Source organism: Citrobacter sp. MGH 55 (assembly GCF_016906145.1).
GTDB lineage: Bacteria > Pseudomonadota > Gammaproteobacteria > Enterobacterales > Enterobacteriaceae > Citrobacter_A > Citrobacter_A amalonaticus.
In genome coordinates, this window is record NZ_CP070239.1 from 2,640,728 (window position 1) to 2,698,398 (window position 57,671).

The 57,671-nt window shown below is 55.4% G+C and carries 50 protein-coding genes (1 of these 50 cut by a window edge); 35 read left to right on the top strand and 15 right to left on the bottom strand.

Annotated elements, in window-relative coordinates:
* The first annotated feature begins 127 nt into the window (after positions 1-127).
* From JTI98_RS10375 to glnB, 5 genes are all read left to right on the top strand, one after another.
* Complete coding sequence (locus JTI98_RS10375) at positions 128-1,375, top strand: IS1 family transposase (protein ID WP_054953989.1); 1,248 nt, start codon at positions 128-130, stop codon at positions 1,373-1,375.
* 479 nt (positions 1,376-1,854) lie between these two features.
* Positions 1,855-3,285: a two component system sensor histidine kinase QseE/GlrK gene (gene qseE, locus JTI98_RS10380; protein WP_044328431.1), complete on the top strand. Its 1,431-nt coding sequence runs from the start codon at positions 1,855-1,857 to the stop codon at positions 3,283-3,285.
* Positions 3,286-3,306: 21 nt separating this feature from the next.
* Positions 3,307-4,038, top strand: coding sequence for a two-component system QseEF-associated lipoprotein QseG (gene qseG, locus JTI98_RS10385; RefSeq protein WP_044264932.1), 732 nt, complete (start codon positions 3,307-3,309; stop codon positions 4,036-4,038).
* Positions 4,038-5,372 carry a two-component system response regulator GlrR gene (gene glrR / locus JTI98_RS10390; RefSeq protein ID WP_086512879.1) on the top strand — a complete coding sequence of 445 codons (1,335 nt, stop codon included), beginning with the start codon at positions 4,038-4,040 and terminating at the stop codon, positions 5,370-5,372. The genes qseG and glrR overlap by 1 nt, the downstream gene beginning before the upstream one ends.
* 60 nt (positions 5,373-5,432) lie before the next feature.
* A complete protein-coding gene (glnB, locus tag JTI98_RS10395) occupies positions 5,433-5,771 on the top strand; it encodes a nitrogen regulatory protein P-II (protein ID WP_012906673.1) in 339 nt (112 codons plus the stop codon).
* Positions 5,772-5,867: 96 nt separating this feature from the next.
* Here glnB and hmpA read toward each other — a convergent pair whose 3' ends face one another.
* The gene (hmpA, locus tag JTI98_RS10400; protein ID WP_104446837.1) at positions 5,868-7,058 is read right to left on the bottom strand and encodes an NO-inducible flavohemoprotein; all 1,191 of its coding nucleotides are present in this window, start codon (positions 7,056-7,058) and stop codon (positions 5,868-5,870) included.
* A 327-nt stretch (positions 7,059-7,385) separates the two neighbouring features.
* On the opposite strand from hmpA, the gene glyA reads away from it, so the two are divergent.
* Positions 7,386-8,639 carry a serine hydroxymethyltransferase gene (gene glyA / locus JTI98_RS10405; protein WP_042999800.1) on the top strand — a complete coding sequence of 418 codons (1,254 nt, stop codon included), beginning with the start codon at positions 7,386-7,388 and terminating at the stop codon, positions 8,637-8,639.
* A 48-nt stretch (positions 8,640-8,687) separates the two neighbouring features.
* Here the strand turns inward: glyA and JTI98_RS10410 are convergent, their stop codons facing one another.
* Positions 8,688-9,110, bottom strand: coding sequence for a DoxX family protein (locus JTI98_RS10410; RefSeq protein ID WP_042999801.1), 423 nt, complete (start codon positions 9,108-9,110; stop codon positions 8,688-8,690).
* Between the two features lie 75 nt (positions 9,111-9,185).
* Positions 9,186-10,328: an ROK family transcriptional regulator gene (locus JTI98_RS10415; protein ID WP_252869637.1), complete on the bottom strand. Its 1,143-nt coding sequence runs from the start codon at positions 10,326-10,328 to the stop codon at positions 9,186-9,188.
* A 164-nt stretch (positions 10,329-10,492) separates the two neighbouring features.
* On the opposite strand from JTI98_RS10415, the gene JTI98_RS10420 reads away from it, so the two are divergent.
* The 4 genes from JTI98_RS10420 (at position 10,493) to JTI98_RS10435 (ending at position 17,339) form a co-directional block, all read left to right on the top strand.
* Complete coding sequence (locus JTI98_RS10420) at positions 10,493-13,759, top strand: DUF5107 domain-containing protein (RefSeq protein WP_216081217.1); 3,267 nt, start codon at positions 10,493-10,495, stop codon at positions 13,757-13,759.
* Positions 13,760-13,829: 70 nt separating this feature from the next.
* Positions 13,830-15,269 (top strand): sugar porter family MFS transporter, encoded by a 1,440-nt coding sequence (locus JTI98_RS10425; RefSeq protein WP_044327566.1) that lies wholly within the window; start codon positions 13,830-13,832, stop codon positions 15,267-15,269.
* Positions 15,269-16,111: an aldose 1-epimerase gene (locus tag JTI98_RS10430; protein WP_200119582.1), complete on the top strand. Its 843-nt coding sequence runs from the start codon at positions 15,269-15,271 to the stop codon at positions 16,109-16,111. The genes JTI98_RS10425 and JTI98_RS10430 overlap by 1 nt, the downstream gene beginning before the upstream one ends.
* A gap of 88 nt (positions 16,112-16,199) precedes the next feature.
* Complete coding sequence (locus tag JTI98_RS10435; RefSeq protein ID WP_058586958.1) at positions 16,200-17,339, top strand: 3-phenylpropionate MFS transporter; 1,140 nt, start codon at positions 16,200-16,202, stop codon at positions 17,337-17,339.
* On the opposite strand, the gene csiE is transcribed toward JTI98_RS10435, so the two are convergent.
* The 7 genes from csiE to JTI98_RS10470 form a co-directional block, all read right to left on the bottom strand.
* On the bottom strand, positions 17,331-18,611 hold the full coding sequence (gene csiE / locus JTI98_RS10440) for a stationary phase inducible protein CsiE (RefSeq protein WP_216081218.1): 1,281 nt from the start codon (positions 18,609-18,611) through the stop codon (positions 17,331-17,333). The two genes, JTI98_RS10435 and csiE, sit on opposite strands and share 9 nt — an antisense overlap.
* Positions 18,612-18,845: 234 nt before the next feature.
* Positions 18,846-19,445, bottom strand: coding sequence for an SIS domain-containing protein (locus tag JTI98_RS10445; RefSeq protein WP_216081219.1), 600 nt, complete (start codon positions 19,443-19,445; stop codon positions 18,846-18,848).
* Positions 19,442-21,079: an FGGY-family carbohydrate kinase gene (locus tag JTI98_RS10450; RefSeq protein WP_046402130.1), complete on the bottom strand. Its 1,638-nt coding sequence runs from the start codon at positions 21,077-21,079 to the stop codon at positions 19,442-19,444. The genes JTI98_RS10445 and JTI98_RS10450 overlap by 4 nt, the downstream gene beginning before the upstream one ends.
* Positions 21,080-21,095: 16 nt before the next feature.
* On the bottom strand, positions 21,096-22,049 hold the full coding sequence (locus JTI98_RS10455) for an ABC transporter permease (RefSeq protein ID WP_042999810.1): 954 nt from the start codon (positions 22,047-22,049) through the stop codon (positions 21,096-21,098).
* A gap of 1 nt (position 22,050) precedes the next feature.
* On the bottom strand, positions 22,051-23,040 hold the full coding sequence (locus JTI98_RS10460) for an ABC transporter permease (protein WP_044253103.1): 990 nt from the start codon (positions 23,038-23,040) through the stop codon (positions 22,051-22,053).
* Positions 23,033-24,541 (bottom strand): sugar ABC transporter ATP-binding protein, encoded by a 1,509-nt coding sequence (locus tag JTI98_RS10465; RefSeq protein WP_044264914.1) that lies wholly within the window; start codon positions 24,539-24,541, stop codon positions 23,033-23,035. The genes JTI98_RS10460 and JTI98_RS10465 overlap by 8 nt, the downstream gene beginning before the upstream one ends.
* Before the next feature lie 103 nt (positions 24,542-24,644).
* Positions 24,645-25,628: an autoinducer 2 ABC transporter substrate-binding protein gene (locus JTI98_RS10470; protein WP_216081220.1), complete on the bottom strand. Its 984-nt coding sequence runs from the start codon at positions 25,626-25,628 to the stop codon at positions 24,645-24,647.
* 428 nt (positions 25,629-26,056) lie between these two features.
* On the opposite strand from JTI98_RS10470, the gene JTI98_RS10475 reads away from it, so the two are divergent.
* Both JTI98_RS10475 and JTI98_RS10480 read left to right on the top strand, forming a co-directional pair.
* The gene (locus tag JTI98_RS10475) at positions 26,057-26,686 is read left to right on the top strand and encodes a DUF1007 family protein (RefSeq protein WP_090050500.1); all 630 of its coding nucleotides are present in this window, start codon (positions 26,057-26,059) and stop codon (positions 26,684-26,686) included.
* A complete protein-coding gene (locus tag JTI98_RS10480; protein ID WP_216081221.1) occupies positions 26,677-27,657 on the top strand; it encodes a nickel/cobalt transporter in 981 nt (326 codons plus the stop codon). Before JTI98_RS10475 ends, JTI98_RS10480 begins: the two co-directional genes overlap by 10 nt.
* Positions 27,658-27,740: 83 nt before the next feature.
* Here JTI98_RS10480 and suhB read toward each other — a convergent pair whose 3' ends face one another.
* A complete protein-coding gene (suhB, locus tag JTI98_RS10485) occupies positions 27,741-28,544 on the bottom strand; it encodes an inositol-1-monophosphatase (protein ID WP_042999816.1) in 804 nt (267 codons plus the stop codon).
* 118 nt (positions 28,545-28,662) lie between these two features.
* Here suhB and trmJ point away from each other — a divergent pair, with 118 nt between their 5' ends.
* The 11 genes from trmJ to sseB all read left to right on the top strand — a co-directional run bounded on the left by trmJ (position 28,663) and on the right by sseB (position 37,492).
* Complete coding sequence (gene trmJ / locus JTI98_RS10490) at positions 28,663-29,394, top strand: tRNA (cytosine(32)/uridine(32)-2'-O)-methyltransferase TrmJ (protein WP_044327920.1); 732 nt, start codon at positions 28,663-28,665, stop codon at positions 29,392-29,394.
* Positions 29,395-29,566: 172 nt separating this feature from the next.
* Entirely contained in the window at positions 29,567-30,058 is a 492-nt protein-coding gene (gene iscR / locus JTI98_RS10495) for a Fe-S cluster assembly transcriptional regulator IscR (RefSeq protein WP_042317591.1), read from the top strand.
* A 236-nt stretch (positions 30,059-30,294) separates the two neighbouring features.
* Positions 30,295-31,509, top strand: coding sequence for a cysteine desulfurase (gene iscS / locus JTI98_RS10500; protein WP_042999818.1), 1,215 nt, complete (start codon positions 30,295-30,297; stop codon positions 31,507-31,509).
* 25 nt (positions 31,510-31,534) lie between these two features.
* Positions 31,535-31,921 (top strand): Fe-S cluster assembly scaffold IscU, encoded by a 387-nt coding sequence (gene iscU, locus JTI98_RS10505; protein WP_002913991.1) that lies wholly within the window; start codon positions 31,535-31,537, stop codon positions 31,919-31,921.
* 19 nt (positions 31,922-31,940) lie between these two features.
* Positions 31,941-32,264, top strand: a complete 324-nt coding sequence (iscA, locus tag JTI98_RS10510) for an iron-sulfur cluster assembly protein IscA (RefSeq protein ID WP_003037681.1) — start codon at positions 31,941-31,943, stop codon at positions 32,262-32,264.
* A 76-nt stretch (positions 32,265-32,340) separates the two neighbouring features.
* Positions 32,341-32,856: a co-chaperone HscB gene (gene hscB / locus JTI98_RS10515; protein ID WP_200119588.1), complete on the top strand. Its 516-nt coding sequence runs from the start codon at positions 32,341-32,343 to the stop codon at positions 32,854-32,856.
* A gap of 15 nt (positions 32,857-32,871) precedes the next feature.
* Positions 32,872-34,722: a Fe-S protein assembly chaperone HscA gene (gene hscA / locus JTI98_RS10520; protein WP_044253086.1), complete on the top strand. Its 1,851-nt coding sequence runs from the start codon at positions 32,872-32,874 to the stop codon at positions 34,720-34,722.
* A 1-nt stretch (position 34,723) separates the two neighbouring features.
* Complete coding sequence (gene fdx / locus JTI98_RS10525; RefSeq protein WP_042999822.1) at positions 34,724-35,059, top strand: ISC system 2Fe-2S type ferredoxin; 336 nt, start codon at positions 34,724-34,726, stop codon at positions 35,057-35,059.
* A gap of 11 nt (positions 35,060-35,070) precedes the next feature.
* Positions 35,071-35,271, top strand: a complete 201-nt coding sequence (iscX, locus tag JTI98_RS10530; protein ID WP_042999823.1) for a Fe-S cluster assembly protein IscX — start codon at positions 35,071-35,073, stop codon at positions 35,269-35,271.
* Positions 35,272-35,324: 53 nt separating this feature from the next.
* Complete coding sequence (gene pepB, locus JTI98_RS10535) at positions 35,325-36,608, top strand: aminopeptidase PepB (RefSeq protein ID WP_044253083.1); 1,284 nt, start codon at positions 35,325-35,327, stop codon at positions 36,606-36,608.
* A 107-nt stretch (positions 36,609-36,715) separates the two neighbouring features.
* Positions 36,716-37,492 carry an enhanced serine sensitivity protein SseB gene (gene sseB, locus JTI98_RS10540; RefSeq protein WP_054176541.1) on the top strand — a complete coding sequence of 259 codons (777 nt, stop codon included), beginning with the start codon at positions 36,716-36,718 and terminating at the stop codon, positions 37,490-37,492.
* A 36-nt stretch (positions 37,493-37,528) separates the two neighbouring features.
* On the opposite strand, the gene timP is transcribed toward sseB, so the two are convergent.
* Both timP and sseA read right to left on the bottom strand, forming a co-directional pair.
* A complete protein-coding gene (gene timP, locus JTI98_RS21430) occupies positions 37,529-37,657 on the bottom strand; it encodes a small toxic inner membrane protein TimP (RefSeq protein WP_371811882.1) in 129 nt (42 codons plus the stop codon).
* Between the two features lie 344 nt (positions 37,658-38,001).
* A complete protein-coding gene (sseA, locus tag JTI98_RS10545; protein WP_042999826.1) occupies positions 38,002-38,853 on the bottom strand; it encodes a 3-mercaptopyruvate sulfurtransferase in 852 nt (283 codons plus the stop codon).
* Positions 38,854-39,061: 208 nt separating this feature from the next.
* Between sseA and JTI98_RS10550 the strand changes: the two genes are divergently transcribed.
* From JTI98_RS10550 to JTI98_RS10600, 11 genes are all read left to right on the top strand, one after another.
* Complete coding sequence (locus tag JTI98_RS10550; protein ID WP_216081222.1) at positions 39,062-44,005, top strand: alpha-2-macroglobulin; 4,944 nt, start codon at positions 39,062-39,064, stop codon at positions 44,003-44,005.
* Positions 44,006-46,318 carry a peptidoglycan glycosyltransferase PbpC gene (gene pbpC / locus JTI98_RS10555; RefSeq protein WP_216081223.1) on the top strand — a complete coding sequence of 771 codons (2,313 nt, stop codon included), beginning with the start codon at positions 44,006-44,008 and terminating at the stop codon, positions 46,316-46,318. It begins immediately after the preceding gene.
* A 135-nt stretch (positions 46,319-46,453) separates the two neighbouring features.
* Positions 46,454-46,885, top strand: a complete 432-nt coding sequence (ndk, locus tag JTI98_RS10560; RefSeq protein WP_042999829.1) for a nucleoside-diphosphate kinase — start codon at positions 46,454-46,456, stop codon at positions 46,883-46,885.
* A gap of 159 nt (positions 46,886-47,044) precedes the next feature.
* Positions 47,045-48,211 (top strand): bifunctional tRNA (adenosine(37)-C2)-methyltransferase TrmG/ribosomal RNA large subunit methyltransferase RlmN, encoded by a 1,167-nt coding sequence (locus JTI98_RS10565; RefSeq protein ID WP_042999830.1) that lies wholly within the window; start codon positions 47,045-47,047, stop codon positions 48,209-48,211.
* A 287-nt stretch (positions 48,212-48,498) separates the two neighbouring features.
* Positions 48,499-49,491, top strand: coding sequence for a cytoskeleton protein RodZ (gene rodZ / locus JTI98_RS10570; protein ID WP_044327914.1), 993 nt, complete (start codon positions 48,499-48,501; stop codon positions 49,489-49,491).
* A 26-nt stretch (positions 49,492-49,517) separates the two neighbouring features.
* On the top strand, positions 49,518-50,636 hold the full coding sequence (gene ispG / locus JTI98_RS10575; RefSeq protein ID WP_042999832.1) for a flavodoxin-dependent (E)-4-hydroxy-3-methylbut-2-enyl-diphosphate synthase: 1,119 nt from the start codon (positions 49,518-49,520) through the stop codon (positions 50,634-50,636).
* A gap of 110 nt (positions 50,637-50,746) precedes the next feature.
* Entirely contained in the window at positions 50,747-52,021 is a 1,275-nt protein-coding gene (gene hisS / locus JTI98_RS10580) for a histidine--tRNA ligase (RefSeq protein WP_042999833.1), read from the top strand.
* Positions 52,022-52,034: 13 nt separating this feature from the next.
* Positions 52,035-52,655, top strand: a complete 621-nt coding sequence (locus JTI98_RS10585; protein ID WP_058586948.1) for a YfgM family protein — start codon at positions 52,035-52,037, stop codon at positions 52,653-52,655.
* 10 nt (positions 52,656-52,665) lie between these two features.
* Entirely contained in the window at positions 52,666-53,844 is a 1,179-nt protein-coding gene (bamB, locus tag JTI98_RS10590) for an outer membrane protein assembly factor BamB (RefSeq protein WP_216081224.1), read from the top strand.
* Positions 53,845-53,962: 118 nt separating this feature from the next.
* The gene (der, locus tag JTI98_RS10595) at positions 53,963-55,435 is read left to right on the top strand and encodes a ribosome biogenesis GTPase Der (RefSeq protein WP_216081225.1); all 1,473 of its coding nucleotides are present in this window, start codon (positions 53,963-53,965) and stop codon (positions 55,433-55,435) included.
* 58 nt (positions 55,436-55,493) lie between these two features.
* Positions 55,494-55,715, top strand: coding sequence for a zinc ribbon domain-containing protein (locus JTI98_RS10600; protein ID WP_216081226.1), 222 nt, complete (start codon positions 55,494-55,496; stop codon positions 55,713-55,715).
* Here JTI98_RS10600 and JTI98_RS10605 read toward each other — a convergent pair.
* Positions 55,712-56,062, bottom strand: a complete 351-nt coding sequence (locus tag JTI98_RS10605) for a protealysin inhibitor emfourin (protein WP_216081227.1) — start codon at positions 56,060-56,062, stop codon at positions 55,712-55,714. The genes JTI98_RS10600 and JTI98_RS10605 overlap by 4 nt on opposite strands.
* Complete coding sequence (locus JTI98_RS10610) at positions 56,063-57,082, bottom strand: M4 family metallopeptidase (RefSeq protein WP_216081228.1); 1,020 nt, start codon at positions 57,080-57,082, stop codon at positions 56,063-56,065.
* Positions 57,083-57,241: 159 nt separating this feature from the next.
* On the opposite strand from JTI98_RS10610, the gene JTI98_RS10615 reads away from it, so the two are divergent.
* Positions 57,242-57,671 carry the start of an MFS transporter gene (locus JTI98_RS10615; protein ID WP_044328039.1) on the top strand. It continues 704 nt past the right edge of the window, so 430 of the gene's 1,134 nt are visible here — the first part of the coding sequence; the start codon lies at positions 57,242-57,244; its stop codon lies off the right edge, out of view.

Consider the following 57,671-nt stretch of genomic DNA (forward strand, 5'->3'; position numbering starts at 1 on the left):
TCCTTAACGTATAAATGAGAGTGCTATTGTCGTTTCCGCTTGCCTGGATTTTGTGAGGCTCCTCACGACAGTAAATCTGAATAACCGCCAGAGTTATTCGACTGACAAAATCAGTTGGTCGAGTGAAATGGAAATCCAGGACAAAATACATCTCAATGTTTGTAAAAGTTGGTCGTGCCCCAATCTCGGCGTGGCGGAAGCGGCTGACTATCTTTATCCCGTTTATCGTCTGGGGTATGCGGCGCTGGAATGCCAGAAATGTGGCAGTCTGCCCCCCTTATTTAATGAGCGTGAATTTAACCACTGGTTTGCACGGTTAATAAAAAATAAACCGGACGCAACCGGAACAGAATGCCCGCACTGCTCTGCCAGCGACGTGATTCGCTATGGGCGAACGCAGGCAGGTCATAGTCGATTCCAGTGTCGTCTTTGTCGGACGGTTTTCACTCCCCGACAGACGAAGCGCTGTTTCGAACGCACCATCGAGCCGTTTCTTTTGCGACTTCAGCAAGGTGATTACGCGGCAGAAACCACGCAATATCGACTGCTGGCGAAAGCGGTTAACTGGTGTGAGCAACAAGCGCATCATGCTAACCGTGATGTGAAACGCGTTGCGACAAAGGTTCTGGCGTTGCCTTTCCAGGGACAGGCGGCAGAACAGCGGCTGTATGTGGTGATCAGCGCTGATGCCTGTTCTGGTCATATTCTCCAGGTCACAACTAACTACTGTGATGAGGCGGTAGGTGACTCTTTGCTTTATACCGGTTCGTCGAGTCCTGTGCCGCAAATGGCGCATGAGTGCTCGGTGGAGTCCCTTCGCTGGCAGGAAATGCAGTTCATGCAGAGATGTCAGTTTGATGAAATTCACTATGGCAGTGCGCGACTGAAAGGCAACGATCGTGGGTGTATCCTTCGCCCTGCGATCGCGATTCACGGTCATTTCCAGCGGTTGAAACGGCGGTTTCCGGCTATCACCGATCACTACCTGGCGCACGAGTGTGTGCTGCGTGGCGCAGCGATTACGGCCTGGTCAGTGGAAGTACAGCGTGGTACGACGAATCTGTGGTTTGTGCTGGAAGATGCCAACCCGCCATCCGGAACAGAGGCTGAGTACAGGCTGACAGGCAGGTGGAACATTGGGTGGTGGAGCAATGTCTGGCAGCGGTGGAGTTGCGGCGGAGCGGATAAGATCGTCTGCTCATTAACCGGGCAAAAGCAGGCCGGGAACATTGCTCCGGTTTCTCTGCGCGCCAGCGATGCCTTTGTTCGCTGGCTGCATACGCACCCGTGGTCCTCGGGTCAGTCAGGATTAGGGCCGAAAGTGTTGAGCCGTCATGTCGTGTGCCTTGCGTATCTTTATAATCACTATCGTTAATTTGGTCTGTCGGGAATTCACGACAAATGCACGCAAGGGGTGTCTCTAAAAAGAGACATGTAACTTGTTGATTTTTATGTGGCTAAATCCATTGCGTTTAAGGTGTTGCTAATTGGCGACAGTTTGTATGAAAGTTGTTCACTGCATTAATCGATTAATTATCAATAAAAACCAATTAAATTCAGAGTGTTAATAATTTGTTTTGAATGTTGGCATAGTTACTGCATAATAGTAACCAGTGGCTCATTCACCTTCTTATGTCAGCCCCTTCGGGACGTGCTACATAAACTTCGAATGACGCACAACAAGGTGCCTGCCGTCCAACTTCTGATAATAGCGCTGCTTTATCAACCATCGGGCGAAACGTCGAGTTAGGCACCGCCTTATTCCATAACAAAGCCGGGTTCAGCCCGGCTTTGTTGTATCTGGCGTTTCCCTCAGTTAGCATCGTTCTATTCATCTCCTGTGAGAGTAATGCATTGAAGCGCTGGTCTGTTTTTCCCCGGTCATTACGCCAACTGGTGACGCTGGCATTCCTGCTGATCCTGTTACCGCTGCTGGTCCTCGCCTGGCAGGCGTGGCAAAGTCTGAACGCGCTTAGCGCCCAGGCGGCGCAGACTAACCGTACTACCCTTATCGATGCGCGTCGCAGTGAGGCGATGACCAATGCCGCCCTGGAGATGGAGCGCAGCTATCGTCAGTATTGCGTGCTTGACGATCCGACGCTGGCAAAGGTGTATCAGAGCCAGCGCAAACGCTACAGTGAAATGCTGGACGCCCATGCGGGTGTTCTGCCTGACGATAAGCTGTATCAGGCGTTACGTCAGGATCTGAACGACCTGGCGCAACTGCAATGCCGGAACAGTGGGCCTGAAACCGCCGCGGCCGCGCGACTGGAAGCATTTGCTAACGCCAATACCGAAATGGTGCAAGCGACGCGTACCGTGGTTTTTTCACGCGGGCAGCAGCTACAACAAGAGATTGCCGAGCGCGGACAGTTCTTCGGCTGGCAGGCGCTGGTATTGTTTCTGCTGAGTCTGGCGATGGTGCTGTTGTTCACGCGGATGATTATCGGGCCGGTAAAGGGCATTGAGCGGATGATCAATCGTCTGGGGGAAGGGCGATCGCTGGGCAATACCGTCACCTTTGCCGGACCGCGCGAACTGCGTTCCGTTGGGCAGCGGATCATCTGGTTGAGCGAGCGCCTCTCCTGGCTGGAGTCTCAACGCCATCAATTTTTGCGCCATCTCTCCCATGAGTTGAAAACCCCGCTGGCCAGCATGCGTGAAGGCACCGAACTGCTGGCGGACCAGGTAGTGGGGCCACTAACGCCGGAACAAAAAGAGGTGGTTGGCATTCTCGATAACAGTAGCCGTAACCTGCAAAAATTGATCGAACAACTGCTTGATTACAACCGCAAACTGGCGGATAGCGCCATTGAAATGGAAAGCGTGGAGATTGAACCGCTGGTAGATATGGTGGTTTCCGCTCATAGTCTACCGGCTCGCGCTAAAATGATGCATACCGACATTGCGCTGGCGGCCGATCGCTGCCTGGCCGAGCCGATGTTACTGATGAGCGTACTGGATAATCTTTATTCCAATGCGGTGCACTATGGGGCTGAATCCGGTAACATCCGTATTCGCAGCCGCTTACAGGGATCAACGGTGTACATCGATGTTATCAACACCGGAACTCCTATTCCTGAAGCGGAAAGAACTATGATTTTCGAACCTTTTTTCCAGGGAAGTCATCAACGGAAAGGGGCAGTGAAGGGGAGCGGACTGGGGCTAAGTATCGCCAGAGATTGTATCCGCCGTATGCAGGGTGAGCTATATCTTGTCGATGAACAGGCGCAAGAGGTTTGCTTCCGCATAGAACTGCCGTTATCTGCAACGAAAAACGACTAAATAATGCTAAGCCTGGTGAATATGCCACACGTTTTTTCTCACATTTTCCAACGTCTATTCTCCCGCCAGTTCATCCTGGCGGGAATGCCGTGCCTTGCGCTGATGGGGTGTACGCCGCATGCGGTGAAGCACATCACCGGGGATGCGCCGCAGGATGCCCTCCCGACGTATCAACTGGCGGATTATCTGTCTGTTGAGTGTACCGATATCTGGGCATTGCAGGGGCAATCGACGGATACTAACCCTCTTTACTGGCTGCGCGCCATTGACTGCGCAGATCGCCTGCTACCGGTGCAGTCGCGCAGCGAGGCCCGCTCGCTGAGTGACGACAGCTGGCAAAACGCTTTTAAGCGCGGCATCTTGCTGGCGAATGCCAAAATTACGCCGCTGGAGCGTCGCGAAAACGTCTCGCGACTGGATGCGTTCAGCCCGCAGATCCCGGCGCAGGTGCGCCCGCTTTATCAGGTCTGGCGCGACGGACAGTCGTTACAGCTCCAGCTCGCCGAAGAACGCCAGCGTTACAGCAAACTGCAGCAAACGACCGATGGCGATCTGGATACGCTGCGTCAGCAGCATCAGCACCTTCAGGCACAGCTCGATCTCACCACGCGTAAACTGGAGAACCTGACTGATATTGAGCGCCAGCTTTCCACCCGTAAACCGGCGGGAAATTACAATCCGGATGCGACGCATGGCGGCGACAAGTCTGAGGGACAAGCCCCGGAATCATCACAAGATGAGGTGACCCCATAATGAGTCGTAAACCGGCGCATTTACTGCTCGTGGATGATGATCCAGGCCTGTTAAAACTGCTGGGAATGCGTCTGACCAGTGAAGGCTATAGCGTGGTGACCGCAGAGAGCGGGGCAGAAGGGCTGCGTGTTTTGAACCGTGAAAAAGTGGATCTGGTGATAAGCGATCTGCGGATGGATGAGATGGACGGCATGCAGCTGTTCAGCGAGATCCAGAAGGTGCAGCCGGGAATGCCGGTTATTATTCTTACCGCCCACGGTTCGATTCCGGATGCGGTCGCGGCAACGCAAAAGGGCGTGTTCAGCTTCCTGACTAAACCCGTGGATAAAGATGCGCTGTATCAGGCGATAGACGAGGCGCTTGAGCAGTCGGCACCCGCCACGGATGATAGCTGGCGTGAATCGATTGTTACCCGTAGCCCGCTGATGCTGCGTCTGCTGGAGCAGGCGCGGATGGTGGCGCAGTCCGACGTCAGCGTATTGATCAATGGTCAGAGCGGTACCGGGAAAGAGATCTTCGCCCAGGCTATTCACAATGCCAGCCCGCGCAGCAGTAAACCGTTTATTGCCATCAACTGTGGGGCGCTACCGGAACAATTGCTGGAGTCGGAGTTATTCGGCCACTCGCGCGGCGCGTTTACCGGCGCGGTGAGTAACCGTGAGGGGCTGTTTCAGGCGGCGGAAGGCGGGACGCTGTTCCTGGACGAGATTGGCGACATGCCCGCGCCGCTACAGGTCAAACTGCTGCGCGTTTTGCAGGAGCGTAAAGTCAGGCCGCTTGGCAGCAACCGCGACATCGATATTGATGTGCGTATTATCTCGGCAACCCACCGTGACTTGCCGAAAGCGATGGCGCGCGGCGAGTTTCGTGAAGATTTATACTATCGCCTCAACGTGGTAAGTCTGAAAATCCCGGCGCTGGCGGAACGGACCGAAGATATTCCGCTACTGGCAAATCATCTGCTGCGCCAGTCGGCGGAGCGGCATAAGCCGTTTGTGCGGGCATTTTCGACGGATGCAATGAAGCGGCTAATGACCGCCAGTTGGCCGGGCAACGTGCGTCAACTGGTGAACGTGATTGAACAGTGTGTGGCGCTGACTTCTTCGCCGGTTATCAGCGATGCGCTGGTGGAACAGGCGCTGGAAGGGGAAAACACCGCGCTGCCGACTTTTGTTGAAGCGCGTAACCAGTTTGAACTGAACTATCTGCGCAAGTTGCTACAAATCACCAAAGGCAATGTGACGCATGCGGCAAGAATGGCGGGCCGTAACCGGACGGAGTTCTACAAACTCCTGTCACGCCATGAGCTGGATGCAAACGATTTCAAAGAATAACGTTGCGTAATATGTTACGTTTACCCGATTAAAAGACAGGCGACCTTTTCAAGGACTAGCATGAAAAAGATTGATGCGATTATTAAACCCTTCAAGCTCGATGATGTGCGTGAAGCGCTGGCTGAAGTCGGTATTACCGGGATGACCGTCACCGAAGTGAAAGGCTTTGGGCGTCAGAAAGGGCATACCGAGCTGTACCGCGGCGCGGAATACATGGTGGATTTTCTGCCGAAGGTGAAAATTGAAATCGTCGTACCAGACGATATCGTTGAAACCTGCGTGGATACCATTATTCGCACAGCGCAGACGGGCAAAATCGGCGATGGTAAGATCTTCGTCTTTGATGTGGCGCGCGTGGTGCGTATCCGTACCGGTGAAGAAGACGACGCGGCAATTTAAGCCGCGCCGTGCGCATGCCGGATGGTGGCGTAAACGCCTTATCCGGCCCTGCATCCTATAGGCCGGATAAGCACAGCGCCATCAGGCATGACGTCATTACAAGACCTTATGCGGGCCGAAGCATTCGTAATGAATGTTTTCGTTTTTCACACCCAGCTCAACAAGCTGCTTCGCGGCAAACTGCATAAAGCCCACCGGACCGCACAGATAAAACTGCATCGCCGGATCGCTGATTGCGCCTTCCAGTTTGTTCAAATCCATCAGCCCAACGCTATCAAACGTCCCTTTCGCGCGATCGGCTTCGGTTGGCTCACGATACCAGGTATGGGCGCTAAAGCGTGGCAGCGTTTTACCCAGCTCACTCACTTCATCGGCAAACGCATGGACGTCGCCGTTTTCTGCGGCGTGGAACCAGTTGACCTGCGCGGTGTGGTTTGCTTTTGCCAGCGTATCCAGCATTGCCAGCATGGGCGTTTGACCGACGCCAGCAGAGATCAGGGAAACCGGCGTATTCGGGGTGACTGCCATAAAGAAATCGCCAGCCGGTGCGGCCAAATGCACGACATCGCCGATGTTCGCATGGTTATGCAGCCAGTTTGATACCTGACCGCCTTCTTCACGTTTCACGGCAATACGGTAGCTTTTACCATCCGCTTTACGGGTCAGAGAATATTGACGAATCTCCTGATGCGGGAAGCCTTCCGGTTTCAGCCAGACACCAAGATACTGGCCCGGCTGGTATTCGGCCACGGTGCCGCCGTCTACCGGTTCAAGTTCAAAGCTGGTAATCAGTGCGCTGCGCGGGGTTTTCGCCACGATACGGAACGGACGCGTGCCTTCCCAGCCACCGTTTTTACGGGCGTTTTCACTGTAGATTTGTGCTTCGCGGTTGATAAAGACATTCGCCAACACGCCGTAGGCTTTGCCCCACGCATCCAGCACGTCCTGGCCTGGACTGAACATTTCGTCGAGGGTCGCCAGCAGGTGTGTACCGACAATGTTGTACTGCTCAGGTTTGATCTGGAAGCTGGTGTGCTTTTGGGCGATTTTCTCAACCGCGGGCAGCAGGGCGGGCAGATTCTCAATATTGCTGGCATAAGCGGCAATGGCATTAAACAGGGCTTCACGCTGATCGCCATTACGCTGGTTGCTCATGTTAAAAATTTCTTTGAGTTCAGGGTTATGAGCAAACATGCGATCGTAAAAATGGGCGGTCAGTTTGGGGCCGGTTTCTACCAGCAGGGGAATGGTGGCTTTTACAGTGGCGATGGTTTGGGCGTCAAGCATACGGTCTTCCTTTATGTGAATCTTTAATGATGTATGTCAAATGCATCTTATAAAAAATATCCCTGCTTTGTAAATGGTTCTTTGACGCTTTACGTGTTAAACGTTACAACGTGAAAAATCTGCATCACAAACCTGAAAAGAAATCCGTTGAAATTCGTAAGGTCTTCATTCCGCAAAGCCTTGTGTCCTGTGAAGGTAATCGTTTGCGTAAATTCCTTTGTCAAGACCTGTTATCACAGAATGATTCAGTTATACTGTTGCCCGTTGTCCAACAGGACCGCCTTTTAAGGCCAAAAATTCTATCGTTAGCTGAGTCAGGAGATGCGGATGTTAAAGCGTGAAATGAACATTGCCGATTATGATGCCGAACTGTGGCAGGCTATGGAGCAGGAAAAAGTACGTCAGGAAGAGCACATCGAACTGATCGCCTCCGAAAACTACACCAGTCCGCGTGTCATGCAGGCGCAGGGCTCTCAGCTGACTAACAAATACGCTGAAGGATATCCGGGCAAGCGCTACTACGGCGGCTGCGAATACGTCGATATCGTTGAGCAACTGGCGATTGATCGCGCCAAAGAACTGTTTGGCGCAGACTACGCTAACGTACAGCCGCACTCCGGCTCTCAGGCTAACTTCGCGGTCTACACCGCGCTGCTGCAACCCGGTGATACCGTTCTGGGTATGAACCTGGCGCAAGGCGGCCACCTGACTCACGGCTCTCCGGTGAACTTCTCTGGCAAACTGTACAACATCGTACCTTACGGTATCGATGAGTCCGGTAAAATTGACTACGAAGAGATGGCGCAACTGGCGCAGACGCACAAACCGAAAATGATCATCGGAGGCTTCTCTGCTTATTCCGGCGTGGTTGACTGGGCAAAAATGCGTGAAATCGCTGACAGCATCGGTGCGTACCTGTTCGTTGATATGGCCCACGTTGCGGGTCTGATTGCCGCAGGTGTTTACCCGAACCCGGTTCCGCATGCACACGTTGTGACCACCACCACCCACAAAACCCTGGCGGGTCCGCGCGGTGGCCTGATCCTGGCGAAAGGCGGTGATGAAGAGCTGTACAAAAAGCTGAACTCTGCCGTTTTCCCAAGCGCGCAGGGCGGCCCGTTGATGCACGTGATTGCCGGTAAAGCGGTTGCACTGAAAGAAGCGATGGAGCCAGAGTTCAAAGTCTACCAGCAGCAGGTTGCGAAAAACGCCAAAGCGATGGTGGAAGTGTTCCTGAACCGTGGCTACAAAGTGGTGTCCGGCGGTACTGAAAACCACCTGTTCTTGCTGGATCTGGTGGACAAAAACCTGACCGGTAAAGAAGCTGACGCCGCGCTGGGTCGTGCCAATATCACCGTGAACAAAAACAGCGTGCCGAACGATCCGAAGAGCCCGTTCGTCACTTCCGGTATCCGTATCGGTTCTCCGGCCATTACGCGTCGCGGCTTTAAAGAAGCGGAAGCGAAAGAGCTGGCGGGCTGGATGTGTGACGTGCTGGACAACATCAATGATGAAGCGGTGATTGAGCGCATCAAAGGGAAAGTTCTGGATATCTGCGCACGCTTCCCGGTTTACGCATAATTCCGTTTTGCTGCAAACAAAAGGCCGCCGATGCGGCCTTTTTCCTTTTTAGCGCCGGTCAATGGAAATCGCGCCCGGTCCCGTCAGCGCCAGCAGCAGAAAACCGCCTGCGATACTGACATTCTTATAGAAGTTAATCATATTCGGTCCCACCGCATCACCGGTCATATTCCAGAAGTGATGACCGATCACGGCGGTACCCAGCGTATAGAAAACGAAAATAACCGCCAGTGGACGCGTGAAAAAGCCCAGCACAATCAGTATCGCTGCCGGAACCTCCATAACAACGGCAATGATCGCAGCAAGCATCGGCGCAGGGGTACCGAGAGACGTCATATACTGTACGGTACCGTCGAACCCTGTCAGTTTCGGAAAGCCAAAAATAATAAACAGAATTGCCAGCGCAATACGGGCAATCAATAAAAACAGATGGCGTGATTCTCCAAAATCAAAATAACGTAACGTGTTCATAGCAGGCTCATTAGCATGAGTAACGTACTTTAAAACTACTACACAACCCCGAGGCTCGCCATTCGCGCCATAAGCTTATATTTCGTTCAGTTGCGACTCCACGTACAGATAGCCAATGCCCATCAGTTGCTGGGCGCGGGTCAGCGTGCCAACGCTAATTTGCGTCGCTTTCGCCCGCGGGTTATCGCCGTGATCGAAAGGGTTAAACCCTGTCTGTTGCCGTAGCGTATTGAGCCAGGATTCACCAAAGGCGCAACTGCGTCCGTACAGCCAGATCTGGTTGATATTCAGGATATTAAGAAAGTTATACAGGCTTAAACCAATCGCGCTGGCGGCATGTTCCACCCATGCCTGAATGCGTACATCACCCTTGCGCCAGGCGTCGATCAGTAAATCCGTGGTCAGCGTTTCCGGATCCCTTCCCGGCACTGGCTGCGCCTTCATCCAGACTCTGGCCTGCTTTTTCAGCGCGCTCAGGGAGGCGACGGTTTCCAGACAGCCGTAACGACCGCAGTCGCAGGCGATCCCGTCGGGGTTAACAATGGTATGCCCAATCTGACCGCTGCCGTACAGGCTACCGCGCCAGATATTGTCGTGAATGACGAACGATGAGCCAATGCCGTAATCGACGTTAATCACGCAGAAGTCCTCGTTGGCCGCCGGGTTTTGCCACTTTTCCGCCAGCGCCAGCATCACGCAGTCGTTGTCGAGGCGGACCTGTATACCGAGTCGTTCCTCCAGCAGATACTTGATTTCCACCGGCGTTTTCCACGGCGCCTGTGGCATCGTTTTCGATGCACCGGTGATCGGATCCACCTGACCGTGGACGCCCAGCGCGAGATTGATCGTGGTGTCGGGATAGCGCTGACGCCAGCGCCGCCAGTGGTTGGCTATTGCGGCAAGCAGCGCGTCAGGCGTCGCGGCGTTAATCACCTCATGCTGCCAGTCGCCAACCGCCACCAGACGCGCATCGGCCAGCTGGCTGGTCAGACTGGTCGGGGTGACGTTCATGCACAGCGTCCACGCGCCCTGTACCGGCAGATGAAAACTCCCGCTGCTGAGTCCGCGCTGGCTCAGCGTTTCACGGGAGTGGCACAGCCGCCCTTCGTCCAGCAATTCTTCAAGAATGTTACTCACCGCCGGAATCGACAGGCCGGTGAGCTGCGCCAGTTGCGATTTACTGAGCTGCTTTTCGCGCCACAAATGCGACAGGAAGATCTGTTTATTCGCCTGTCTGACACGGGCGTTATTGAATCCCTAACGCTGCATACACTTAACTCCCTTAACTATATTGCGTGAGCATTGCGCATTTTACCGCCAGTTAACTGCCACACAATAGCCACAAGATGACATTTTACTTTTGTTTATTGAGTGGAGGCAGCATGTACGGTTCAGTTAAGGTCTGGCAGGAAACCCTCTCACTACCGACCTGGACGGTGGGTGAGGAAGATCCGAACCCGATGTTTCTGGAAAAACGGGTTTATCAGGGCTCCTCAGGTGCGGTTTACCCCTACGGTGTGATCGACACCCTGACCGGCAAGCGCGAGATGCGCGATTACCAGGCCGTGTGGATGGAAAACGATTTTATCCGCGTCATGCTGCTGCCCGAACTGGGGGGGCGTATTCACCGTGCGTATGACAAAGTGCAGCAGCGCGATTTTGTCTATTACAACGAAGTGGTGAAGCCTGCGCTGGTTGGCCTGCTGGGGCCGTGGATCTCCGGCGGGATCGAATTTAACTGGCCGCAGCACCATCGCCCCACCACTTTTATGCCGGTAGATTTTACACAGCGGGCAGGGGAACACGGCGAACAAACCGTCTGGATGGGTGAAGTGGAGCCGATGCGCGGTCTGCAGGTGATGACTGGATTCACCCTCTACCCGGATCGTGCGTTGATAGAAATCACCGGTAAAGTCTTCAACGGCAACGCCACGCCACGTCATTTTTTATGGTGGGCGAACCCGGCGGTGAAGGGCGGCGACGATCATCAAAGCGTGTTCCCGCCTGATGTCACGGCGGTGTTCGATCACGGCAAGCGCGATGTCTCCGCTTTTCCGATCGCCACGGGCACCTATTACAAAGTTGACTACTCGGCAGGGGTGGATATCTCCCGCTATAAGAATGTGCCGGTGCCGACTTCGTACATGGCGGAAAAATCGGACTATGATTTTGTCGGTGCCTGGCATCACGGTGAGCGCGGCGGGTTGCTCCATGTTGCCGATCATCACATCTCGCCGGGGAAAAAGCAGTGGAGCTGGGGCTACGGGGATTTTGGCGTGGCCTGGGATCGTAACCTGACCGATGAGAATGGCCCGTACATCGAATTAATGACCGGGGTGTTTACCGACAACCAGCCGGATTTCACCTGGCTTGCACCTTATGAAGAGAAGGTATTCGTCCAGAACTTCCTGCCATACAGTGAATTAGGAATGGTGCAAAACGCCAGTACCGACCTGGCGTTGCGACTGGTGCGTGATGAAAGCCAGCTGTCCGTTGGTGTCTATGCGGTTGCGCCATTGCAGGATGTGCAAGTGACGCTCAGTGCAGACGGCGCGCCTTTCTTCGAAACCACGCTGACGCTGGCACCTGGGAAAAGCTGGCTGACGACGCTTGCCGATTCGGGCTATGCGCGGATCACCATGACGGTCACCCGTCACGACGGTCAGACATTGCTGCAATACGAAGAGCATATTGCTGACGATTTGCCGCTGCCCTCGGCGGCAACGGCCCCGGCACAGCCGGAGGCATTATCTAACACTGATGAACTTTACTTTATCGGTCAGCATCTGGAGCAGTACAACCACGCCAGTCGTTACGCCGGGGATTACTATCGCCGGGCGCTGGAAATGGATCCGCTGGATTACCGCAACAACGTTGCGCTGGGGATGCTGGCACTGAACCAGGCTGACTGGGCGCAAGCTGAACGCTGCGCGAAAGCGGCATTAGCGCGGGCACATCACCTGAACAAAAACCCGCGCGATGGTGAAGCCAGTATGCTGTTAGCCGCTGCGCGGGAGCGCCAGGGCGATTGCCAGCAGGCCTGGGATCATTACTACAAGGCGAGCTGGAGCGGAAACTGTCGCGACGCGGCCTTCTGGGCTCTGGCCCGGCTTGCGATGGCGCGTGGCGATCATGCAGATGCACTGGCAAAAGTGACGCAGAGTTTGCGCTTTAACGGCAGCAACAATCTGGCGATGGGACTGAAAGCGCTGGTACTGGCAGAACTGGGACGCACGTCTGAGGCGCTGAAGTACATCGAGCAGCAGCTTAATGACTATCCGCTTAGCTACGTGCTGCACTATGCCCGCTGGGCGATACGCCGGGATGAACCGTCGAAAACGGCGCTTATCGCCATTACCGGTCGCCGAGGTACTAACGCCTGCGAACTGGCAGGATGGCTACTCTCTTTCGGTCAAAAAGCTGCAGCCCGCGAACTGCTGGAACTGCTGGACAGTCAGGAAACGCTGCCGTTGCTGTGGCGGGCGTCGCTGAGCGACCATCCACAGCCGTTCATCGCCCAGGCGCGTGCTTGCCTGCCTAACCGGGTACGTTTCCCGAATACCCTCGACGAAGTACAGATGCTGCAAACGCTGGAGCATAGTGCTTACGCTCGCTATCTGTTGGGCTGCTTCTGGTACAGCAAACGCCGCTACGAAGAGGCGCTTACCTGCTGGCAATTTACCCTGCAACAGGAACCTGAATTTGCGCCTGTGCACCGTCTGCTGGGGATTTATGCGTGGAACAAACAGCACGATGCCGTCAAGGCACACCAGTATTTGTCGCAGGCCGTGGCGCTGGAACCTGATAACGCCCGTTTCCTGTTTGAACTGGATTACCTCAATAAACTCCTGGCGACGCCTGCCGAACAGCGTCTGCAACAGCTGGAATCGCGTAAGGTGGTGGTGTTCCAGCGTGACGATTTAACCGTGGAGTTGCTCAGCCTGTGGAACGGACTGGGCCACTACGATGATGCCGCGAAGGTGCTTGGCGAGCGCGTATTCCACCCCTGGGAAGGGGGCGAGGGGAAAGCGACCGGGCAGTACCTGCTGAACCAGATGCACCGGGCGCTGGCGGCGATTGGCAAAGAGGAATTCTCCGACGCAGTCAGTCTGCTACAACAGGCGCTGATCTATCCGCATAACCTGGGGGAAGGGCGCTTACCCGGACAAACCGATAACGATATCTGGTATCTGTTGGGCTATTGCGCTCAGCGTCAGGGATATCATGACGAAGCGCATCGTTACTTTGCACGCGGCACTCGTGGCGGAAGCACGCTGGATGCCGGACGCTATTACAACGATCAGCCCGTGGACTATCTCTTCTGGCAGGGCATGGCGCTGAAACAGCTGGGTGAACGTGACGACGCAGAGCAACTTTTCCGCAGCTTCCTGCAATGGGTGACATCACAACGTGACCACGTGCCGGAGGTGGATTTCTTCGCCGTCTCATTACCGGATCTGGTGGTGCTCGATACGCCGGCGGAGGCAAAGCACCAGCAGCACTGCCTGTTTATTACCGCGTTGGGGCATCTGGGGCTTGGGGATTTATCCGCCTGCCAGCAGGCGCTTGACGCACTTCTGCAACAGAACCCGGCGCATGACAAAGCTCTGCTTTTGCGCCATGTCATCAGACTGGAGTTATTGTACTAACCCTGAACCGGTGGCGGTAACGCCACCGGAAACCTACTGTTCCCTGCGTTTCCCTGAAAGAGGAATCATAATGAATAACGCGCAGACACATTTGAAAATCGGCTATGTCTGGACCATCTGTCTGGTCGCAGCCTGTGGTGGTTTGCTGTTTGGCTACGACTGGGTGGTGATTGGCGGGGCAAAGCCTTTTTATGAAGCGTACTTCTCGATAACCGATCCGGCGCAGTCGGGCTGGGCGATGAGCTCCGCGCTGGTGGGCTGTATTTTTGGCGCGTTGATTTCGGGCTGGTGCGCCGATAAATTTGGTCGAAAAATGCCGCTCATCCTCTCTGCTATTCTGTTCAGCGCCTCGGCATGGGGAACCGCCGTTGCCAGCAACTTCGACATGTTCGTGATTTACCGCATCGTTGGCGGCGTCGGGATTGGTCTTGCGTCAGCGCTCAGCCCGCTGTACATCGCCGAAGTCAGCCCGGCGGAAAAACGGGGGCGCTTCGTGGCGGTGAACCAGTTGACCATTGTCATTGGCGTGCTGGCGGCGCAACTGATCAACCTGATGATCGCTGAACCCGTTGCCACAGGGGCGACACAGCAGGCAATTGTTGAGAGCTGGAACGGGCAGATGGGCTGGCGCTGGATGTTTGGCGCGGAACTGGTTCCCGCGTTGGCCTTTCTGGTGCTGATGTTTTTCGTCCCGGAATCCCCGCGCTGGCTGGTGAAGGCGGGTAAACCGGAGCGTGCGCGTGCCATGCTGCAACGCATTGGCTCTGCGGAGTACGCCGGACAGACGCTAAAAGAGATCGAACACACGCTGCTCAAAGATAATCACAGAGTCGCATGGTCCACGCTGCTGCAACCGCAGATCAAACCGATCGTGATCATCGGCATGGTGCTGGCGGTCTTCCAGCAGTGGTGCGGGATCAACGTGATCTTTAACTACGCGCAGGAGATTTTCGCCTCTGCCGGTTTCGACATCAACGGTACGCTGAAATCGATCGTTGCTACCGGCATTATCAACCTGGTCTTTACCCTCGCCGCACTGCCGCTGGTGGACAAAATTGGCCGGCGCAAGCTGATGCTGTTCGGCGCATCCGGCCTGACGGTGATTTATGTGTTGATTGCCGGTGCCTACGGGATGGGGATTATGGGCTGGCCGGTGCTGGTTCTGGTGCTGGCGGCCATTGCCATTTATGCCCTGACGCTGGCACCGGTCACCTGGGTGCTGCTGTCTGAAATCTTTCCTAACCGCGTGCGCGGGCTGGCGATGTCGCTGGGTACGCTGGCGCTGTGGATTGCCTGTTTCCTGTTGACCTATACCTTCCCGCTGCTCAATGCCGGGCTGGGTGCCGCCGGGAGTTTCCTGCTTTACGGCGTGATTTGCGCAATGGGATATGTGTATGTGCTGCGTAATGTACCGGAAACCAAAGGCGTAACGCTGGAAGCGCTGGAAGAACAACTGGCGGCGAGACATTTGAAAGCCAGTCCGTCGGCACAGCCAAAAAGCGTGCGCTGATGACCACGCCGCTGACGCTGCATAACGCGCATCTGCGGATGCGCGTGGATCCTCAGGGCGGCGCGCTGTTGTCGCTGTTTTCGTTACAACATCAACAACCGGTTCTACGCGAAAGCGAGGGAAAAACCGCCGGTGATGGCGGGCTGTTTCCGATGCTGCCGGTTGCCAATCGCGTGGCCGGTAACCGCTTCAGCCAGCGCGGAACCGAGGTGCAATTGCCGTTATATGAGGTCGACGACGCGTTTTTCCTGCACGGTGACGGCTGGCTTAAACGCTGGGAAGTGACGGCGGCGACCGATGATAGCTGTTCGCTGCGTCTGCGCAGTCAACTGGCATGTGGCTATGATTATCAGGCGGAACTGCAGTATGTGCTTGACGCGTCAGTATTCAGGGCGTCGCTGACGATCGCTCATCTGGGCAAGCGCCCCATGCTGTACGGCTGCGGTTTCCACCCGTTTTTTGTCTTTGATGCGCGAAGCACCGTGCAGTTTTCTGCCAGCGGTTACTGGCCGGAAGGCGAGCACCATTTGCCGCTGGCCTGGCAGAGTGAACTGCCGACGGAGGCTGATTTTACCAGGGCGCAGTATGGCGCGGATCGCTGGCTAAATGTGGGGTATTCCGGCTGGAGTGGGCAGGCGATCGTTCAACGTAATGTGATGTGTGTCACGATTTCTGCGCAAACTCCCTGGCTTATGCTTTTCAGAATGCCAGGTGAGTCATTTCTTTGTCTGGAACCGCAGACGCATCCGGTGAATGCCCACCACATGCCGGGGCAGCCGGGATTGCGGATGTTAGGCTCTGGAGAACAGTGCCGTTTCGCGATGGAGATTCGCGTTGATTAGCGACAAAACGTTGTTATGTTGCTGTTAATGTTCACTTGCGCCAGCCTGCGTTTATCGCCAGACTATCGCCTCCACACGGGAGGGGATCATGTCTTTGCACTCCACGCGCTGGCTGGCGCTCGGTTACTTCACCTATTTTTTTAGCTACGGGATTTTTCTTCCCTTCTGGAGCGTCTGGCTTAAAGGGCTTGGCCTCACGCCGGAGACGATCGGCCTCTTATTGGGCGCTGGTCTGGTCGCCCGTTTTCTTGGCAGTTTGATCATTGCCCCGCGGGTCAGCGATCCATCACGGCTGATCTCCGCGTTACGCATTCTGGCGCTACTAACGCTGATCTTTGCGCTGGCCTTCTGGGCCGGAACCCATGTCGCCTGGCTGATGGTGGTAATGGTCGGCTTTAACCTCTTCTTCTCGCCGCTGGTGCCGCTCACGGACGCGCTGGCGAATACCTGGCAAAAGCAGATCACCATGGATTATGGACGGGTGCGTCTGTGGGGATCGGTCGCGTTTGTGATTGGTTCGGCGCTAACCGGCAAACTGGTCAGCCTGTTTGATTACCGGGCGATTCTGGCGCTGCTGACGCTGGGCGTCGCCTCAATGTTGCTGGGAATGCTGATTCGCCCCAGCGTGTTACCCAAAGGGGAAAACCGTCACCAGGAGAGCGCTGGCTGGCCCGCCTGGCGTTCGCTGGTCACACAAAGCTGGCGCTTTCTGGCCTGCGTCTGTCTGTTGCAGGGGGCGCATGCCGCCTACTACGGTTTTAGCGCCATTTACTGGCAGGGGGCGGGGTATTCCGCGTCGGCGGTCGGCTATCTCTGGTCGCTCGGCGTGGTGGCAGAAGTGATCATCTTTGCCCTGAGCAATAAGCTGTTCCGCCGCTTTAGCGCCCGCGATCTGTTACTGCTCTCCGCCATCTGCGGTGTGATTCGCTGGGGACTGATGGGCTGGACGACGGCGCTGCCGTGGCTGATTGTGGTGCAGATCCTCCATTGTGGCACCTTTACCGTCTGCCACCTGGCGGCGATGCGTTATATTGCGGCGCGTCAGGGAAGCGAAGTCATTCGTCTGCAGGCGGTCTATTCTGCTGTGGCGATGGGCGGCAGCATTGCCATCATGACCGTGTTTGCTGGCTTCCTGTACCAGAATCTGGGCAACGGCGTCTTCTGGGTTATGGCGCTGGTGGCGTTGCCGGCTATGGTACTGCGGCCAAAAGTGGCCGCTTCATCCTGATTCCAGCATCTTGCGGATCTGCTGCTGCTGATGTGGCGTCAGCGCCTGATCCGCATGAATCAACGGGGGTGAAAAGAGCGGCAGCAGCGTGGCGTAAGGGGTAACAATCAGCGCCGCTCCGCGCGGTGAGCCTTCCTGCTGGAAAGTTCGCATCGGCAATGGCTTGATGTTCAGCGGCAGTAGCGTCAGTTCACGCAGTTGTTGTTCTATCTGCTGCTCCAGTTGCGGATTATCACCGGTCAGTAAGACGACCTGTTTCTCATGCAGGTCATTATCCTGCATCAGCCATGCGCCAAAAATCACCGCCACCAGTCCCGTCTCTTCTTCAGAAAACTCAACGGCATACTCTTCTTCAAACCCGCGTAACGCATCGCGGGTGGTACGCATCAGACGCGGATAGAGACGGGCGAACTCTTCCGGCAAGGTGTTATCGATGCCAATCGAAAACAGGCAACGGTTCAGCGCCTGGGACAGATGGATATAGAGCTGATCGTTTAGCCCCTGCTCGTCGTTAAAACGCACTGTGCCCATTTCGCGAAAACGCAGGATCAGGCGGGCGATCGCCAGACGCAACCGCCGGTTCTGCTGATGGTTATCGCGAATCGGGTCCGGGATGCGGACCATCGAAAACAGCAGCGCCATAAACAGCGATTCCGTTAATGGCGCATCCTGGCGGACACGACGCTGCCAGTGACGGCCAATCTCCTGCGCTAACGCGTATTCGGCGCAGGATTGCGCCCAGCTCTGCTGGACGGGATTGAATTCTGGCGAGATCCCCGCGTGATGCTGCAACAGACAATATTGCAGATAGAGGCGCAGGAACTGGATGTCCCGGCACTCGAACGGCTTTTGCAGACGACGCGCACAGAGGTTAATCAGCGCATGCAGATTGGTATCGTCATACAGCGTGCGCAGGATCCCCCGCTGTTTTAGCTCAATTTTGAGGGCGGGGGCAAAGTGTTGATTAATGAACGCCGGACACAAACGCAGGCCGCGTCTGAGCCAGTGTAAGAGGCAGAGGCGTTGGTTAAGCGCAGTACCTTCGATCCGGTAGCACCCATTCGGACCAGTGCTGATGCTAAGTCGATGATAGCGTTGGATCTCCAGTCCCGTTTCGACAATATCCTCACGGGCAACAGTATCATCGACACCATTTAGCGCACTGAACATTTCCGCGGTGGCAATCTGCCCCGGCTGGAAAAGCGTCAGCAAAACCTGGCAACGGCGCTGGGGAGCAGAAAGTACAGATGGCGGAGCAAGCGTTGTCATCATCTGTCGGATCTCCCTTAGGTATGTTAGATAAGAATAGCTAAAGTTTTTCCATAGCCATTACGAATGAAATGTTTTGCGTCAGGAATGCAGGGAGAGGTCACAGAATTTTTCACGTGTGCAACCGTGTAAGAGAGTTTAACGCAGCGCTTTATTAGGATTTTCCGCGTTTTTATCTTCAGATTGTGCAGTAAAAAGCCTCGCCAGGGGAGACGAGGCTGAAAGGTTATTAATGGATTAACGATCCTGTCGCAGGGTTAACCCGACATCACCACCCGGATGCACGGCCAGCAGTGTTTCTCTGGTATAGCCGCTTTCACTCATCAGGCAGGCGCAGGCAGCATCAAAGATCGCAATCACCAGCATGATGGAGGTGGTCGCCAGCATGTTCAGCGGATCCGCCTCGCGCTGGACGCCGGTGGAAATCACCAGCCGGGCGGCCTTTGCAATGGCGGAATTCGCGTTTTCCGTAACACTGATAATCGGCACGTTGCGCGCCGCAAGGCCTGGCAATAAGCGCGTGAGCTCGTCAGAGTTACCGCCGCGCGAGAGTAAAATCATCCGATCGTCAGCGCGTAAAAAACCGAGATCGCCGTGCGCGGCATCGGTGGCGTTGAGGTAGATCGCCGGGCGCTCAACGCAGGAGAGCATGTGGGCGATTTTACGCGCCGCAATGCCAGAGGTGCCGACGCCGGTGACCACGATTTTCCCCTGACATTCACGCAATTCCGTCATTAATGCATTCCAGACCGGTTCGCTCAAATGCTGACCCAGACCGGCCAGCGCCTCACTGTAGAGGGTCCAGGTATCGGTGGCCTGTTGCCATGGGCTACTCATGTGTCCCCCTGCATCAACTGACGGTACTTCATGTGATCCTGATACATCTCGTGGAACACCTGATATTTACGGTCGTAATACTGCTTAATGCGATTGGTCTGCGGGGTGACCGTTTTACCTATCCGGCTCATGGCCGACATTGCTTCCGGGAAGGTCTCGAACACGCCGGCGGCGATGGTGCCCATCATTGCGCCACCGAGCAGCATCGCTTCGCTCTCTTCCGGAAGTAGCATGGCGCAACCAGTGGCATTGGCATGTTCCTGCACAAAGATAGGGTTCTTGGTGCCGCCGCCGCTGGCCATGATGGTGTCGATGCTGTACCCACTTTGGTTCATGGTTTCAATGATGTGACGCGTACCCAACGCGATGGCCTGAATGGTTGCCAGATAGTGCAGCGCCATGTCTTCCGGCGTGCGGGAAAGCTTCAGCCCACTGATCGCCCCGGTCAGCGTCGGATTGGCGCGCGGCGAACGGTTGCCGTGGAAGTAGGGCAGAATATGAATATCACGGGTCAGAAAGGCGATATTCTCCGGCTCGCCTGCCATTTTACGCAGCAGCGCGTTCAGCACTTCATAAATGGTTTGCCCCTGCGCTTTGGCTTGCGCCAGCAGCGTATCGTAACAAGGGTGCGACTGAATAATGTGGTCGATCAGCGCGCCGGTCGCGGACTGTCCGCCTTCATTAAGCCAGTATTCCGGCAACACGGCGGAATAGTAAGGACCCCAGACGCCGCCAATAAAGCGAGGCTCTTTTGAGATCGCCATATGACCGGTTGAGGTGCCGCCAATCAGGGCAACGCGACGGTCAAAGTCAGCGACTTCGCCAGAGACACCGCAGGCGCCAAGCGTGCCGAGGGTACCCGCATGGGCATCGATGATCGACACGCTGACGGCGGTGCCCGGAATCAACCCCATTTCACTGGCGGCGCGCTGAGTCAGTCCGTGACCAAGCGGTTCGCCCATCGTTTTCACATAGCGACCAATTTTTGCCGCATCGTGTTCCAGCAGATCTTCCAGTCCGATCTCGCGGAAGTAGCTGGCATCCCACTTGTCTTCATGGCCCATGTAGGTCCATTTGCACACCGTGGAACACAGTGAACGCGTGTCGTCGCCGGTGGCGCGCCAGGTCAGGAAGTCGGGTAAATCAAAATAGTAGCCCGCGTTGGCCCAGGTGTTAGGCATATGCTGTTTCAGCCACAGCAGTTTCGGCGTCTGCATTTCCGGGGAGATGATCCCGCCTACGTAGTCCAGCACCCGATGGTGCATCGCGTTGATACGCTCGGCCTGGGTGATGGCGCGGTGATCCATCCACACGATGATGTTTTGCTCGCTGCGCCCGGAAGGGCTGATGGTCAGCGGTTTGCCCTCCTTATCCAGCACCACCAGCGAACAGGTGGCGTCAAATCCCAACCCTTTCACCTGAATGGGGTTGATATCGGACTGATTAATGGCATCACGAACCGCGTTGCAGACGGCCTGCCAGATGTTATCGGACGACTGCTCGACGAAATCGGCCTGCGGGCGGTAAATTTCAATCGCGCGAGTGGCCTGACCGACCATTCTGCCGTTGAGATCAAACACCCCTGCGCGAGCGCTGCCGGTTCCTACATCCACACCAATAAAGTAACTCGCCATAATTTTTCTCCTGAAATCAGGCTCTACGATTCTGTAATGCGATAAAGAGGATGAGTACCGCGCCCCAAAGCGCCATCGTCAGATAGCTACTGATCCCCAGCAAGTTAAAGCCGCTTTCCAGCATTTGCAGCACAATCAGCGCCAGCACCAGGCCGATGATACGGCCAAATCCGCCGTCCGGATTGATGCCGCCCAGCACCGAGGCGAGAATAGTGACCAGCAGATAAGACTCACCGTATCCGGCCTTCGCCGAGTTGAATTTCGCCATCATTAAGATTGCGGCCACCCAGCCGAGCAGGGCGGAAATGACGTAGACGGAAATCTGCACCCGAACGGTATTCACGCCGCTGTAGCGGGTCGCCTGTTCGTTGGATCCCATCAGATAAAGACTACGCCCGAGCGTGGTGTGTTCCAGCAATACCCACAGCAGCACCGCAACCACGATGAACAGCAGCAGAGCCACGGGAATACCTGCGAGAGTGGCGTTGCCGAGGTACTGAATTGCCGCCGGGAAGCCCGAAATCACCGTGCCGTTAGAGAGTAAAATGTTCAGCCCGGAGATCAGCGTCATGGTGCCGAGCGTGGCGAGGATCGGCGACACGCCAACCCAGGCGATCAGCGCGCCGTTCAGCGTCCCTATCGCCACGGCGACCGCTGCACCGGCCAGCAGCGCCAGCGCGAGGAACAACGGGTTGTCCGGATGGCTGACGATGACTGCCGCCATCACCAGCGAACAGGCGTTGGCACCGGCAATAATCGACAGGTTAATGCCGCCCGTCAGCATGGTCATCCCCATTCCCAGCGCCAGCATGCCGAGGATCGGTAACTGTGAGCCGATGGACTGGAAGTTTGCGACGCTGAAAAAGCGAGTGCCCAACAGCGCCGAGAAGACCACGGCGACGACGATAATAATCACGCACTGCAGGCGGATGATGGCATCACCGGGTAATACTCTTGCGAACGCTTTCATCTCAAAGCTCCCTTGCCAGTTTGCGTTTTTCGTTCCACGCGGTGGCGCTGATGCTGACCAGGATAATGATGCCGCTGAAAACGGTGTGCCAGTACGAGGAGACGCTGAGCAGCGTCAGACCATTTTGCAAAAAGGCCAGCAGAATCACCCCCAGCAGCGTTCCGGTCAATGTGCCCCGACCGCCGCTCATGCTGGTGCCGCCAAGCACCACCGCCGCCAGCACCGTCAGCTCAAAACCGAGCAGCGAGTTTGGTGCGACGGACTGGGTGATCTGCGCCTGCACGACGGCGGCGACGCCGGCCAGAATACCCATGTAGCCGTAGACATAGAAATGCAGCTTCAACAGATTCAGTCCGAGGCGGGAGGCGGCGTCGCGGTTACCGCCCATCGCGTAAATCTGGCGACCGAGACGGGTGTAGTTCATCAGGATAGCGGTGAAGACGATCACTGCCGCCAGACACAGTAACGGCAGGGTAATACCGTAGTCATAGCCATCTGCCGCGGTGAACGAGAACCAGTTGATACCGTTCATGAACCAGTCCGGGAAGCCGTACAGCCAGGTGCCTTTGGTGGCGTAAACCAGCAGACCGTAATAGACGTTAAGCGTGGCGATGGTGATGATGATAGCGGGCACGCGCAGCCAGTAGACCAGGAAGCCGTTAATCAGCCCGAGCAATAACCCGACGGCGATGGCGATGGTCAGCGCCAGCAGAAAGTTGCCGCCGTGGGCGATCACCCAGCTTGCCATCGCGTACTGCGCTATCGCCGTCATCGCCGGGAACGAAATATCGATTCCGCCGGAGATCAGCACGACAAACAGCCCGCAGGCGAGAATACCGAGAATGGCGTAGCTGGTGGCGACGTCCGTCAGATTACCGAGTGACAGGAACTCGTCAGTGCTGACGCTCAGCCCAACGGCAAGCGCAATCACCAGCAGGCCCAGCCAGAATTCATGGTGCCCGATTAAACGGGAGAGATGAAAGTTATTCATGGATGACCTCGACCACCTCTGCAATGTCCTCTTCGCGACAGCGATGCGGATTAAACTCGGCGACCAGCTTTCCGCGACGCATGACCAGCACGCGATGGCTGTTGTAATACGCTTCCGGGATCTCATCGCAAATCATCAGCACCGCCATGCCCTGTTCCGCAAGATTGCGGGCGATCTGGTAGATCCCCTCTTTGTTGGCGATATCAACCCCCACCGTTGGGGAGTCCAGGATCAGGATATGCGGTTGGGTCGCCACCCATTTGGCGATGGCGATACGCTGGGCGTTGCCGCCGGAGAGCGTTTTGACCGGCAACTGCGGATCGGAAACTTTAATGTTCAGTTCACGGATCAGATCGGCGACCAGCGTTTTGGCTTTACCGTGATCGAGCAGGCCGCTGCGGGTATGCAGTTTGTCAAAGACCGTGACAATCGTGTTGTCGTAGATCGACTGTTCCATGATCAGCCCCTGGGTCAGGCGATCTTCCGAGACATAGCCGATCCCGTGTCTGATTGCGTCATGGTTGTTGCGCAGTTGAACCGGTTTCCCGTTAATGCGAATTTCCCCGCTGTCCGGATGCGTCATGCCAAACAGACTCAGGCAGAGCTCGGTGCGGCCTGCACCAAGCAGGCCGACAATTGACACGATCTCACCGCTGCGCAGCGACAGGTTGATGTCCTGATATTTTCCTTTGCGGCTCAGGTTGCGCAGTTCCAACATTGGCTCCTGTTCAACCGGCGGTTTTTCCGGCAGCGGACTGTAGTGGAAGCGTTGACCGGTCATCAGGAATGCCAGTTCATGGCTGTCGAGTTCGCTGGCGGGATACGTCCCCACCAGTTTGCCGTCGCGCATTACGCTGATGCGGTCCGCCACTTCCATCACCTCATCGAGACGGTGGCTGACGAACACCACGCAAATCCCGTCGGCTTTCAGTTCATTGACCACTCGCAGCAGGCCGTTGACCTCCTGGCGCGTCAGGGAAGCGGTGGGTTCGTCCATAATCACCAGACGCGCGTCGGCGGCAATGGCGCGACAAATCGCGACGAGCTGACGGTCGGCAATGGAGAGTTTTTCCACTTTTTTATCGGGATCGATGCTGACGCCAATCCGCTTCATTGCCGCCAGCGCCTGTTGCTTCATCGTACCGCGCCGCACCCAGATGTCGCCGCCGGGCAGGTAGCGGTTGACGGCAATATTCTCCGCCACGCTGAAGTTAGGAAAGAGGGATAAATCCTGATAGATAACCTGGATGCCGTAATGCGAAGAGAGCTGTGGTGACAACTGGTGAAACAGTTTGCCATCCAGCAGGATCTGCGCTCCTTTTTCCGGCTGATAGACTCCGGAAATCACTTTAATAATGGTGCTTTTACCGCAACCGTTCTGTCCTGCCAGACAGTGAACTTCGCCTTTTTTCAGCGTCAGATTCACATTATCCAGCGCCAGCACGCCCGGGAATTGCTTGCTGATATTCTCAAGAGTGATAAATGCGGTGGTGTCTGTCATGGACAATACCCCTGCGAGCGCCCTGACGGGCGCAGAGTGTTAAGCCTGTTGGTAGCGCCGACCAGACGGTCGGCGTTAGGTTTCCCTGGTGGTGGCTGGAGCCTTAGAAACCGAGTGATTGCGCGTTGTCTTTGGTGACTTCGAGGATCTTGTTAAAGCGGATCACTTTCTTCTCCATGTCGACATCGGCTTTCCCTAATCCTTCAATGGTCAGATCTGGCGTGACCTCTTTGCCCTGCAGCAACTGATCTGCCACGGTCACCAGCGCGTAGCCGGCATCTTTTGGATCCCACAGCATCGCTTTTTTGATGTCGCCACGCATCAGATAAGGCGCTGCCTGTGCGGGCATTGCAATCCCCACCACGGCAATTTTATCTTTCGCGCGTTTTTTCTGTACCGCCTGACCGGCACCAATCGGACCCAGCGAACCGAAGCCAATGATGCCCTTCATCTGCGGATAGGTTTTCATCAGGTCCAGCGTCGTGGAGTAGGATTTGTCGATGCTCTCAGCCACCGGCAGACGAGTGGTGACTTCAAACATCTCCGGGTATTTTTCTTTCTGGTACTTGATGGCGTAATCGGCCCAGGCGTTGTGCAACGGCACGGTCAGCGAGCCGACGTAAATGGCATAGCCGCCTTTCCCGCCCATATCCTTCGCCAGCTCGTCAACGTTAGCCTGCGCGTACTTCTCGCTGTCGATCGTTTCGATATCCCACTGGCCGATTTGCTGATCTGGCGATTCGTGAGTCAGGACGACAATACCCTTATCGCGCGCTTTTTTAAGCACGGGCTCAAGCACCTTGGCGTCATTAGGTACCACAATGATCGCGTTAACGTTCTTGGCAATGAGATCTTCAATCACTTTTACCTGCTGAGCCGGATCCGGTGTGGAAGGGCCAGTCTGGTAAGCATTCACATCCAGTTTCTTCGCGGCTTCATTCACGCCGTTTTCCATGCGGTTAAACCACGGAATACCAGTGACTTTAGCAACCACAGCGATTTCATATTTTTCTGCCGCAAAGGACGGGCCGGACAACATGCATGCAGAAACCAGGGTTGCACTGAGTAATGCGAGTTTGAATTTCATAGTTGTACCTTTTGTAGGGACCGGGGCATGTCACGGACAGGAGGTTATCAACGAAGGGAAGAGGTAATGAATCGCAAGTTTCATAAATGTGATAAATGCCCGTTTTTGTTAATTTATGGGTATTTTATGGTTAAATTATAGTTAATTTGAGCGATTGAAATGCTTTTTTGGTTAATTTAATTGTTAATAAATGTCGAAAAATGCTTATTTATTTTTACAATTAATTATCAAATTGGCTATTGCACACAGAAAATAACCGCAGCAGGCGTACCGCCCTCAGCGACGAAATCGCAAATCTGAGAACTGAATCGAGTCCAGAAATCAGCGCCCAACATTCCTCATTTCAATGTTATTCTCACGGACAATCCTGCCACGACGATCGTGACTCGCGTGGCCCGTCCTGTTTTTGTGGGGAGTTGATACCATTCATGATACGCGGCGCTTTGCTGGTATTACTCGCATTTTTGACGTCTACGGTGAGCGCACATCCTCACAGTTTTATTCGTCTGAAAACGGAAGTGATCGGCGATAACGGGACTTTTGTGGCGCTGAAGATGCGCTGGACAATGGATGAACTGACCTCTGCCGATCTGCTTTATGATGCGGGCGACGCTCAACCGGGTTCTGAAATCTGGAAGAAGCTGGCGGCGGAAGTGATGGCGAATGTGCTGGGACAGCATTACTTTACCGAAATGTGGCACAACGGGCAGCGCGTTAAATTTAAGAACCGCCCCACGGAATATAGCATGGAGCGTGTTGAGCATCAGGCCGTGCTCACCTTTGTGCTGCCGCTTGCCGAACCGCAACCATTGAGCGGGCAGCGTTACACCTTCTCGACCTTTGATCCCTCTTATTATGTCGATATGAGCTACGAAGAAGATAACGATGCAACGCTATCGTCGGCGTTGCGTGAGCAATGTGAAATCGCCGTGAACACACCGACCCCGAGCGAAGAATCGCTCAGCTTTGCCCAGTCGCTGGATAAAGAAGACGCGCCTCCGGAGGATATGGAACTGGGGAAACAATTTGCACAGACGGTGACGGTCTCATGTCAGTAATATCCACGACCCGCATTCGCGCACGGCGTTGGCTGTCGCTGTGGCCGCTGGCGCTGTTTTTGCTGATTACAGCGATCGGTGGTGTCTGGCTGTGGTACGCCTGGCCGCAGGTGATGATCAAAAGTATTGTCTGGCAGCGGGAGGTGAATCAGCAGATGAGCGTATTGCTGAAGGCCGTTGCCGCCAGTCCAGCCCAGGCGGGTGGGTCATTGCTGCTGTTTAGCTTTTTATATGGTGTGCTGCACGCACTGGGACCGGGGCATGGAAAGGTCGTGATCACCACCTGGCTGGCGACCCATCCTTCAAAGCTGAAGTCGAGCATCGGGCTGACGCTGGCTTCTTCGTTATTGCAGGGGCTGGTGGCAATCGGGCTGGTCGTGGTCGTGCTCAGCATCCTGCAACTGCCGGCGAGACAGTTACATCTGAGCGGTTTCTGGCTGGAGAAGGGGAGCTATGCGCTGGTGGGGATTCTGGGCGTTTTGCTCTGCTGGCGGGCGCTGAAGAAACTGCATGCGCTGCTGCGCAAACCCAGGTTTATCGCCTTCACGCCACACCATGTGCACCATGAAAACTGTGGCTGCGGGCATCAGCACATGCCGAATCCGGAGCAGATCCACCACGATGATGACTGGCGCGCGCGGCTAATGATTATTCTGTCGATGGGGATGCGTCCCTGTTCCGGGGCGATCATGGTACTGCTGTTCAGCAAAGTCATCGGCGTCTTTGGCTGGGGAATAGTCTCGGCGCTGGCAATGGCGGCGGGAACGTCGCTGACGATTACCTCTCTGGCGCTGCTGGTGCACAGTTTTCGTACGCTGGCAGTCAGGTTGAGCAGCAATCATGCACCGGTACTATGGCGGCAGGTCGGTTGGTTAACGCTGGCGTTAGCCGGTGGCGCGATATTAGTGGTGGCAGCAGGAGTGATGTGGGTGAGTGCGGTGCCAGTGGGAAGGGGATTAAGGCCGTTTTGATTTTGCCGGATAGCGTTAGCGCTTATTTGGCCTACTGTTCGAGTAGGCCCGGTAAGCGTTAGCGCCACCGGGCAGTACTGAGATTAACGCTTCAGCGCGTCGCTCAGTTCGTCACGCATATTCGCCAGCATCGCTTTAACCACGCGCGGGTTACCCGCCACGATGTTGCCGGTCGTCATGTAGTTGTGACCACCGGTAAAGTCGCAGACCAGGGCGCCAGCTTCACGGGCGATCAGTTCACCCGCGGCGAAATCCCACGGACGCAGACCAATTTCGAAATAACCGTCAACGCGCGCAGCGGCAACATAGGCCAGATCCAGCGCAGCAGAACCGGTGCGACGGAAGTCAGCACACTCGGTAAACATTTTGCCGAGGATATTCATGTAAGAGGTGGCGTGCTGTTTGGCTTTGAACGGGAAGCCGGTCGCGATAATAGTGCCGTCCAGGTCACGCGCATTGCTGCCGCGCAGACGGTAACCATTCAGCTGTGCGCCCTGGCCGCGGGTTGCGGTGAACAGTTCATTACGCATCGGATCGTAAACCACGGCGACTTCAGTGCGGCCTTTAATACGTACGGCGATGGAAACCGCGAAGTGCGGCAGACGTTTTACGAAGTTGGTGGTGCCATCCAGTGGATCGATAACCCATTGAACATCCTGATCGGTACCTTCATGTTCACCGCTTTCTTCGGTGATGATGGTGTGCTGCGGGTAAGATTTGCGGATCGTTTCGATAATAATCGCTTCAGCGGCTTTATCGACGTTGGTCACGAAATCATTGCTGCCTTTCTGGCTGGTTTCTACTGAGTCAGGCGTTTCGTAGTGTTTGGCAATTACATTACCCGCCTTGCGCGCTGCGCGCACGGCGATGGTCAGCATCGGATGCATCGGTCTCTCTCACTGGATGTTAAAGAACGGGAAAACGGCGCAGAGTATAGCAGCGAGATCGGAATATGTCTTCGATTTATGATAATATGGCCGAATAATCTTTAGCTGAAGAAAGACAATGCTGCAAAATATTCGAATCGTGCTGGTGGAAACGTCTCACACCGGGAATATGGGCTCTGTTGCCCGCGCCATGAAAACAATGGGGTTAACCAACCTGTGGCTGGTGAACCCGCTCGTGAAACCTGATTCCCAGGCCATCGCCCTGGCGGCAGGGGCCAGTGATGTGATCGGCAACGCGCAGATCGTCGATACCCTCGATGAAGCGCTGGCCGGATGTAGCCTGGTGGTCGGGACCAGCGCACGTTCGCGTACGTTGCCGTGGCCGATGCTTGACCCGCGCGAATGCGGTTTAAAAAGCGTAGCGGAAGCGGCAAATACCCCCGTGGCGCTGGTGTTTGGTCGTGAACGCGTTGGGCTGACCAATGACGAGCTGCAAAAATGCCATTACCATGTCGCGATTGCGGCGAACCCGGAATACAGTTCGCTGAACCTGGCAATGGCGGTACAGGTCATCGCGTATGAAGTGCGCATGGCCTGGCTGGCGACGCAGGAAAATCCTGATGCGGTCGTGCATGAAGAAGCACCGTACCCGCTGGTAGACGATCTGGAGCGGTTTTACGGTCACCTTGAGCAGACGTTGCTGTCGACGGGGTTTATCCGTGAAAACCATCCGGGACAAGTGATGAACAAGTTGCGCCGTCTGTTTACGCGTGCGCGTCCGGAGAGCCAGGAGCTGAATATTCTGCGTGGAATGCTTGCTTCTATTGAGCAGCAGAATAAAGACAAGTAAGTGCAAGCCATCCGGCAAAGCAAAATGGCACTGAAGGTTAAATACCTGACTAAAACAGTCAAGTAAATAGTTGACTGATTTAGTCGGGAATGTCAGACTTGGCCCTGCTATGCAATACCCCATTTTACAATAAAAAACCCCGGGCAGGGGCGAGTTTGAGGCTAAGTAAGACATGAGACTGACATCTAAAGGGCGTTATGCCGTGACCGCAATGTTGGACGTTGCGCTCAACTCCGAAGCGGGCCCGGTACCGTTGGCTGATATTTCTGAACGTCAGGGAATTTCCCTTTCTTATCTGGAACAGCTGTTCTCCCGTTTGCGTAAAAATGGTCTGGTGTCCAGCGTACGTGGGCCAGGCGGTGGTTATCTGCTGGGTAAAGATGCCGGCAGTATTGCAGTCGGTGAAGTGATTAGCGCTGTTGACGAGTCGGTAGATGCGACACGTTGTCAGGGCAAAGGCGGTTGTCAGGGCGGCGATAAATGCCTGACCCACGCGCTGTGGCGCGATCTGAGCGACCGTCTGACCGGTTTCCTCAACAACATTACGTTAGGTGAACTGGTGAATAACCAGGAAGTCCTGGATGTGTCTGGTCGCCAGCACAGCCACGACGCTCCACGCACAAATCGTGCACAAGACGCGATTGACGTTAAGTTACGCGCTTAATTTAACCGTCCTGTTTCGGGTTGCATCTGCGTTGGCTGCACATGTTCACCCCGCTTACTTTTGTAAGCTCTCGGGGATTCGCATGTTTACCGCCTTGCTGAAACGCGAAACAGTTAGGTTAACGATAAGAAGATTTTCGAGTCAGGCCGGAGCGTTTGCGCTCCGTTAACACGGTCGTACATCCAGCCGGTTGCCTGACTCCTTGCATTGAAGCGATGTACGGAGTTTATAGAGCAATGAAATTACCGATTTATCTCGACTACTCCGCAACCACGCCGGTGGACCCGCGTGTTGCCGAGAAAATGATGCAGTTCCTGACACTGGACGGAACCTTTGGTAACCCGGCCTCCCGTTCACACCGTTTCGGCTGGCAGGCTGAAGAGGCGGTTGATATCGCCCGTAATCAGATTGCCGATCTGGTGGGTGCCGATCCGCGTGAAATCGTCTTTACTTCCGGTGCGACTGAATCCGACAACCTGGCGATCAAAGGTGCAGCCAACTTTTATCAGAAAAAAGGCAAGCACATTATCACCAGTAAAACCGAGCACAAAGCGGTACTGGATACCTGCCGTCAGTTGGAGCGTGAAGGGTTTGAAGTGACCTACCTGGCGCCGCAGAGCAACGGGATTATCGATCTCAAAGAACTGGAAGCGGCGATGCGTGACGACACCATCCTGGTTTCCATCATGCACGTGAATAACGAAATCGGCGTGGTACAGGATATCGCGACTATCGGTGAAATGTGCCGTGCTCGCGGCATCATCTATCATGTTGACGCCACCCAGAGCGTGGGCAAACTGCCTATCGATCTGAGCCAGTTGAAAGTTGACCTGATGTCCTTCTCCGGTCACAAAATTTATGGCCCGAAAGGGATCGGCGCGCTGTACGTTCGTCGTAAACCGCGTATTCGCATTGAGGCACAGATGCACGGCGGCGGTCACGAGCGTGGCATGCGTTCCGGTACGCTGCCTGTCCACCAGATCGTCGGTATGGGCGAAGCCTATCGCATCGCGAAAGAAGAGATGGAAACCGAGATGGCGCGTCTGCGCGGTCTGCGTAACCGTCTGTGGAACGGCGTGAAAGATATGGAAGAAGTCTACCTGAACGGTGACCTTGAGCAGGGCGCACCAAATATCCTCAACGTCAGCTTTAACTACGTTGAAGGCGAGTCGCTGATCATGGCGCTGAAAGACCTCGCGGTCTCTTCCGGTTCTGCCTGTACCTCTGCGAGCCTCGAGCCTTCCTACGTGCTGCGCGCACTGGGAATGACCGACGAGCTGGCACATAGCTCTATTCGTTTCTCTTTAGGTCGTTTTACTACCGAAGAAGAGATTGATTACACCATCGAACTGGTTCGTAAATCTATCGGCCGTCTGCGTGACCTTTCTCCGCTGTGGGAAATGCACAAGCAGGGCGTGGATCTGAACAGCATCGAATGGTCACATCATTAATCGGTACCGATAAGGAGAATTCATCATGGCTTATAGCGAAAAAGTAATCGATCATTACGAGAATCCACGTAACGTGGGCTCTTTTGACAACAGCGATGAGAACGTGGGCAGCGGCATGGTGGGTGCACCAGCCTGTGGCGACGTGATGAAGTTGCAGATCAAAGTTAACAATGAAGGTATCATTGAAGACGCGCGTTTCAAGACTTACGGCTGCGGTTCCGCTATCGCCTCCAGCTCCCTGGTTACCGAATGGGTGAAAGGGAAATCACTGGACGAAGCACAGGCGATCAAAAATACCGATATTGCCGATGAGCTTGAGCTGCCGCCAGTGAAAATTCACTGTTCTATTCTGGCAGAAGACGCGATCAAAGCCGCCATTGCGGACTACAAAAGCAAACGTGAAGCAAAATAAGAAGAGTTGAGGTTTTATTATGTCGATTACACTTAGCGACAGTGCAGCAGCGCGAGTAAATACCTTCCTGGCGAACCGTGGTAAAGGGTTTGGCCTGCGTCTGGGCGTGAGAACCTCCGGCTGCTCAGGTATGGCGTATGTACTGGAATTTGTTGATGAACCGGCGGCAGAAGACACCGTGTTTGAAGACAAAGGCGTTAAGGTTGTGGTCGACGGAAAAAGCCTGCAATTTCTGGACGGAACGCAGTTAGACTTCGTGAAAGAAGGTCTGAACGAAGGGTTCAAGTTCACAAACCCGAACGTGAAAGACGAGTGTGGTTGCGGCGAAAGCTTCCACGTGTAACGCGCGTCATCCGAAAACCCCGCCGTGGCCTTGCTACGTGTGGGGTTTGTTCTAACAGGCTACCCCTGAGAATGTTATGGACTACTTCACCCTCTTTGGCTTACCGGCCCGTTATCCGCTCGATATTCAGGCGCTGAGCCTTCGTTTTCAGGATCTGCAACGCCAGTATCACCCTGATAAATTTGCCAGTGGTACCCAGGCGGAACAGCTTGCTGCCGTCCAGCAATCCGCCACTATCAACCAGGCCTGGCAAACGCTGCGCCATCCCCTGATGCGCGCAGAATATCTGCTTTCGCTACACGGTTTTGATCTCAGCAACGAGCAGCACACGGTGCGCGATACCGCGTTCCTGATGGAACAACTGGAACTGCGTGAAGAACTCGATGAGATCGAACAGACGAAAGACGAGGCGTGGCTGGAACAGTTTATTCAGCGCGTGAAAAAGATGTTTGATAGCCGCCATCAGTTGATGGTGGAACAACTGGATAGCGAGACGTGGGACGCCGCGGCCGATACCGTGCGTAAACTGCGTTTTCTCGATAAACTGCGAAGCAGTGCAGAACAACTCGAAGAAAAACTGCTCGATTTTTAAACTTCGGAAGCAATTATGGCCTTATTACAAATTAGTGAGCCTGGTCTGAGCGCAGCGCCACACCAGCGTCGTCTGGCTGCGGGTATCGATCTCGGGACCACCAACTCTCTGGTCGCAACCGTGCGTAGCGGTCAGGCGGAAACGCTGGCCGATCACGACGGTCGTCATCTGCTGCCGTCCGTCGTTCACTATCAGCCACAGGGCCACACGGTCGGCTATGATGCGCGCGCTAATGCTGCGCTGGATACCGCCAATACTATCAGTTCAGTGAAACGCATGATGGGACGTTCACTGGCAGATATTCAGACTCGCTACCCGCATCTGCCATACCGTTTCCAGGCAAGTGAAAATGGCTTGCCGATGATTGAAACGGCGGCGGGTTTGCTAAATCCGGTCCGTGTTTCAGCCGATATCCTGAAAGCGTTGGCGGCGAGAGCCTCTGAGTCGCTTTCCGGCGATTTGGATGGCGTGGTGATTACCGTACCGGCGTACTTTGACGATGCACAGCGTCAGGGGACCAAAGATGCCGCACGCCTGGCGGGCCTCCATGTGCTGCGCCTGCTCAATGAACCGACCGCTGCGGCGATTGCCTACGGTCTGGATTCCGGCAAAGAGGGCGTCATTGCAGTGTATGATCTCGGTGGCGGTACGTTTGATATTTCTATTCTGCGCCTGAGTCGCGGGGTATTCGAAGTGTTGGCGACTGGCGGGGATTCCGCGCTTGGTGGCGATGACTTCGACCACCTGCTGGCGGATTACATCCGTGAACAGGCGGGAATTGCCGATCGCAGCGATAACCGCGTGCAGCGCGAACTGCTGGATGCCGCCATCGCGGCGAAAATCGCGCTCAGCGATACCGAGTCAGTCACGATTAACGTGGCGGGCTGGCAGGGCGAGATTACCCGCGAACAGTTTAATGAACTCATTTCCGCACTGGTTAAGCGTACGCTGCTGGCCTGTCGTCGCGCACTGAAAGATGCCGGCGTTGAGGCGCAAGAGGTGCTGGAAGTGGTGATGGTTGGCGGTTCCACGCGCGTACCGCTGGTGCGTGAACGTGTGGGTGAATTCTTCGGTCGCCCGCCGCTGACGTCAATCGACCCGGATAAAGTGGTGGCGATCGGCGCGGCAATCCAGGCGGATATCCTGGTTGGTAATAAACCGGACAGTGAAATGCTGCTGCTCGACGTGATCCCGCTGTCGCTGGGACTGGAAACGATGGGCGGCCTGGTGGAGAAGGTGATTCCGCGTAACACTACGATTCCGGTGGCGCGCGCGCAGGACTTTACTACCTTCAAAGACGGTCAGACCGCGATGTCTATCCACGTCATGCAGGGTGAACGTGAACTGGTGCAGGACTGCCGTTCGCTGGCGCGCTTTGCCCTGCGTGGTATTCCGGCGCTCCCGGCAGGCGGCGCGCATATTCGCGTGACCTTCCAGGTGGATGCTGACGGTCTGCTGAGCGTCACTGCGATGGAAAAATCCACCGGCGTTGAGGCTTCTATTCAGGTGAAACCGTCCTACGGTCTGACCGACAGCGAAATTGCCTCAATGATTCAGGATTCGATGAGTTTTGCCGAGCAGGACGTAAAAGCCCGTATGCTGGCAGAGCAGAAAGTCGAAGCGGCGCGCGTGCTGGAGAGTTTAACCGGCGCGCTGACCGCTGATGCCGCGCTGCTAAGCGCCGCAGAACGTCAATTGATCGACGATGCCGCCGCGCACCTGAGCGAAGTGGCGCTGGGCGATGATGTTGACGCTATCGAACAAGCCATTAAAAACGTAGACAAACAAACCCAGGAATTCGCCGCTCGCCGTATGGATCAGTCGGTCCGTAGCGCGCTGAAAGGCCATTCCGTGGACGAGGTTTAATATGCCAAAGATTGTTATTTTGCCTCATCAGGATCTCTGTCCGGATGGCGCAGTTCTGGAAGCTAAGACCGGTGAAACCATTCTTGACGTTGCGCTGCGCAACGGTATCGAGATTGAGCACGCCTGCGAAAAATCCTGTGCCTGTACGACCTGCCACTGCATTGTGCGTGAAGGTTTTGACTCCCTGCCGGAAAGCACGGAAGAAGAAGACGACATGCTGGATAAAGCCTGGGGACTGGAGCCGGAGAGCCGTTTAAGCTGTCAGGCTCGCGTAACCGGGGATGATTTGGTAGTCGAAATCCCACGTTACACAATCAATCATGCTCGTGAGCATTAACAGAGGGTAGTATGGGACTGAAGTGGACCGATAGCCGCGAAATCGGTGAAGCGCTGTACGATGCGTTCCCCGATCTCGATCCAAAGACCGTTCGTTTCACCGATCTTCATCAGTGGATCTGCGATCTTGAGGAATTTGATGACGACCCTGACGCATCCAATGAAAAAATTCTGGAGGCGATTCTGCTAGTCTGGTTAGATGAAGCAGAGTAAGTCACATAACGGGCTGCCATGAGGCGGCCCGTTTGCTAATAAGGATAAATAACATGACAGAAGCCATGAAAATTACGCTTTCCACACAACCTGCTGACGCACGCTGGGGTGAAAAAGCTACATACAGTATCAATAACGATGGTATTGCCCTGCACCTTAATGGGAAAGATGACCTGGGTCTTATTCAGCGCGCGGCACGTAAAATCGACGGCCTTGGCATCAAGCATGTGCAACTGGCAGGCGAGGGCTGGAATGCAGACCGCTGCTGGTCATTCTGGCAGGGCTACAAAGGGCCGAAAGGCAGCCGAAAAGTGGAATGGCCAGAGCTGGACGACGTACAGCGTCAGGAGCTGGATAACCGTCTGACCATCATTGACTGGGTGCGTGACACCATTAACGCACCGGCGGAAGAGCTGGGTCCAGAGCAACTGGCGCAGCGTGCCGTTGACCTGCTGTGCAGCGTGGCGTGCGATCACGTCTCTTACCGTATTACCAAAGGCGAAGATCTGCGTGAGCAGAACTATATGGGGCTGCATACTGTGGGGCGCGGCTCTGAACGTCCTCCGGTCCTGCTGGCGCTCGACTACAACCCGACAGGAGATAAAGAAGCCCCGGTTTTTGCTTGCCTGGTCGGGAAAGGGATCACCTTTGATTCCGGCGGTTACAGCATCAAGCAGAGTGCCTTTATGGACTCCATGAAGTCCGACATGGGCGGTGCCGCAACGGTAACCGGCGCGCTGGCATTTGCGATCACGCGCGGTCTGAACAAACGCGTGAAGCTGTACCTGTGCTGTGCGGATAACCTGATCAGCGGTAACGCGTTCAAGCTGGGCGATATCATCCACTATCGCAACGGTAAAAACGTCGAAGTGATGAATACCGACGCGGAAGGGCGTCTGGTGCTGGCGGATGGCCTGATTGACGCCAGCGCGCAGAAGCCAGAGCTGATCATTGATGCTGCGACGCTGACCGGAGCCGCGAAAACCGCGCTGGGTAACGACTACCACGCGCTGTTCAGCTTCGATGACCAACTGGCGAACCGTCTGCTGGCAAGCGCAGCTGAAGAAAACGAGGCGTTCTGGCGTCTGCCGCTGGCGGAATTTCATCGCAACCAGTTGCCGTCTAATTTTGCCGAGTTGAACAATACCGGCAGCGCGGCGTATCCGGCAGGGGCGAGCACAGCCGCAGGATTCCTGTCGCACTTTGTGGAAAACTACCAGCAGGGTTGGCTGCATATCGACTGCTCGGCGACCTACCGCAAAGCGCCGGTTGAGCAGTGGTCTGCCGGCGCGACCGGTCTGGGTGTGCGCACTATTGCAAATCTACTGACTGCCTGAAAGGTGTTTTTGTAGGCCGGGTAAGCGAAGCGCCACCCGGCATTTTGCCTGGTAGCGACGCAGTGCGTCTTATCAGGCCTGCAACCCATAGATAATTTGTGATCTCTATGTCCGAAACAAAAAACGAATTAGAAACCCTGCTGGAGCAGGCGGCGACTGAACCCGCACACCGTCCGGCATTTTTCCGCACCCTGTTGGAATCCACTGTCTGGGTACCTGGTACTGCGGCAGACGGCGAAGCGATTGTCGAAGACAGCGCGCTCGATCTTCAGCACTGGGAAAAAGAAGATGGCACCACCGTTATCCCTTTTTTCACCTCGCTGGCAGCGTTGCAGCAGGCCGTCGAAGATGAGCAGGCGTTTGTGGTGATGCCAGTACGGACGCTGTTTGAAATGACGCTCGGCGAAACGCTGTTCCTCAACGCCAAATTGCCGACGGGTAAAGAGTTTATGCCTCGCGAAATCAGCCTGCTGATGGGGGAAGAGGGCAATCCACTGAGCACGCAGGAAGTGCTGGAAGGTGGGGAATCGCTGATTCTCTCCGAAGTGGCCGAACCGCCAGCACAGATGATCGATTCGCTCACGACGCTGTTTAAGACCATCAAGCCGGTGAAGCGTGCGTTTCTCTGCTCAATTAAAGAGCGCGCGGACGCTGAGGCTAATCTGCTGATTGGTATTGAGGCCGATGGCGATATTGAGGAGATTATTCAGGCTGCGGGCAGTGTGGCAACTGATACGCTACCGGGCGATGAACCGATCGATATCTGTCAGGTGAAAAAAGGGGAGAAAGGGATCAGCCACTTTATCACCGAACACATCGCGCCGTTCTACGAACGCCGCTGGGGCGGGTTCCTGCGTGATTTCAAACAGAACCGAATTATTTAAGTGAAGGAAAGCCGCCCCGAAAGGCGGCATCCTCGTTTACCTGCCCTGGTCGCTGGTCTTTACGAGAACAGAATTACTGGGGTAACTCTGGTCTGCGTGAAGGCACAACACACCAGAAACAAGAAGCACGATACAGACGTACCGTATCGTCATTGTGCGGTCCATGCAAAGACCGCTTCACGACAGCACCACTGGCGATAATGCCTTGACAGCAAGCACTACGACATGCCTGCGCTAACGGCCAAGGGACATCCTTTTCTGAAGCCAGTGCCCGCTTGCGAGGCGGCGAAAAGGGCCGGGAAGAATGATACATCAACTTCCTAATAGTTTCCTGGCTAACTAACTTGACATTATTTTCCTTAAAAGAGAGTATTACCCCACTACGGCATGCCTGCGTTGCTATGGCAACACAGCCAGCTGGAAAGGCCGCGAACCGGACCAGCACAAAAAAAACCGCTCAAACGTTTGAGCGGTTTTTTTGTGGGCGAAGCTGACTAAGAAATCAGAATTTATTTAGCGTCAGCCGGTTCTACCGGTAAATCGGTACGCGATCCCCATTCACTCCACGCGCCGTCGTACAACGTGACGTCTGGCACGTCCAGCGTCGCAAGCGCCAGCACGACGACGGCTGCCGTCACGCCAGAACCACAACTGGCGATAATCGGACGATCAAAACTGACGCCGTGGCGAAAGAAGATGGCATCCAGTTCGTCGGTTGTTTTCAATTCGCCTTCCTGAACCAGTTCTGTCCACGGCACGTTTAAGGCGCCGGGTATATGACCGCGTCTGAGACCTGGACGCGGCTCGTCGACTTCAGCATTAAAACGTGCTGCCGGGCGGGCATCGACAATCTGTGCGCTTTTCTCATGGCTGGCGAGCAGGACGTCGGTGACGCGCACGACAGCTTCAGAGGTAAACGCTGCATCAAACTCACCTTCCGGGAGTTCGACGTTACCTTCCTGTAGCGGCAACTCATCACGTTGCCAGCCCGCCAGACCACCACCCAAAATGGACACGTTCTCCACGCCAAAGGTGCGCAACATCCACCACGCGCGCGGGGCGGAGAACAGATTACCCTCGTCATACACGATCAGATGTTTATCCTGATGTACCCCCAGTTCACGCATCGCCACGGCGAAGCTTTCCGGGCGTGGCATCATATGCGGCAGAGGTGAAGTGTGGTCGGAGAGCGCTTCGATATCGAAAAACACCGCACCCGGGATATGTCCCGAGCGATACTCTTGCGCAACGTCGCGGTCTTCCTGTCCTGGCGGTGCCATACGGGCGTCGATAATTTGAATCTGCGGATCGTCAATATGCTCGGCAAGCCAGTCGGCGGCGACAAAAAAGGCGGTAGTCATGGGGATCTCCATGTTTATCAGGTGTCCGGTAAATTGTCAGGCCTTTGCCGACAGGGGACAAGTAGAAGAGGCTGATTTGTCCGGTGATCCCACATTTCTTAATTAAATTCAGACAAGATGGGAGGGGAAAGAGACTTACACAAAGTGAAATCTCACGCATAATAACGGTTCTACGTTGCTAACGGGCCATATTGGCCAGGGATGAAAAATGAAACACATACGCGTAGTCGCCTGCATGCTCATGCTGGCGCTGGCTGGGTGCGATAACAACGATAAAGCTCCGACAGCGGCAAAAAACGACGCCCCCGCCACACAACCCGCGGCGGAAAAGAAAGCGGAAAAAGATACCGCACAGTTGCAGAAACTGGCCCGACAAAGCGAGGGCAAAGCGCTGACGCTGCTGGATGTCTCAGAGGTGCAGTTGGACGGCGCATCGACGCTGGTGTTGACCTTTTCCATCCCGTTAGATCCTGAACAGGATTTTGCCCGTCTCGTCCACGTGGTGGATAAAAAAAGCGGCAAAGTCGATGGCGCATGGGAACTGTCGCCGAATCTGAAAGAGCTGCGTTTACGCCACCTGGAACCGAATCGTGATCTGCTGGTGACCATTGAGCGCGATCTCAGGGCGCTGAACAAAGCGACCTTCGAAATCAACTATGAGAAAAGCCTCACCACGCGTGATATTCAACCCAGCGTGGGTTTTGCCAGCCGTGGTTCACTGCTGCCGGGGAAAGTGGTGGAAGGGCTGCCCGTGATGGCGCTCAACGTGAACAACGTAGACGTTAACTTTTTCCGCGTGAAACCTGAATCGCTGGCAGCCTTTGTCAGTCAGTGGGAGTACCGGAATTCGATGTCCAACTGGGAGTCCGACAATCTGCTGAAAATGGCGGATTTGGTCTATACCGGTCGCTTCGATCTCAATCCTGCGCGTAACACCCGCGAAAAACTTCTTCTGCCGCTGAGCGAGATTAAGCCGTTGCAGCAGGCGGGTGTCTACGTCGCGGTGATGACCAAAGCCGGGCAGTACGAGTACAGCAACGCCGCAACGTTGTTCACGCTCAGCGACGTCGGCGTATCGGCACATCGCTATCAGAACCGGCTCGATGTGTTTACGCAAAGTCTGGAGAATGGTGCCGCGCAGCAGGGGGTAGATGTCGCTTTGCTGGATGAAAAAGGACAGACCCTGGCGAAAGCGACCAGCGATGCGAAAGGCCATGTACAGCTTGAAAATCACCAGAATGCCGCGCTGTTGCTGGCGCGTAAAGAGGGGCAAACCACGCTGCTGGATCTGAAGCTCCCGGCGCTGGATTTAGCAGAATTCGACATCGCGGGGGATCCTGGCTACAGCAAACAGTTCTTTATGTTTGGCCCGCGCGATCTCTACCGACCCGGCGAGACGGTGATCCTCAACGGTCTGCTGCGTGACAGCGACGGCAAGACGCTGCCCGATCAGCCAGTGAAGCTGGAGGTCGTTAAACCGGACGGCCAGGTGATTCGTACTGTCGTCAGTCAACCGGATAACGGGTTGTATCGCTTTACTTATCCGCTGGACAGCAGTGCGCCGACCGGAATGTGGCACATTCGCGCCAACACGGGCGATAACCAAAGCCGGATGTGGGATTTCCACGTTGAAGATTTCATGCCGGAGCGAATGGCGTTGAATCTCACCAGTCAGGAAACGCCTTTGTCGCCGTCTGATAAGGTGACGTTCTCGGTAGTGGGCTACTACCTCTACGGCGCCCCGGCGAATGGCAATGCGCTGCAAGGGCAGCTGTACCTGCGCCCACTGCGTGATGCTGTGCCGTCACTGCCCGGCTTCCAGTTTGGCAATATCGCTGAAGAAAACCTGTCGCGCACTCTTGATGAAGTCCAACTGACGCTGGACGAAACCGGGCGTGGTGACATCAGCACTAATAGCGAGTGGCGTGAGACCCACTCACCGTTGCAGGTGATCTTGCAGGCGAGCCTGCTGGAGTCCGGTGGTCGTCCTGTTACGCGTCGCGCTGAGCAGGCGATCTGGCCGGCAGACACATTACCGGGTATCCGGCCGCAATTTGCCGTTAAAGCGGTGTATGACTACCGCACCGATACTACGGTGAATCAGCCGATTGTTGATGAAGACAGCAACGCCGCTTTTGACATTGTCTATGTCGATGCCCAGGGAGAGAAGAAAGCGGTCTCCGGGTTACAGGTGCGTTTGATTCGTGAGCGTCGCGACTACTACTGGGACTGGCTGGAAAGCGAAGGCTGGCAGTCGCGCTTTGATCAAAAAGATCTGCTGGAAGGTGAGCAGACGCTGGATCTGAAAGCCGATGAAACCGGCAAAGTGACATTCCCGGTCGAATGGGGTGCCTACCGACTGGAAGTAAAAGCGCCAAACGATGCGATCAGTAGCGTTCGTTTCTGGGCAGGTTACAGTTGGCAGGATAACAGTGATGGCAGCGGGGCGGCTCGGCCGGATCGCGTGACATTGAAGCTGGACAAACCGGCCTATCGCCCGGGCGACACCATGAAGCTGCATATTGCAGCACCGGCGGCTGGGAAAGGGTATGCGATGGTAGAATCCAGTGAAGGTCCGCTGTGGTGGCAGGAAATTGATGTCCCGGCGCAGGGGTTGGATCTCTCCATTCCGGTCGATAAATCGTGGAATCGCCACGATCTATACCTGAGCACGCTGGTGGTGCGTCCGGGAGATAAATCTCGTTCTGCAACGCCGAAACGTGCCGTAGGCTTGCTGCATTTACCGCTGGGAGACGAAAACCGACGTCTGGAGCTGGCGCTGGAAAGCCCGGCCAAAATGCGTCCCAACCAGCCATTGACCGTGAAGATCAAGGCCAGCAGTAAAAACGGCGAGACGCCAAAGCAGGTTAACGTCCTGGTGTCGGCAGTGGACAGCGGCGTGTTGAACATTACCGATTACGTTACGCCGGATCCGTGGCAGGCCTTCTTTGGACAAAAACGCTACGGCGCGGATATTTATGACATTTATGGCCAGGTGATTGAGGGCCAGGGGCGTCTGGCCGCACTGCGCTTTGGCGGTGATGGCGATGAACTGAAGCGCGGCGGTAAACCGCCGGTCAACCATGTAAATATCGTGGCGCAGCAGGCGCAACCGGTCACGCTCAATGAGCAGGGTGAAGGCAGTGTGACGCTACCGATTGGCGATTTTAATGGCGAGCTGCGCGTGATGGCGCAGGCGTGGACGGCGGATGACTTTGGCAGCAATGAAAGCAAAACTATCGTCGCCGCCCCGGTCATTGCTGAGCTGAATATGCCGCGCTTTATGGCCGGTGGCGATACCTCGCGATTGGTGCTGGACGTGACCAACCTTACCGATCGACCACAGTCACTGAACGTGACGCTGGCCGCCAGCGGACTGATCGAACTGGTCAGCGACCAGCCTGCGCAGGTCAATCTGGAGCCGGGCGTGCGCACAACCTTGTTTGTTCCTGTTCGTGCGAAAGAAGGATTTGGTGATGGTGAACTGCAGGCGACGTTAAGTGGATTGAACGTGCCGGGAGAAGACATCGGACCGCAGCAAAAGCAGTGGAAGATTGGCGTACGTCCGGCATTCCCGGCGCAAACGGTCAATAGCGGCGTGATGCTGCAACCGGGGGAAAGCTGGACCCTTCCTGAAGAAGGGTTGATGAACTTCTCGCCGGTGACGGTACAGGGCCAACTGCTGTTCAGTGGTAAACCGCCGTTAAATCTGGCGCGCTATATTCGCGAACTGAAGGCGTATCCTTACGGCTGTCTGGAACAAACCACCAGTGGCCTGTTCCCGTCGCTTTATAGCAATGCCGCGCAACTACAAGCGCTGGGCATCGCGGGTGATACTGACGAGAAGCGTCGTGCGGCAATCGAAACCGGGATTGCCCGCCTGTTACAAATGCAGCGTGATAACGGTGGTTTCGCGCTGTGGGACAAAAATGGTCCGGAAGAGTACTGGCTGACCGCCTATGCGATGGATTTCCTGGTTCGGGCGGGTGAGCAGGGCTATAGCGTTCCAGCGGCGGGGATCAATCAGGGCAATGCGCGCCTGCTGCGATACCTGCAGGATCCGGGAATGATGTCGATTCGCTACTCCAGCGATACGCAGGCAAGCAAATTTGCCGTGCAGGCTTATGCCGCGCTGGTCCTGGCGCGGCAGCAAAAAGCCCCACTTGGCGCGCTACGCGAGATCTGGGAACGGCGCAGTCAGGCGGCATCCGGCTTACCGCTGCTGCAATTAGGTATAGCGTTGAAAACGATGGGGGATGCGAAACGGAGTGACGATGCGGTTGCGCTGGCGCTCTCCACCCCGCGTCACGATGAACGTCAGTGGCTGGCTGATTACGGTAGTCCGCTTCGCGATAACGCCCTGATGCTGGCGTTGCTGGAAGAGAATAACCTTAAGCCGGACGTCCAGAACTCGCTGCTGAACACGCTCTCTGAACAAGCGTTTAGTCAGCGCTGGCTGTCAACGCAGGAGAATAATGCGCTGTTCCTGGCAGCCCGTTCGCTGCAGGATCTACCCGGTATCTGGCAGGCGCAGACTTCTCTTGCGGAGCAACCGCTGACGGGCGATAAAGCACAAACCCGTAATCTGGATGCCGATCAACTTGCGGCGTTGCAGGTGACGAATAACGGTGCTCAACCGATGTGGTTGCGCCTGGACGTGAGCGGCTATCCACAATCGGCTCCGGCACCTGCCAGCAATGTGCTGCAGATTGAGCGTCATATTCTGGGCAGTGACGGGCAGAGCAAATCGCTGGATTCCCTGCGTAGTGGTGAACTTGTTCTGGTCTGGCTGGAAGTGAAAGCCAGTCAGGATGTACCGGATGCGTTGGTGGTGGATCTGCTGCCAGCCGGGCTGGAACTGGAAAACCAGAATCTGGCAAACGGTAGCGCCAGCTTGCAGGACAGCGGCAGCGAGGTGCAAAACCTGCTCAATCAAATGCAGCAGGCAGATATTCAGCACGTTGAGTTTCGGGATGACCGCTTTGTTGCCGCCGTGGCAGTGAATAGTGGACAGCCGGTGACGCTGGTCTATCTGGCGCGAGCGGTGACGCCGGGAACCTATCAGGTGCCGATGCCCATGGTAGAATCGATGTATGTACCACAATGGCGGGCGACCGGTGTAGCCGGGGACATTCTGATTGTTAAGCCGTAAATGGGGCGATTAACCGGCAAACGCGGCGGTTGGCTTTGGCTGACCGCCGCGTCTGTTTTACTCGTTTGCGCCGTCTGGGTGGCAGATAAAATCTGGCCGCTGCCTTTACGTGAGGTCAATCCGGCGCGAGTGGTCGTGGCCCATGACGGAACGCCACTGTGGCGGTTTGCTGACGCGGATGGCATCTGGCGCTATCCGGTAACGCCTGAAGAGGTCTCTCCGCGTTATCTTGAGGCGCTCATTAATTACGAAGACCGCTGGTTCTGGAAACATCCGGGGGTAAACCCTCTCTCCATTCTTCGTGCCGCCTGGCAGGATCTCTCCTCCGGACGAGTGATTTCTGGCGGCAGTACGCTGACCATGCAGGTAGCGCGATTACTCGATCCACATCCCCGCACTTTTGGCGGTAAGTTTCGCCAGCTCTGGCGCGCTCTGCAGCTCGAATGGCATCTCTCAAAACGCGACATCCTGACGCTGTACCTCAATCGTGCGCCGTTTGGCGGCACGTTGCAGGGAATTGGCGCGGCCAGTTGGGCCTATCTCGGAAAACCTCCGTCACAGCTCAGTTACTCTGAAGCTGCGTTACTGGCGGTATTACCGCAGGCACCGAGTCGACTGCGCCCTGATCGCTGGCCGGATCGGGCAGAAGCTGCGCGCAACAAAGTGCTTGAGCGGATGGCAATGCAGGGGATTTGGTCGCCGCACCAGGTGGAGGAATCACGTGAAGAGCCGGTCTGGCTGACGCCTCGCCAGATGCCGCAACTGGCACCACTGTTCTCGCGGATGATTTTGGGTAAAAATCAAGGCGACAAAATTGTCACCACCCTGGATGCCGGGCTGCAACGACAGCTGGAAGAGCTGGCACAAAACTGGAAGGGCAGGCTGCCAGCGCGAAGTTCGCTGGCGATGATCGTCGTCGATCACACTGACATGAGCGTGCGTGGCTGGGTCGGTTCGGTCGATCTGAATGATGCCACGCGTTTCGGTCATGTGGATATGGTCAAGGCGATTCGATCGCCCGGTTCCGTGCTTAAGCCTTTTGTCTATGGGCTGGCGCTGGATGATGGATTAATCCACCCGGCGTCTTTATTGCAGGATGTACCGCGCCGTAGTGGGGATTATCGTCCAGGTAATTTTGACAGCGGTTTTCATGGCCCTGTCAGTATGAGCGAAGCGCTGGTGCGCTCGCTGAATTTACCTGCGGTACAGGTGCTTGAGGCCTACGGTCCGAAGCGTTTTGCCGCACAATTACGTAATAGTGGACTGCCGCTGTACTTGCCTGCGGGCGCGACTCCTAATTTGTCGCTTATTTTGGGGGGCGCAGGCGCGCGGCTTGAGGATATGGTCGCGGGGTACAGCGCTTTTGCTCGCCACGGCAAAGCGGGAAAACTGCGTTTGCAGCCGGGCGATCCCCTTGTCGAACGCAGACTGATGTCGCCCGGCGCGGCGTGGATCATCCGGCGTATTTTGGCCGATGAAGCGCAGCCGCTGCCGGATAGTGCGCTTCCCCGGGTGGCCCCGCTGGCGTGGAAAACGGGCACCAGCTATGGTTATCGCGATGCGTGGGCGATTGGCCTCAATGCTCGCTATGTCATCGGTATCTGGACGGGCAGACCGGACGGTACGCCCGTTGCCGGACAGTTCGGTTATGCCAGTGCAATCCCGCTGCTCAATCAGGTAAACAACCTGCTCTTAGCCCGTGGCGCCTCGCTGCCGGAAGATCCGCGCCCGCAGTCGGTCACCCGTGGCGTTGTGTGCTGGCCTGGCGGGCAGTCTCTTCCCCCTGGTGACAGCAATTGTCGGCGTCGTCTGGCCACCTGGCTGCTGGAAGACGTGCAGCCGCCCACGCTGTTGCTGCCGGAGCAGGAAGGGGTGAGCGGTATTCGTTTCCCGATCTGGCTGGATAAGGCAGGCCGACGCGTTGCCGCTGATTGTCCGCAGGCGCAAGAACAAATGCTGATTGTCTGGCCGTTGCCGCTTGAACCGTGGTTGCCCGCCGCTGAGCGTCGCCGTGCGCGCTTGCCGTTATCCTCAACGGTGTGTCCGCCGCACGGGCAGGATCCCGCATTACCACTGTTGCTGTCTGGCGTGCGTGATGGCGCAATCGTCAGACGTTTACCGGGGGCCACAGAGGCGAGCGTAACGCTTCAGAGCAGCGGCGGCACAGGAGAGCGCTGGTGGTTCCTTAATGGCGAACCGCTACAAGAACGTGGGCGCGGTGTCACGTTACGTCTGCGCGAAAAAGGTGACTATCAGCTACTGGCGATGGATGAGAGCGGGCAGGTTGCGACGGTGAGGTTTACGTTGCAGTAGACTAGGTTGACACTTTTTGTTGCTAATGCTCATCTTATTTTAAAAAAATGTTACCTTCATCCATATGCAATAGCCGGGATGCTCTTTATAATCCGCGCCAGGTAAAACACAACAGAACATCTTTCAGAGGTAATCATGGCTATTGAACGTACTTTTTCCATCATCAAGCCAAACGCGGTGGCAAAAAACGTTATTGGTAATATCTTTGCGCGCTTTGAAGCAGCAGGGTTCAAAATCGTCGGTACCAAAATGCTGCACCTGACCGTTGAACAGGCGCGCGGTTTCTATGCTGAGCATGATGGCAAACCGTTCTTTGACGGTCTGGTCGAGTTCATGACCTCTGGTCCTATCGTGGTGTCCGTGCTGGAAGGCGAAAACGCGGTACAGCGTCACCGCGATCTGCTGGGTGCAACCAACCCGGCTAACGCCCTGGCGGGTACGCTGCGTGCCGACTACGCCGACAGCTTCACTGAAAACGGGACTCACGGTTCGGATTCCGTGGAATCCGCCCAGCGCGAAATCGCCTATTTCTTCGGTGAAGGCGAAGTGTGCGCTCGCACTCGCTGATCCCTTCGGGAATAATTTTCGGTAAATGCCGCGTGCAAACGTGGCATCCTTGCGCCAGACTTTGTACAATGCAACGCCCCGGATGAGCACTGCTTACCGGGGCGTTTCTTTTCAACCTCCCATGGGCCATAACGTGTAACAACGAGGCCGGAAAAAATTATGTCTGAATTAGTTAACACTTCCGAAATCATCACCCCTGCGGTTCCTGCGAAAAATGGCAAAATCAACCTGCTGGATCTGAACCGTCAGCAGATGCGCGAATTCTTTAAAGAGATGGGTGAGAAGCCGTTTCGCGCTGACCAGGTGATGAAATGGATGTACCACTATTGCAGCGACAACTTTGATGAGATGACTGACATCAACAAAGTGCTGCGCAACAAGCTCAAAGAGGTGGCGGAAATCCGCGCACCGGAAGTGGTTGAAGAACAGCGCTCCTCCGATGGCACCATCAAATGGGCAATTGCCGTGGGCGATCAGCGCGTCGAAACGGTGTATATCCCGGAAGATGATCGCGCCACGCTGTGCGTCTCTTCGCAGGTGGGTTGTGCGCTGGAATGTAAATTCTGTTCAACCGCACAGCAGGGTTTTAACCGTAACCTGCGCGTTTCTGAAATTATTGGTCAGGTCTGGCGTGCGGCGAAAATTGTCGGCGCGGCGAAAATCACTGGTCAGCGTCCAATCACCAACGTGGTGATGATGGGGATGGGGGAACCGCTGCTCAACCTGACTAACGTTGTGCCAGCCATGGAAATCATGCTTGATGATTTCGGCTTCGGTCTGTCCAAGCGTCGCGTCACGCTGTCGACTTCCGGCGTCGTGCCTGCGCTCGACAAATTAGGTGACATGATTGACGTCGCGCTGGCGATCTCGCTGCACGCGCCGAATGACGACATTCGTGACGAAATTGTACCAATCAACAAAAAGTACAATATCGAAACCTTCCTGGGCGCGGTTCGCCGCTATCTGGAGAAATCCAATGCCAACCAGGGACGCGTCACTATTGAATACGTCATGCTGGATCACGTTAACGATGGCACAGAGCATGCGCATCAACTGGCAGAGTTGCTGAAAGACACGCCTTGTAAAATTAACCTGATCCCATGGAACCCGTTCCCGGGGGCGCCTTATGGACGTAGTTCTAATAGCCGTATTGACCGTTTCTCTAAGGTGCTGATGAGCTACGGCTTTACCACCATTGTGCGTAAAACACGCGGTGATGATATTGACGCTGCCTGCGGACAACTGGCGGGGGATGTGATCGACCGGACTAAACGTACACTACGTAAGCGTATGCAGGGTGAGGCTATCGACGTTAAAACCGTCTGATGCACATTGCGCCAAAGCCGGATTTTTGTGCTGTGGCGCAATGTAATTTGCATGAGGGCCAGGGTTGTACTTGTCCGGTCAATAATAACGGTGCGTTTTTGTCGACTTTAAGGCAGTATGTACGGCGCGACAATAGTTTAGCCCTCAGGCTTAAGCTGTTTTTGTTAAGAGTCAGCAGAGAGGTTTATACTGTTTGACTCAGGTTGACTGAACCGATTTTCGCGGTGTGGGTGGGCATTGTGACTCACCGGCGCCTGAACCCTAATTTTCACCAGCAGCTGTAGCGAATGAATACTGAAGCCACTCACGACCAACATGAAGCACAATCCACCGGCGTTCGCCTACGTAATGCCCGTGAACAACTCGGACTCAGCCAGCAGGCTGTCGCTGAGCGACTTTGCCTGAAGGTATCCACCGTACGCGACATTGAAGACGATAAGGCGCCTGCCGACCTGGCTTCAACGTTCCTGCGCGGATACATTCGCTCTTATGCACGCCTGGTCCATATTCCTGAAGAAGAACTGTTACCGGCTCTGGAGAAACAGGCTCCGGTTCGTGCGGCGAAAGTGGCACCGATGCAGAGCTTCTCATTAGGCAAGCGTCGTAGAAAGCGTGATGGCTGGTTGATGACGTTTACCTGGCTGGTGCTGTTTGTGGTGGTCGGCCTGACGGGCGCATGGTGGTGGCAAAACCACAAAGCGCAACAGGAAGAGATCTCCACGATGGCCGATCAATCCTCTGCTGAGCTGAACGCCAACAGCGAAAACACACAAAGCGTGCCGCTGGACACCAGCGCGACGGCAACTCAGGACAACACACCAGCGGCAACCGGTCCGGCGGAGACGGTGCAAACGCCTGCGCCGACGACGGCACCTGCGGTTGACCCGCAGCAGAACGCCGTAGTCGCGCCTTCTCAGGCCAACGTTGATACCGCTACAACCTCTCCTGCGACACCGGCAACGCCGGATGGCGCGGCACCGTTGCCGACCAATCAGGCGGGTGTGGAAGCCGCTGCGGATCCAAACGCGCTGGTGATGAACTTTACCGCCGATTGCTGGCTGGAAGTCAGCGATGCGACAGGTAAAAAGCTGTTCAGCGGAATGCAGCGTAAAGATGGTAATTTAAACCTGACCGGTCAGGCACCTTACAAGCTTAAAATTGGCGCGCCGGCTGCGGTGCAGATCCAGTATCAAGGAAAACCTGTCGATCTGAGCCGTTTTATCAGAACTAACCAGGTTGCGCGTCTGACCCTAAATGCCGAACAATCACCGGCGCAGTAATAGACGGGTAACGCGGGAGATTTTTCATGCATAACCAGGCTCCAATTCAACGTAGAAAATCAACGCGAATTTACGTTGGGAATGTGCCGATTGGCGATGGGGCTCCCATCGCCGTCCAGTCGATGACCAACACGCGGACCACGGACGTGGAAGCGACGGTTAATCAGATCAAAGCGCTGGAACGCGTTGGCGCTGACATTGTTCGTGTCTCCGTACCCACGATGGATGCCGCAGAAGCCTTCAAACTGATCAAGCAACAGGTTTCTGTTCCGCTGGTCGCCGACATTCACTTCGACTACCGTATTGCGCTCAAAGTGGCGGAATACGGCGTTGACTGCCTGCGGATTAATCCAGGCAACATCGGCAATGAAGAGCGTATCCGCATGGTGGTGGATTGCGCGCGCGACAAGAATATCCCGATTCGTATCGGAGTTAACGCCGGATCGCTGGAAAAAGATCTACAGGAAAAGTACGGCGAACCCACGCCGCAGGCTTTGCTGGAATCAGCAATGCGCCATGTGGATCATCTCGATCGTCTGAACTTTGATCAGTTCAAGGTCAGCGTAAAAGCGTCTGATGTTTTCCTCGCCGTTGAATCCTATCGCCTGCTGGCGAAGCAAATCGATCAACCACTGCATTTAGGGATCACCGAAGCCGGTGGTGCGCGCAGTGGTGCGGTGAAATCGGCAATCGGTCTTGGTCTGCTGCTGTCCGAAGGGATTGGCGATACGCTGCGCGTTTCGCTGGCTGCCGATCCGGTGGAAGAGATTAAGGTTGGCTTCGATATCCTGAAGTCTCTGCGCATTCGTGCTCGCGGGATAAACTTCATCGCCTGTCCGACCTGCTCGCGTCAGGAGTTTGACGTGATCGGTACGGTCAACGCCCTGGAGCAGCGTCTGGAAGACATCATTACGCCGATGGACGTTTCCATCATTGGCTGTGTCGTTAACGGACCGGGTGAAGCACTGGTTTCGACGCTGGGCGTGACGGGCGGTAACAAAAAAAGCGGCCTCTATGAAGACGGCGTGCGAAAAGATCGCCTGGATAACAGCGATATGATTGACCAGCTTGAAGCCCGTATCCGCGCCAAAGCGACGATGCTCGACGAAGCGCAGCGGATTAACGTGCAGCAGGTTGAAAAATAATAACGTGATGGGAAGCGGCGTGCTTCCCGTGTATGATTGAACCCGCATGGCTCCCGTATCGCTCGGGGAAGCGCTGAGGGTTCATTTTTATATTCAGAAAGAGAATAAACGTGGCAAAAAACATTCAAGCCATTCGCGGCATGAACGATTATCTGCCTGGCGAGACCGCCATCTGGCAGCGCATTGAAGGCACACTCAAAAACGTGCTCGGCAGCTACGGTTACAGTGAAATCCGCTTGCCGATTGTAGAGCAGACCCCGTTATTCAAACGCGCGATCGGCGAAGTGACCGACGTGGTTGAAAAAGAGATGTACACCTTTGAGGACCGCAATGGCGATAGCCTGACGCTGCGTCCGGAAGGCACGGCGGGCTGTGTACGCGCCGGCATCGAGCATGGTCTCCTGTACAATCAGGAACAGCGCCTGTGGTACATCGGGCCGATGTTCCGCCACGAGCGTCCGCAGAAAGGGCGCTATCGTCAGTTTCATCAGTTGGGTGTCGAAGCCTTTGGTCTGCAAGGGCCGGATATTGATGCCGAACTGATTATGCTTACCGCGCGCTGGTGGCGTGCGCTGGGTATCGCTGAACATGTCAATCTTGAGCTGAACTCCATCGGATCGCTGGACGCGCGTGCAAACTACCGCGATGCGCTGGTGGCATTCCTGGAGCAGCACGTTGAGAAACTGGACGAAGACTGCAAACGTCGCATGTACTCCAACCCGCTGCGCGTGCTGGATTCAAAGAATCCGGACGTACAGGCGCTGCTCAACGATGCTCCTCAGCTTGGCGACTATCTGGATGACGATTCCCGCGAACACTTTGCTGGCCTGTGCAAACTGCTGGAAGCCGCAGGGATTGCCTACACTGTCAACCAGCGTCTGGTTCGTGGCCTCGACTACTACAACCGCACCGTGTTTGAGTGGGTCACCAGCAGCCTGGGCTCACAGGGCACCGTCTGTGCGGGTGGTCGTTATGACGGACTGGTTGAGCAACTCGGCGGTCGCGCGACGCCGGGAGTGGGCTTTGCAATGGGCCTGGAACGCCTTGTTTTACTGGTTCAGGCAGTTAATCCGGAATTTAAAGCCGATTCTGTTGTCGATATATACCTGGTCGCTTCAGGTGCGGATACGCAGTCTGCGGCAATGACACTGGCTGAGCGCGTGCGTGATGAAATCCCGGGCGTGAAGCTAATGACAAACCACGGCGGCGGCAACTTTAAGAAACAGTTTGCCCGAGCTGATAAATGGGGTGCCCGCGTTGCACTGGTGCTTGGCGAGTCCGAAGTGGCTGCCGGTACTGTTGTAGTGAAGGATTTGCGCTCCGGTGAGCAAACTGAAGTTGCACAGGATAGCGTTGCAACGCATTTGCGCACGTTAATGGCTTAAGGAGAAGGACTGCGTGGAAATTTACGAGAACGAAAACGATCAGGTTGAGGCGATTAAACGCTTCTTTGCCGAGAACGGCAAAGCCCTGGCTGTTGGGGTTATTTTAGGCGTTGGTGCGCTGGTAGGCTGGCGCTACTGGAACAATCATCAGATTGAGTCCGCACGCTCTGCTTCTCTGTCATATCAAACCGTGGTGAGTTCGCTCAGCGCGGGTAAAGCGGAAGACCTGTCAGCCGCAGAGAAATTTGCTGCCGACAATAAGAACACCTACGGCGCGTTAGCGTCGATGGAACTGGCGCAGCAGTTTGTCGATCAGAATCAACTTGAGAAGGCCGCAGCCCAGCTTCAGCAGGGACTGGCCGCCACGAGTGATGAGAATCTTAACGCAGTGATCACGCTGCGTCTTGCTCGCGTTCAGATTCAACTCAAGCAGGCGGATACGGCGCTGAAAACCCTGGATAGCGTGAAGGGTGAAGGATGGGCGGCGATTGTTGCCGATCTGCGCGGCGAAGCGCTGCTGAGCAAAGGTGATAAACAAGGTGCGCGTAGTGCGTGGGAAGCGGGCGTGAAAAGTAACGCCTCCCCGGCACTGAGCGAAATGATGCAGATGAAAATCAATAATTTGTCCATCTGAGAGGGACCCGATGCAATTGCGTAAATTACTTCTGCCAGGGCTGCTTTCCGTTACCCTGTTGAGCGGCTGTTCACTGTTTAGTGGCGAAGAAGACGTTGTTAAAATGTCCCCATTACCGGTGGTTGAAAATCAGTTTACCCCGTCTACGGCCTGGAGCACGTCTGTAGGCAATGGTATCGGCGATTTCTATTCCAACCTCCACCCGGCGTATGCCGATAACATGGTCTACGCAGCCGATCGCGCTGGCGTGGTGAAAGCGTTAAATGCTGATGACGGCAAAGAAGTCTGGTCGGTGAACCTGGGTGAGAAAGATGGCTGGTTCTCGCGTTCGTCAGCCCAGTTGTCTGGCGGCGTAACGGTTGCAGGCGGTCACGTCTATATCGGCAGCGAAAAAGCGCAGGTTTATGCGCTGAACGCAGCGGACGGTACGGTTGCGTGGCAAACCAAAGTGGCGGGCGAAGCGCTTTCCCGTCCGGTAGTCAGTGACGGCATGGTGCTGATTCATACCAGCAACGGTCAGTTGCAGGCACTGAACGAAGCCGATGGCGCCATTAAGTGGACCGTGAACCTGGATATGCCTTCGCTGTCACTGCGTGGCGAATCTGCGCCGGCAACCGCCTTTGGTGCGGCCATTGTCGGTGGCGATAACGGCCGCGTGAGCGCCGTACTGATGCAGCAAGGCCAGATGATTTGGCAGCAGCGTATTTCTCAGGCGACCGGTTCTACAGAGATTGACCGTCTGAGCGATGTGGACACCACTCCGGTCATCGTCAATGGCGTCGTTTACGCCCTGGCTTATAATGGTAACCTGACCGCGCTGGATCTGCGCAGTGGCCAGATCATGTGGAAACGTGAACTGGGCTCGGTGAATGACTTTATCGTCGACGGCAACCGTATCTATCTGGTGGATCAGAATGACCGCGTACTGGCGTTGACGACCGATGGCGGCGTTACGCTGTGGACGCAAAGCGATCTGCTGCACCGTCTGCTGACTTCCCCGGCGTTGTATAATGGCAACCTGGTGGTGGGTGACAGCGAAGGGTATCTGCACTGGCTTAACGTCGAAGATGGCCGTTTTGTGGCTCAGCAGAAAGTAGACAGCTCCGGCTTCCTGACTGAACCGGTCTCTGCCGACGGCAAACTGCTGATCCAGGCCAAAGACGGTACTGTGTATTCCATTACACGTTAATCGTCCTGGTCGTACGCTTTAAAAAACGGCTCCTGGTGCAGGGGCCGTTTTCCTGTTTTTAACAACGGCGCAAAAATCGCGTCTGTTGTCTGATGATTTTTAAAATGAGGCTTTAAACATGATACCTGTGGTCGCGCTTGTCGGGCGCCCTAACGTCGGAAAATCCACGTTATTTAACCGTCTAACTCGCACCCGAGATGCGCTGGTGGCGGATTTCCCGGGTCTGACTCGTGACCGTAAGTACGGTCGTGCGGAGATTGAAGGCCGTGAGTTTATCTGCATCGATACCGGCGGGATTGATGGCACCGAAGATGGCGTAGAAACCCGTATGGCGGAACAGTCGCTACTGGCAATTGAAGAGGCGGATGTGGTGCTGTTCATGGTGGATGCGCGCGCTGGCCTGATGCCTGCCGATGAAGCGATCGCCCAGCATTTACGCTCTCGTGAAAAACCGACGTTCCTGGTCGCCAACAAAACGGACGGACTCGATCCGGATCAGGCTATCGTTGATTTCTACTCGCTGGGCCTGGGTGAAATCCATCCGATCGCCGCGTCTCATGGCCGTGGCGTGCTCAGTCTGCTGGAACACGTTCTGCTGCCGTGGATGGACGATACCGCGCCGCAGGAAGAGGTGGACGAAGACGCCGAATACTGGGCACAGTTTGAAGCTGACGAGAACGGTGAAGAAGAGCCTGAAGATGACTTCAATCCGCAGGATCTGCCGATTAAGCTGGCGATTGTCGGTCGTCCGAACGTCGGTAAGTCCACACTGACTAACCGTATTCTGGGTGAAGACCGCGTGGTCGTTTATGATATGCCGGGCACCACGCGTGACAGTATTTATATCCCGATGGAACGTGATGAGCGCGAATACGTGCTGATCGATACCGCCGGGGTACGTAAACGCGGGAAAATCACCGATGCGGTAGAAAAATTCTCCGTTATCAAAACGTTGCAGGCGATTGAAGACGCTAACGTGGTGTTGCTGGTGATTGATGCCCGCGAAGGTATCTCTGACCAGGATTTGTCGCTGCTGGGCTTTATCCTCAATAGTGGGCGCTCACTTGTCATCGTAGTGAACAAGTGGGATGGCCTGACGCAGGAAGTGAAAGAGCAGGTGAAAGAGACGCTGGACTTCCGTCTGGGCTTTATCGATTTTGCGCGTGTGCATTTTATCTCTGCGTTGCATGGCAGCGGTGTCGGCAACCTGTTTGAATCCGTCCGCGAAGCCTATGACAGCTCCACCCGTCGCGTTAGCACGGCGATGCTGACCCGAATCATGACGATGGCGGTTGAAGATCATCAGCCACCGCTGGTCCGTGGTCGTCGCGTGAAACTGAAATATGCTCATGCCGGAGGCTATAACCCGCCGATTGTGGTGATTCACGGTAACCAGGTCAAAGACCTGCCGGATTCCTATAAGCGCTACCTGATGAACTACTTCCGTAAATCGCTGGAAGTGATGGGGACGCCGATCCGTATTCAGTTTAAAGAGGGCGAGAACCCGTATGCCAACAAGCGCAATACGCTGACCCCGACCCAGATGCGCAAGCGTAAGCGTCTGATTAAGCACATCAAAAAAAGCAAATAATTCATTACGCCCTCTCCCGACGGGGAGGGCGCCATCAACTGGAATATGAGGAGGAAGTGTGGAACTCATTTGTCCCGTTTGTCAGCATCCGCTCGATCGTCATGGCGATAAAGCACATTGTGAAACCTGTCAGACAGACTTTAGCGTAGAAGCGCGTTGCCCGGACTGCCATCAGCCGCTCCAGGTTTTAAAAGCCTGCGGCGCAGTCGATTATTTCTGTCACAACGGTCACGGACTGATTTCGAAAAAACGCGTTGAGTTTGTGCTGTCGCAGGATTAATCGCAGATACAGGCTTCGCCCTTTTGCCAAAGATCGACCAGTGAGGCTGGCGCATCGTTTTCCGGTACCAGTACGATGATGTCGGTAACGCCTGCCTGAGTATGCTGTGTCCAGATGATCTGTATGCGAAAGTAGCGCTGGTCGCCGCGACCCGGCGATCCCGTCTGTCCCGGAGGCATACCGACGGTCAGGCTCTGCCGGAGAATGTCGGCCACGCGCTGACGCTGAACAGTCGATAAGGTCGACAGCGCAATTTTGCGCTGCCGGGCCAGTTTGGGCATAAACGCGACGCCACCTTCCCGGGCCAGTTCTACCACGGCGTCATCGGTTAATTCTGGGATCTCCATTCACATCACTCCTGTGGCTTTCCAGGCCGCTTCTATCGCCTTCGCCGTTTCCGCGCCGCTGCGCTTGTCGCCGTGATAAACGGTTAAGCGGGCAAAATCAATGAAGTCTGCATCCTGTGCCAGTTGCCGATCGCAGACCGTATCATACCAGGCATAACCCGCTTTTTCCCATGCGTAGCCGCCGAGCGCGGTGGCAGCCAGATAAAACGCCCGGTTCGGGATGCCAGAGTTAAGATGAACACCGCCATTGTCTTCGCGTGTCTTAATAAAGTCCCGCATATGCGCAGGTTGTGGGTCTTTCCCGAGCAACGGGTCGTCATAGGCTGTGCCCGGCGCTGACATGGAGCGCAATCCCTTGCCATTAATGCCGTCCGCCAGCAATCCTTGCCCGATAAGCCAGTCAGCCTGATCGGCGGTTTGTTTGAGATGATACTGTTTAACCAACGCGCCAAATACATCGGAAACCGATTCGTTGAGCGCCCCGGCCTGTTCAAAGTAAATCAACCCTGCTTCTGATTCGGTGATCCCGTGTGCCAGCTCATGAGCCACGACATCAATGGCAATCGTAAATCGATTAAATATCTCACCATCGCCGTCGCCAAAGACCATCTGCTGACCGTTCCAGAACGCATTCTGGTATTCATGCCCGTAATGCACGGTCCCGGTGAGAATTAAGCCTTTGTTATCCAGCGAGTCGCGGCGCCAGTTTTTCCAGAAAAAGTCATGCGTGACACCGAGGTAATCATAGGCTTCGTCCACTGCAACATCCCCGTTTGAGGGATGGCCTTCATAGCGCACCTGTGTGCCAGGCAATTCCTGCCTGTTTTTCGCATCGTAGATATCACGTTCAAGTTGACCGGGTTGGTTCACATGCGGCGCCGCTGGTTTTCCGGGCATGTGCGCCATCAGGGTTTGTACATGAGTCAGCGTCTGGCGTGCGCACTGTTGCTGCATCGCCGAACCGCTTTCAATAATGCGTCGCAGGATATAGGGCGGGATCAAACTGTAAGCATGGTACATAAGGCTCTCCTGAGTCTGGCAAAGCCGAAAAAGTAAGCATATTAAGTGTAAATCATAGAAGCAAACCTGCAGGAAAGTCGGACAAATCAGCGCTGCTGAAAGTGGCGCAACTGACTATCAGGGTTTACGTTTTTAACGACGCATAAGGTGAGGGGAACAATGAATAAACATGTCGCGTTGGGGATGACGGGTTTCTCACTGATTGCTGTGACTTACGGAATGGCGCGATTTTCATGGGGAATCATGCTGCCTGATATCAGTCAGGCGATTCCCTTCACGCCAGAAGTTGCCGGGATAATTGCGGCCTGCAGCTATGTTGCCTACTGTTTATCCGTTTTTTTGGCCTCCTTTCTGACGGATCGCTTTGGTCCACGACTCCCGGCCGTTCTGGCGGGGATCACCGCTGCAATTGGATTAGTTATCCTGGCGTTGGCGTATTCCCCCCTTATTCTGGCGACAGGTCTTTTTATCGCCGGGCTCAGCTCCGGGCTGGCCTCACCGTCCCTTGCCGCAGCGGTGAGTAAGCGAATCTCTGCGGAACGGCAAACCCAGGTAAATACCCTTATCAACGCCGGAACGAGTGGGGGGA

Excerpts from the sequence above, each read along its gene's own strand:
- ndk (WP_042999829.1), top strand. The coding sequence starts at position 46,454 with ATGGCTATTGAACGTACTTTTTCCATCATCAAGCCAAACGCGGTGGCA.
- sseA (WP_042999826.1), bottom strand. The coding sequence starts at position 38,853 with ATGACTACCGCCTTTTTTGTCGCCGCCGACTGGCTTGCCGAGCATATT.
- fdx (WP_042999822.1), top strand. The coding sequence starts at position 34,724 with ATGCCAAAGATTGTTATTTTGCCTCATCAGGATCTCTGTCCGGATGGC.
- hmpA (WP_104446837.1), bottom strand. The coding sequence starts at position 7,058 with ATGCTTGACGCCCAAACCATCGCCACTGTAAAAGCCACCATTCCCCTG.
- hscA (WP_044253086.1), top strand. The coding sequence starts at position 32,872 with ATGGCCTTATTACAAATTAGTGAGCCTGGTCTGAGCGCAGCGCCACAC.
- pbpC (WP_216081223.1), top strand. The coding sequence starts at position 44,006 with ATGGGGCGATTAACCGGCAAACGCGGCGGTTGGCTTTGGCTGACCGCC.
- sseB (WP_054176541.1), top strand. The coding sequence starts at position 36,716 with ATGTCCGAAACAAAAAACGAATTAGAAACCCTGCTGGAGCAGGCGGCG.
- JTI98_RS10610 (WP_216081228.1), bottom strand. The coding sequence starts at position 57,082 with ATGTACCATGCTTACAGTTTGATCCCGCCCTATATCCTGCGACGCATT.
- hscB (WP_200119588.1), top strand. The coding sequence starts at position 32,341 with ATGGACTACTTCACCCTCTTTGGCTTACCGGCCCGTTATCCGCTCGAT.
- iscR (WP_042317591.1), top strand. The coding sequence starts at position 29,567 with ATGAGACTGACATCTAAAGGGCGTTATGCCGTGACCGCAATGTTGGAC.
- JTI98_RS10450 (WP_046402130.1), bottom strand. The coding sequence starts at position 21,079 with ATGGCGAGTTACTTTATTGGTGTGGATGTAGGAACCGGCAGCGCTCGC.
- JTI98_RS10445 (WP_216081219.1), bottom strand. The coding sequence starts at position 19,445 with ATGAGTAGCCCATGGCAACAGGCCACCGATACCTGGACCCTCTACAGT.
- csiE (WP_216081218.1), bottom strand. The coding sequence starts at position 18,611 with ATGATGACAACGCTTGCTCCGCCATCTGTACTTTCTGCTCCCCAGCGC.
- JTI98_RS10465 (WP_044264914.1), bottom strand. The coding sequence starts at position 24,541 with ATGACAGACACCACCGCATTTATCACTCTTGAGAATATCAGCAAGCAA.
- der (WP_216081225.1), top strand. The coding sequence starts at position 53,963 with ATGATACCTGTGGTCGCGCTTGTCGGGCGCCCTAACGTCGGAAAATCC.
- bamB (WP_216081224.1), top strand. The coding sequence starts at position 52,666 with ATGCAATTGCGTAAATTACTTCTGCCAGGGCTGCTTTCCGTTACCCTG.
- pepB (WP_044253083.1), top strand. The coding sequence starts at position 35,325 with ATGACAGAAGCCATGAAAATTACGCTTTCCACACAACCTGCTGACGCA.
- JTI98_RS10425 (WP_044327566.1), top strand. The coding sequence starts at position 13,830 with ATGAATAACGCGCAGACACATTTGAAAATCGGCTATGTCTGGACCATC.
- JTI98_RS10605 (WP_216081227.1), bottom strand. The coding sequence starts at position 56,062 with ATGGAGATCCCAGAATTAACCGATGACGCCGTGGTAGAACTGGCCCGG.
- JTI98_RS10460 (WP_044253103.1), bottom strand. The coding sequence starts at position 23,040 with ATGAATAACTTTCATCTCTCCCGTTTAATCGGGCACCATGAATTCTGG.
- JTI98_RS10565 (WP_042999830.1), top strand. The coding sequence starts at position 47,045 with ATGTCTGAATTAGTTAACACTTCCGAAATCATCACCCCTGCGGTTCCT.
- glyA (WP_042999800.1), top strand. The coding sequence starts at position 7,386 with ATGTTAAAGCGTGAAATGAACATTGCCGATTATGATGCCGAACTGTGG.
- timP (WP_371811882.1), bottom strand. The coding sequence starts at position 37,657 with ATGGACCGCACAATGACGATACGGTACGTCTGTATCGTGCTTCTTGTT.
- iscU (WP_002913991.1), top strand. The coding sequence starts at position 31,535 with ATGGCTTATAGCGAAAAAGTAATCGATCATTACGAGAATCCACGTAAC.
- rodZ (WP_044327914.1), top strand. The coding sequence starts at position 48,499 with ATGAATACTGAAGCCACTCACGACCAACATGAAGCACAATCCACCGGC.
- JTI98_RS10420 (WP_216081217.1), top strand. The coding sequence starts at position 10,493 with ATGTACGGTTCAGTTAAGGTCTGGCAGGAAACCCTCTCACTACCGACC.
- iscA (WP_003037681.1), top strand. The coding sequence starts at position 31,941 with ATGTCGATTACACTTAGCGACAGTGCAGCAGCGCGAGTAAATACCTTC.
- qseG (WP_044264932.1), top strand. The coding sequence starts at position 3,307 with ATGCCACACGTTTTTTCTCACATTTTCCAACGTCTATTCTCCCGCCAG.
- JTI98_RS10435 (WP_058586958.1), top strand. The coding sequence starts at position 16,200 with ATGTCTTTGCACTCCACGCGCTGGCTGGCGCTCGGTTACTTCACCTAT.
- JTI98_RS10410 (WP_042999801.1), bottom strand. The coding sequence starts at position 9,110 with ATGAACACGTTACGTTATTTTGATTTTGGAGAATCACGCCATCTGTTT.
- glrR (WP_086512879.1), top strand. The coding sequence starts at position 4,038 with ATGAGTCGTAAACCGGCGCATTTACTGCTCGTGGATGATGATCCAGGC.
- JTI98_RS10375 (WP_054953989.1), top strand. The coding sequence starts at position 128 with ATGGAAATCCAGGACAAAATACATCTCAATGTTTGTAAAAGTTGGTCG.
- JTI98_RS10430 (WP_200119582.1), top strand. The coding sequence starts at position 15,269 with ATGACCACGCCGCTGACGCTGCATAACGCGCATCTGCGGATGCGCGTG.
- trmJ (WP_044327920.1), top strand. The coding sequence starts at position 28,663 with ATGCTGCAAAATATTCGAATCGTGCTGGTGGAAACGTCTCACACCGGG.
- JTI98_RS10470 (WP_216081220.1), bottom strand. The coding sequence starts at position 25,628 with ATGAAATTCAAACTCGCATTACTCAGTGCAACCCTGGTTTCTGCATGC.
- glnB (WP_012906673.1), top strand. The coding sequence starts at position 5,433 with ATGAAAAAGATTGATGCGATTATTAAACCCTTCAAGCTCGATGATGTG.
- suhB (WP_042999816.1), bottom strand. The coding sequence starts at position 28,544 with ATGCATCCGATGCTGACCATCGCCGTGCGCGCAGCGCGCAAGGCGGGT.
- JTI98_RS10475 (WP_090050500.1), top strand. The coding sequence starts at position 26,057 with ATGATACGCGGCGCTTTGCTGGTATTACTCGCATTTTTGACGTCTACG.
- iscS (WP_042999818.1), top strand. The coding sequence starts at position 30,295 with ATGAAATTACCGATTTATCTCGACTACTCCGCAACCACGCCGGTGGAC.
- JTI98_RS10480 (WP_216081221.1), top strand. The coding sequence starts at position 26,677 with ATGTCAGTAATATCCACGACCCGCATTCGCGCACGGCGTTGGCTGTCG.
- iscX (WP_042999823.1), top strand. The coding sequence starts at position 35,071 with ATGGGACTGAAGTGGACCGATAGCCGCGAAATCGGTGAAGCGCTGTAC.
- ispG (WP_042999832.1), top strand. The coding sequence starts at position 49,518 with ATGCATAACCAGGCTCCAATTCAACGTAGAAAATCAACGCGAATTTAC.
- JTI98_RS10550 (WP_216081222.1), top strand. The coding sequence starts at position 39,062 with ATGAAACACATACGCGTAGTCGCCTGCATGCTCATGCTGGCGCTGGCT.
- JTI98_RS10455 (WP_042999810.1), bottom strand. The coding sequence starts at position 22,049 with ATGAAAGCGTTCGCAAGAGTATTACCCGGTGATGCCATCATCCGCCTG.